Source organism: Wocania arenilitoris, assembly GCF_021728535.1.
Classification (GTDB): Bacteria; Bacteroidota; Bacteroidia; order Flavobacteriales; family Flavobacteriaceae; genus Wocania_A; species Wocania_A arenilitoris.
On the sequence record NZ_JAKKDU010000002.1, the window covers coordinates 1 to 57671 of the forward strand.

The window sequence follows — 57671 nt, forward strand, 5'->3', positions numbered from 1 at the left end:
ATTGAAGCAACGGTGGCTCTTGAATTCGGTATTAATGCTTTTGAAGAGCCACCCAACACACTGCTTTTTAACCTACTTCTCCAATTGTATCTCCCTGTTAGAATTCCGTATCGAGTTGGAGTGCAAACTGCAGAGCTGGTATGCGCATCCGTAAACATCATGCCATCTGAAGCTAATTTATCAAGTCCAGGGGTTTTTATTTTAGATTCAATATTATAAGCTCCTACATCTCCATATCCCATATCATCAGCAAGTATATATAATATTTGGTTTTACCTTTTTTCCTCAGTGATGTTTTTGAATATACACGAAGAAAAGATTACTAACAAGATGAATACGAAACTGCCTGGGTGGCCAGTAATATTATAAAAACAGTCGTTCTCATTTAGTTTAACTTATTTACGTAAATATAATATGCACCACAAATAGGTTCTTTCTTCTCGTTGAAAAAAGTTCCTTTAAGTTTGTAATGACCTTTTTCCAAATTGAAAGTATCTGAAGAGACAAGATCAGTATCACTAACTTTTACTGTTTTTTTTGTATCTCCGATTTGAATTTCTGTATAAGCTATTGGCAAAGCTATTCCTTTCGGGAATGTAATTGTCAAGGTTTTAAGCTCTGGCAATCCCGAAGTAAGAGGATTTTTTGCTTCAGCGGGCCACCTGGAACAGCTTATTTCATATTTTCCGGCTTCCAATACCTCAATGTTCCAGTGCCCGTTTGCAGATCCACCTTCCCTTACAGTGGACTGTATTGTTACGTTTCCTTTTCCTTCAAAACCATGCCAGTCGAAACAGGTAAGTGTGATATTTGAACAGTTGTCCCCTCCAACTGGGAAAGATGGGATGTTGTTCAGAGGTTCCTGGACAGAACTCCACCAGTTTTCATAATGATTCTGCATTTTTTTCACTAATTCAGGATTTGAACTTGCAACATCAACCTTCTGACCGGGATCCAATTCGATGTTGTATAATTCTTTATTCTCGACAAGGCGCCATTTGTTTGATAATACTGTTGCATGGTACTTTTTAGCCATTGGTGATTGTGCATTTTGCATTACAAGAAAACGATCTGGGGTTTCTTTTGTTTTACCCATAATTAAATCTTTCAGGCTTATCCCATCCAATTCCAGTTTTTTGTATTCCAATTTACACAAGTCAATAAGTGTGGGAAGAATATCTTGAGAATGAGCAAGGGCATCAATGTTTTTAGGCTTTGAGAATTTACCATTCGGCCAACGAATAAAAAATGGAACACGGTGTCCTCCATCGTACAAACTACCTTTATTTCCCCTCATACCGGCATTGTACACACGTGACCCGGCAGTACCTCCATTATCGGTCATAAAAATAAGAATTGTATTCTCATACAGTTGGTTATCTTTTAGGTATATATCAAGTTTTTCCATATTCTCATCAATATTGGAAATCATACCGTAAAACCATGAAATTTCTTCATGTATTTCCTTTGACTTTTTGAATTCTTTTTCCGCCGTGTAACCTTTTTCTAAATCCTTAAGGTAAGGTTTGCTGTAATGTTGTGGGACAATTAATGGTCCGTGAGGAGCATTGGTAGGTAGGTATATAAAAAATGGTTTACCCTCCCGGTTACTGTTCGTCATGAACTTTTTAGCTTCTTCGAACCAAACATCCGTACAGTAACCTTTGTATTGTTTCATCTTACCATTGTGTTCATAGTGGTCGTCAACATAATCGTTATCCCAATAGTCAGGAGTCTGGAATATTGAAGCACCTCCGTGTTTTATTGATTCGTCGAATCCGCGGTCGATTGGGCGGTATGGGAAATTATCACCGAGGTGCCATTTCCCAAAATGTCCAGTGGCATAACCATTTTTTCTAAAAATCTCAGGCATTGTTTCAACTTCAGGGCGGATTGTTTCACGGCTATAAGCCCAGGCAAATGCTCCATTGCGGCACGCATCCAGCCCTGTCAATATTTGGCTTCTTGTTGGGGTACAGATTGCTGAAACATGGAAATCAGTAAATCTGATTGATTCATCATGCAGCCTGTCTAAGGTCGGCGTTTTTAAGATAGGGTTTCCATGGCACGACAAATCTCCATACCCCTGATCATCAGTTAAAATCAAAATCACATTGGGCTTCTCATAAACTTGTTTTTCACAAGCAATAAATTGGAAACAAGCTAATACCAGTACTAAGACAATTAAATTTTTCATATGAATATATTTTATATTAAGTCTTTAATTTAAATGTTTTACAAAAAACAGTTAGGTTTTTGAAATATTAACTGAATTTAAATTATAATCTGTTAATTTTATTTCATTTGTTGTAATCTGTATGTGCTGGGTTACCTACCCCTTCAGTGCAAATTCCGATCAAAGTGTGCACCCATACCGATTTAAACTTTGCAAGTGTTTTTCATCACTAAAAACAAAAACAGTTTCTGCTGATTTGATTAAACAAATTTAGTTTTTTTCATCATTTATTACTCTCTTTTTTCTACGAATTGATCCTCCTGCTAATTTAATTCGGTGTGATTGATGAACCAGTCGATCCATAATAAGATCAGCAATGGTTTTCTCGCCAATTAAATCACACCGATCATTAACTGGTATCTGTAAGGTTACCATTACGGATCCTTTTCCATTACGACCTTCAATAAGTTCCATTAAAATCAACCGATTCTGGTTGTCTAATGGTTGTAGCCTGAGTGTTGTTGGCCAAACTTATGTTTTAAAAAGATACAATACCGTTGCATGGGATTAATCAGTGGGTTTTAATCGTCCACTAATGAAGATTTTTATCTTTTCTTCCGTCTATCCAATGTATTTGTTTCCAATCTTCAGTCCTCTCGTTTTGTTGTGGAACACCCGGAGTACTTCTTCCATCTAAAATATATTTAGCAAGAAGAGTTTTAAGTTCTTGCACCTTTTCTGTGTTTTCAGCCTGTAAGTTGTTTTCTTCAGAAGGATCGTTTTTTAAGTTGTAAAGCTGAATGGGAGGTAAAGTTGCGATGACAGCTGAATCTCTCCTTGGCCGTGGAAAACTCCAACCTCCAGAGCTTGGACACATGATTAATTTCCAATCGCCTTTTCGAATTGCAAACTCACCATCAATTGAATGATGAACGGTTGCTTCTCTAAATGTTCCTTCTATTTTTTCTCCTTTAAAAAGAGGCATCATACTATAACTATCTTCTCCTTCATCATCTTGTAGAGAATAGTCTATAATATCGGCTAAAGTTGCCATTAAATCCGTGGTACAAATTACCTGATCGTTTTTTGTTCCTTTTTGAATTACAGCTGGCCATTTTGCAATAAATGGGATGCGGTGTCCGCCTTCAAAAATATCGGCCTTATGTCCTCTATAAATCCCATTTGGATAATGTCCTTTTAGTATGAGTGAATCAATATCGGCAGCAGGAGAACATCCGTTATCTGTTGTAAAGATGATTAATGTGTTTTCTTCGATTCCCGCAGATTTAACCGCTTCTTGTAATTGATTGATATAATTATCTACCATCATAACAAAATCACCATAAGGATTTAAATCACTCTTACCTTGCCATTCTTCGGTTGGCAAAATAGGGGTATGGGGTGATGGAAGTGGTAAATACAGAAAAAATGGCTTGTCATTATTTGCCTGTTCTTTAATATAATTGATTCCTCTTCTAAAAAAATTAGGGGTAACTTCTTCATGAATAAAATCAGGAGCAGTATCTCCCTTTCTCCAAAAGGTGTATTTTTCTTTATTTCCAGTAATTGTGTCAGGTATTGCGGTTGGTTTTCCATTTTCAACATAAACATATGGATCCATGTCTAATGATCCACAATGACCATATGCATACTCAAAACCTAAGTCGTTAGGCGTATTGGTTACCGATCGGGTAAAATCAATATTCTTTTTATCTACATACCAATCTCCGAGTTCTTCCTCATCTTTATAAATTTCTTTCGTTTCATCCTTTAATGCCCAATCCCATCCAAGATGCCATTTACCAATAAACGCAGTGTGATAACCCGATGCTTTTAAAATTGAAGCAACGGTGGCTCTTGAATTCGGTATTAATGCTTTTGAAGAGCCACCCAACACACTGCTTTTTAACCTACTTCTCCAATTGTATCTCCCTGTTAGAATTCCGTATCGAGTTGGAGTACAAACTGCAGAGCTGGTATGCGCATCCGTAAACATCATGCCATCTGAAGCTAATTTATCAAGTCCAGGGGTTTTTATTTTAGATTCAATATTATAAGCTCCTACATCTCCATATCCCATATCATCAGCAAGTATATATATGATGTTTGGTTTTTTGTTTGTTTTCTGGGTACTATTCTTGGATGTACACGAAGAAAAGATTACTAACAAGATGAATGTGAAAAATGTTGTTAATTTCATTGTAATAAAGAATTTGTTGTTGAACTTATATATAAAACAGTAAAATAAAATTCGAGTTGATCTTTCAAATTTAGAAACTTTGAGCTTTTAATAAAATTTAATCTAACAGATAGTTTTTTAGCATCACCCCTGCGGTTGGTTTAGGGTATGACCTCAATGGAAAATATCTTAAATAACTATCAAAAGTATCAAAGCTGTCTTTAGACACTCTATAATCTTCTGTTCTGTAAAGTTCATTAAATAAGGTCTTTTTTAAATCTCCTTCTATATCAGTAAATTCAGATTTACCCGATAAATTCTCTAAACAAGCCATGTCCTTAACGACATTGTACATTTCAAATTCAGGACGTTTTTCACTTGCTAATAACAAATATTTTTGAACCTCACTATCCCTATAATTTTTTATTAAATACCTTTTTGCTGGTGTTGGATCTATATCTGACAAAACATTTTCTCCGATCTTTTCTTCTTCATTAATAATATCTAAAAATGGATGTAGCTCACCTGTCTCTTTATCAATTCCTTGAGGAGCTCCGGCAGGCCAACGGTCTGGTAATACATTCCATATATATAAATAATCTCCCTTTCTAACAGATCTTTGAGGGTAGCCCCAATTTTGATAACGGGAAGAAGAATGACGCTCCCTTCCAAAGAAAACAGCTCTCTCTTTTTCAATATTGTTCGAAGTAAACAAACTCCACAAACTTTCACCAGAAATAGGTAACATGGATTTGGGTTCAGTTTGAGTTGCTTCTAAAATTGTAGGAGCAAGGTCTGCAAACCCTACTAAAGTATTACATTTCTGTCCACCTTTAATACCTTCAGGATATCTAATTGCTAAAGGAACATGTACACCATAATCATAAGTATTTGCCTTTGCCCTAGGGAATGGCATACCATTATCTGATGTAACAATAACAATAGTATTATCTAACTCACCAATTTCTTCAAGATAATCTAACATACGTTGAAGATGTAAATCAAACCATTCTATTTCTACGGCATAGTCTAATAAATCTCCACGAACTATACCATTGTCAGGTAGAAATGCAGGGACTTCTGCATCTTCTAATTTCTTACCTCTTTTTTTCCAAGAGCCTTGTTCATATTTTACATGAGGTTCGAAGCTACCAAACCAATAAAAAAATGGCCGATCTTTACGAACGTTCTCCATAAAATACTTGAAATTCTCTGCATAGTTACTGTTACTTATTCCTGATGAAAATCGTTCATCATTTGTTTTATCATATTTTGCTACCTGATAGGCAGGGCCAGCCGCATCTCCCTCTCGCCATAACGAATCTTTTTTGGTTCTGGCATATTGAAAAGGACCTACACCCTTGTCTGTTCTGCCAACTGCATATCCGCTGGCAGCAAGTTCATCTACAAAAGGAATATGCTTTTTCAACCATGAAGATGCATGCTGACCAGATTGTTCATTCTGCCAATGGTGCCTGCCTGTTACTATAGCACTTCTGGAAGGCGCACAGCCAGGTGAACCAGCGTATCCATTTTGAAAATAAATACCTTCTTTGGCTACTCTATCAAATGCAGGTGTGTTTACAAATCTTGATCCTGCAAAACTTGTGTGTAGATACGACTGATCATCGCTAATGGCAAAAAGTATATTTGGACACTTCTTTTCTTTGTCCTTAGCCTTTTTTTCACATCCAAAAATAAATAAGATAAGAACAGTACTAAAAAATAATATTTTGATATTCATTGGTCTATTTTCTCAATTAACCTAACCTTTGTGTTTGTATTTTTTTATATAATCACTTTTCAACTTTGCTTACCTGTAGCATATCTTGTCCATAAGGTGGCAATGAAAGTAGAATCTTACCTTCCTGCAACTCCTGCCCACTAAAAACACCAAGTTCTTTATTGGCAAAAAGTTGTTTCATTGAATATTTGCAATCCTCTCTAACCCAGGGGATATTAATTTTCTGTTGGTCATTACCGCCCGATCCTCTTATGACAACCACAACACCTTCTTGATTCTCATTAAGTTTTCCCCACCAATGCCAATCTTCATCTGTTGGTTCTGGTACACCACTATATTGAAAATTCCTATAAATATCATATTTCTCTTGTAAATGACGGAGCATATCAAAACGCTTTCGGTAGTGCTGAATATTCTCTTGTGTAAGCGAAAGTAAATCTCCAGCATAGACAGTTGGTGCTCCCATCAAAAAGCTACAAACCTGCCGATCCTGAATTTCGGGAGTTAATGCTTTTTGAACATTAGCGCTAGCCGCCCCGTAGTATTCAATAATGTGCATTGGCAAACCACGGTGTTCATAATACCGTTGTCTGGCATTCCAGCATCCACGTATTAAATCTTTTGTTACCTCTGCTTTATTTGCCAGCGAATCGTATTCTGCCACTAATTTTTTAAGGTATTTCGTGGGGCCCAAACCTGAATAATCATTTGGTGGTATGTGATAAAAACCACCATATTTCATTGCGGCCAAATCACATGGAACACCGGGTGTGCCCCAATATATTTCATGTGTAAGAAGCGTTGAAATATCTGGAGACAATTCGCTAATACGTTTTTGTGACAAAAGAAGCCCCCTCAACCCCTTTAAGTAAGATTCTTTTAACGAGCGACTTTCATGACCTATTGCTAAATCGCCAAATTTTATATTCGTAAAATCTTGTTTAAAATATTTTGATTGATATCGATCCCGTAAATAAACTAAATCTTGAGCGTAATAATTACGCCAATGACTGGCAAAGCTCATTCCGAAACCATCATTCAGGCGCTTAACAAGCGGCATGGACATCGCATTGGGAATAACCTTTAGGTCTTTCGAATCTCTTGTACGATAGCAGCTTACCCAAAGCCCTAACGTCATGCCAGATTCTTGCACTAGATTGCACATCCCATCAAAATCGGGAAACTTAGTTTTATGCGGTTCAGTCCCAAGCCGGTCCTTTTGCCATCCATCATCTATTAAAAAGAGCTCGAAACCACATTGCGCTGCAATTGGGATTATTTTTCGTGAAATAGCTTCAGTAATAAACTGGCCATAATTAGACCACGTGCAAAAACGCGGAGCATAAAGTTTAGCCTTATCAGCCATAACCCCTATACAGTCACTTAAAAAGGCTTGATACTGATTTTCTACACACCTATCCAAAGGTTTAGATTTTGCCGATATATTTTCCAATATTGGTCCTTCAAAACTATAAAGACTAATGGGTTCTGAAGTAAAACTACCACCAGGTTCCAGTATCCATTCAAAATATTGATTGGAATAACCCATCACACCTGTTTCTATGTCTAATAAACGCGTGGCCGATGGAATTTCAGAACCTAAAATAAGCCCGTACAATTCATCATCGGAGGAAAAACTACGTACACTTGCCCCTACTGCCTCATCATCAGGAGTAAGTGGTATGACTTTATTTAAAGTCTCTCCTACAGGAATGGGTGAAAGAACAACCTGGTCGAGTTTAAACCAGTTGGGAGAATTATTAACCAGTTCAACCCACTTTCTAATCGCTGAATGGCCTTCATAAATTTCATAAATTACAGCAAGCGAAATGTCTTTTAAAGGCTGTTGATGAATGGAACGGAACCGTAAAGCCAATCGTGTTACGCCCTTTCCTGGTTTAGAAATAACAGGAACCACTTTATCAAATTTCCCTTCCCAGTTCCTGCTACTAAGCAGTATAGCTTCCTTCCATTGTTGGCTATCTTCATAATTGGCTTGTAACTCTTTGATAATAAGTTTATCTTTTCCCCCAAAGGTTTCCTGTGATTTTATGGCCTGTGATTCATCAAAATCTGAAATCAGTTCAGGCTTTTTGTTGTTTTTTGACTGACTTAGAGCCAGGTTGATTTCGGGATAGGCCTTATTAAGTATCTCATTGGCTCCAATTTTTACTGAAGTTGTACTGATATTGATACCATCAAGAAGAATTTTTTGTTTAAAATTTCCAGCTTGAATTAAAATCGTGCTACCTTGTTCTTCAATAGACCACTTCAATTTTGCGGATTCAGACGCATCTTCTTTTTGATTCTTACAGGCAAAACTCACCCCCAGAATAGCGATGGTTACAAAATAACAACTTAGATATCTTAATACCTGTTTCACGTCCATAATCTTCACTTTAAACTTTTTGTAATATTCGTATTCTAAGATCATTTTAGTTGGTTTAAATGTAAAAGTAAAAGAATAGTCATAGTTTGTTTAAGTCTAACCAAAACTACTTTCCATCCTTTGCTTTTTTTATTTATGCCCTCTGAATAAAATATTATGAGACCATGCACTAAAACTATCAATTCCTTCTTGTTGTATCTCATTAGATTCTCTACTTAACCTAATATTCTATTTAATTTCTATAATCAGGATTTAATTGCGGCATAGCTGCATTAGTTTTATTTAACCAGGCTTTTAGTTTATTATGCAAGAATTTTGATTTTTCTGAATTTGTACTAGCTAAATTTTTTGTTTCTTCAATATCATTCTCAAGGTTAAACAAGCTCAGCTCATTTGTTTCATACTCCCAAATTAATTTCCATTCGCCCATTCTAATGGCTGCTCCCATCGCTTTCTCAGTATTTCGATGGTGCGGAAAATGCCAATAAATAGCCCGCTCCTCAAAACCATCTTTTTCAGACAGCAATGGCCACAGATTTTTTCCTTCTAACATTTTATATTTTACAGAAGGAATTTTAGCGGTTTCCAAAATTGTTGGAAAAAAATCGGGGCTGGTTATTGGAACATCACACTTTGATCCGGCTTGTATTTTACCCGGATGGCTTATAATTAAAGGGACACGAATCCCGCCTTCGTACAATGAGCCCTTATAGTTATTTAAAGGAGGATTATTATATACACCGCCATTATCAGAATACAGAATCACCAAAGTGTTTTCATTTAATCCCAATGCATTTAGTTTGCTTAGTACTTTACCAACGTTTTCATCCAACTTATCAATCATGGCTAGGTACTTATTTCCTTTATATTTGTCAATAATTTCCTGTGGAGCCTCTAATGGTGAGTGCACAGTATAGGTGCATAAAGCAAGTAAAAATGGATTATTTTTGTTTTCTTCAATAAACTTACAGGCTTCATTTCCCATTCTATCTGTAAGATATTCATTTTTATCCCCATCTTTGATTGTGGCGTTTCCATACGGAGAAAAATAGTTAGCTGGCTGGCCATATGCACAGCCACCAATATTGACATCAAAGCCCTGCTGATCGGGATGAAACATTTCATCAACAACGCCATCGGTTGTTTTTTGCGAACCTTCCCCTGCCAAATGCCATTTTCCAAGAAAAGCAGTTTTGTATCCATGTTCTTTTAGCACTTCTGCAAAAGTTAATTCTTCACGGGGGAGACGATCAATAAAGGCTGCCTCCATTAATTTCTTGTCTTTGTTCCTCCTCGCAAGATACGGTTTCATACCAACTCCTGGAATGTGGCAGGTGAGCTGTAAAGTTGCCGGATATTTTCCTGTAAAAATACTTGCTCTGGTTGGCGAACACACAGGAGAAGCTGCATATGCATTCGTAAATACCATGCCACTTTTAGCCAGTTTATCAATATTTGGTGTTTGGACTTCAGGCTTCTGATTCATGTACCCAACATCAGAATACCCTAAATCATCAACTATAATGAAAACAATATTAGGTTTTAAAGTGGGTTTTGAATTGGGTGATTTACATCCTGAGAATAAAATCATGGCTAATGAATATAGAAATAGTAGGTTTTGCTTCCAAAAGGAAGTTGAATAATAAATGGTAGTTTTCACATGTTTAAATTTTGGTAATTAATTGGTTTCATGCTAATTATAAAATTGAGAACGTGTGCAACCGCTACGCTCTCACATTAAAAATTTTAAACATTCCATTTTGTGAAGAAATTTTTAAAATTTGTTAATGTTCGTTTCATGGTATCAAATAATTCATTTAGTAGTTATTATTTTATAGGCGTAGAAAAGGAAATCACCGGGTGTATTAATTTCAAAATCAATTTCTCCTTTTTCATTTACACGAACTTTCTTTTTCTGATTGTTTAAAAGGTTAGTTATTTCCAGAACTTTGCCATTCAAATAAGATAATGACAATGCTTTAGTAGCCTCTTGATTGTTTATTTCCCGGAAAATGGTTAAAAATCCGCTAGTATCACTATGATTTTGAAATCCAGTCCAATTCTTGTTATTTGGAATATCACCAATAGGTTCAACAATCCCATCATACATCTTATCACGATGTTTTTTGTAAATGGCAATGAGCGGTTTTAGTTCCTCAATGGCTTGTTGCTCATAAAACTGTGTTTGCTGAAAAAATATAGGGCTACCCATCATTGTAATGGCAAAACAGTATGCGTGTGAGTGTAGATAAGCATCGCTCAGATTCTTATTAATCATATCCTTATTTTGCACAGTTACCTGAAACTTGTTTAGGTTCACATATTTGGCAACCTGCCATGCATCACGAAGCACTAAATATGGAGTATAAACTACATTTTCAGGAAAATATGGTTTTCTGTTTTCCAAGTATATGTTCCCGTATTCACGTCCAAAATAGTATCCAATTCTTGGTTCGTTTTCGGTTACATCCCAATTAATTCTAACTTTGTTGCCTGTATAAAGAATAAAATCGCGAGCTTTCGTGATAAGTCCATCAAATTTTGGTTTAGTGTCTAAAACAGCAAAATCTAGTTTATAGTAAAGAAAACCACCTTCATTATAGTTTCTTTTTAAATCTTCCAATGGGATTTTCCATGCCGCCCATAGTCCAAGTTTTATTGACTTTTTTTCTGCTGAGTTTTTAACATTTTTCCAACCTTCGGGGTAAACTTTATATTTATCATCTTTCGTTGTTATTTCATCAACTGCTGTCCAGCTATTATAATCAACTCCTTGCCAACCGTCATCTATTTGTTGAACATCTATGCCAAGTTCTGACTGAACTTCTAGCTCTCCCATTACATAGGCTTCGCGTGATGCTTTTTGATGATCTCCTCCACTACCAGGTACATCTTTTCGTCCTCCACTTCCCCAAGTATTTGCCATTATATACATATCCTTTGATTTATCAAGAGGATATCGCTGACGATCGAATTCTTTTAATGCGGTAATCCCTGCTTCTTCATTACCATTGTAGGTAACAATCCAGTTTGCCCAGCAGGAAATAAACGCGTTGTCTTTTAAGTCTTCATAAGTAGCTCCAAGCCCACTAACTTTAATACGTTCGTTAAGAATATGAAATGCACCGGTAGCAATGCCTTGCTGATTTACACATTTGTGAGATTCTTTTACGAAAATAATCCCTCCATTATTGTTTTGAAGTTGTAACCCATTACTCCAATCAATAATTGAATCTGCCTGGGATAAAATTTGCTCTTTTAATATTGGCGTCTCTTTTTTATTACGATGTTGTGTATCGTTGTAATAGCCAAAAGCTTTAATAAATGTATTATTGGCAATAGGAATTTCAAGACTTTCTGTAAAACCGTCAAGTACATTGTTAGTATTTAATTTTTCATCAAGATTAGTAAGACGTTTTAGTTTTATTTGAGATCTAAGACCACTTGCATTTGGGTAAACCCAAATCTCATATCTTAATAGCATATTTTCTAAAGGATATTCAAAATCAAAAATTACTTGAATATGTTCACCTGTAAAATTTTCGTCATTGGAGATTTTAGATGATACTGATTTTAAGTGAGCTGTAGAAAGATTACTAATCTCCCAATCACATTTTGTATCAGATTCAGAGTATTTAGTAATGTTTTTGCCATCAGAATTTTTGAGTGCTATAGTGTGTAATCCTTTTGAGGTGAGTTCATAGATTCGAGTTATCCTTCCTGTGCTTATGATAGCTTGTTTATCGTCTATGATGACACTAGCCTGATCTAAATTAATAGTTTCATGTTTAGGAAAGCTGTTTTGTTTTTGCACACAAGCTATTGTTAGTAATAGCAAGACGCATACAGATAAATAGTTTATGTGTTTCATTTTTTTATTTAAAATTTATTTTTAGTTCTTTATGAACTGTTCGTTTGTTTCTGTCTAATATGGTTTATCTAATTAACCGGCGCTGTTCTCTTGTTTTCAACCTGAGTTTTAAGTAGCTGTTTCAAATCTAACACTTTTTGAGGGTGTAGAGCTGCTATATTTTTATTTTCCCCTAAGTCCTTTGATATATTATATAAGCTTTCTCCCAATAATTTATAATGTCCTTCCCTAATCGATAAATTACCCTCGTAGTCCTGATGAATAATATTTTCACGAATTTCCTTATCCTCTCCCAAAATTATCGGAAGGGCATTAAAACTATCTTCGCCCATAGTAGCATCTAAATGATATCCTATTATTTCTGAAAAAGTAGCCATCATATCGGTTAGGCAGATAAGATTATTGCTTATTTGACCAGCACCTATCTTATTAGGCCATTGGGCAATAAATGGTACGCGATGCCCTCCTTCCCATAATCTTGCTTTAAAACCTCTTAAATTACCTGCGCTTTTGTGCTCGAAATCATGTTCGTAATCGGCAAGATATTTGCCATCTATATTTCCGTCTATTCCTACTGGTCGGGGGCCATTGTCACTGGTAATAATGACCAAAGTATTTTTCTCTATATCTAATTCTTTTAGTTTATCGATAAGATCTCCCACTACCCAATCGAGCATCTGCACATGGTCACCACGAGTGCCTGCCTCGCTTTTTCCTTTCATGAAATCAGGTACATTATTTGGGAGATGCGGAGCCTCTGGAGTCAGATGCATATAGAAAGGCTGATTGGTTTTTTTCATGATGTGGTCTTCGATAAACATCTTTGCCTTAACACCATAAAGACTGTCTACCTTGTCTGGCTGCCAATCGTCAGCAATCATCATTGGACCTTTATCTTTGGTTCGATGCCATTCATATATTTCATCCGGAGTCTCGTTTCCGGGTTCATATACATAGTAGTCCATCGGTTTTAGGTTACTCACCAATTGATGATTTTCAACAAATACGATTGGAAATAAATTATGTGCAGAGGCGGTAACAAAAGAATAATCAAATCCTAAATCTTTAGGACCTCTTCCTAGATAGCCTTTAGAATAATCTACAGGCTCTTCATCTTCCCAACCTAAATGCCATTTTCCAATGTGCGCAGTGGCGTAACCACTTTCCTTCATTAGGTTGCCTATGGTCTTTCTATCTTTTTCTATCAACGATCGATCATACCCAGACCAAAGCACTTCTTTTTTAAGTCTGCCTCTCCAGCTGTATCTACCCGTTAAAACACCATATCTTGTTGGTGTACAAACAGCAGACGGACTGTGAGCATCTGTTAATTTTATTCCTTTCTTTGCAAGCTTATCAATATTTGGTGTTTTTATTTTTGTAGCTCCATAACAACTCAGATCTCCATAGCCCAAATCGTCTGCCATGATAAAAATAATATTGGGTTTAGAGCTTTCTTTTTCTTTAGGTTTCGTCTCATTTTTCTTTCCAGTTTGGCAACTTGTAAGACTTATTGTAATAAGCACGATTAATGTTAAAATGTGTTTCAATTTCGAGTAATATTTATTATTGATTCGTTACTGTTTTGTCTATACAATCTTAATGCTTTTTAATTCAAGATTATACTTTGAATCTAAAGGTGTTAAGTTCTCAACCAAATACACTTGATCATTAAGTGATTTTCAGATAATCTAACAATATGTCTTAATTAATTTGTTTAAAGATTTTAAGATTAAATGACATTCCTATCAACTTAATTTACGATTAAATCTTTCTTTCTTACTTCTGGTGTAACCTTTAAGTTTAAAGGGGATTTATTCGAATAATCTACCTCAATTGTTGTTTGATTTGGTGCGTATAGTTTGAATTTCACATCCCATTCTTTTGGCCATGCTGGAAGAATTCGAAGCTCTTCATCCTTTGTCTGTAAGAGCATCTCCTGAAGATTAATCATACCTGCCCCTCCATGATCTAAGTCGGGAGTTTGACAAAAGGTTCCGAAATTTATATAATTATCCCAAAATGCAGGAAATCGACTAGATTTGGCTAACATTTTTCGTTTAAGATAATCTTTTGCGTCTTCAGTAAGACCAAGCCTTGCGCAGAATATTCCACTCTGAAACCAGCAGAAATCACTTTTTTGGATATTAGAACGGGTATCTCGTTTCATAATCTGTGGATCCTCTCCATATAGCCAAGTATCAACACCTATTTGTAATCTTTCGTTTCCCAATCCATAGAAATTATACGGATAAACGGCATACATTGCCGGAAATTCAATGTTATTTACTCTTTCCCATTCTTTGGCTGGAGCAATAATAGTATACCCTTCTTTCTCCATCAAGCTTACCGAAGGCACTGTTTTAAGGAGCTCTTTCCATTGGTTTCTTTTCTCCACCGAGGCGTATTTTTCAGGCAACTCTAACATTCGCGTAAGAACAGTTTGAAGACCAGCAACTAAAGGCGTAGCATTAAGTGCAACTTTGTACGTTTCTGCAGCCGAAGATGGATAGATGTTTAATTTCCCTTGTTTATTTAATGGCTCCCCATTCAACTTAGTGTTCCAATACCGATAATGTTCGTTGTAAAAAGTTATGCAACTTTCAATGAGAGGCATATATTTACTTATGTCCTCTCCTGAATAGGACTCCATATCCAAGATCATCAAACAAAATTCCAAGGCCGTATCGTATTGATCTTCACACCAATTGTTTGCTAAAAAACCATGACTTTTTACCTCAACCGCTTCTCCTTTCTCGTTTCTCAAAGTTCGTGTGCTCAGACTATCGGGCCGCACACCCAGCTTTCCTTCTCCCCACATATAATGGTAGATGTCTCCTATAGGCAATCCATAATTGGCTATTTGTTCAGTAAATCCTGCTCCATTATGCCCCCAATAATGCTGTGTACGCAACTCAGCATTATTTTTTGCTCGGAGGTAATATTTAAATTGCGAATGCATCATGTCAAAATCACCACTTCTAAGCATAGGCCAGTAAACCAAACGCTGATTTTGAGCCGTAAATGATCCGCCACCCCACATTCTAAAATCGGGTGTAAGATCGTCAGGATTATCAACGGTAAATAAACTGCCGTTAAATTTACTGGGATAGTCTCCATAAGCATTACAAGCCAAGATATATCGAAAGAGTTGATAATTTCTTCCTATTTCCCAACCTTGATCTCCAACTCCTTTTCCATCATTAATAACAATGTGACTTCTGTTCCAAAATTGTTCCCACCAGATCATGTTTTTTTTCCACGCCTCTATCTTCGTGTTCTTGTTCTGTTTCAAACTATCCAATTGGGTTTCCCATTCAGATAATGTTTTAGTTTGAGATACATGAAGAAAAATGTCTATTTCGTGTCTTTCGTTGGGTTGATCACTTTCAAATCGATAACCTATAAAATTGGTGTGCATATATTTACCTTCAGTATTACCAATAAAAGACATCGATTTTCCTTTCATATATCCACCAAACGTTAGATTTTCTAGTGGATTCCATAGTTGTTCACGGATGTCATCCAAACGTTGTTGAGTGACCTCTTTATGAAAAACCAAATCGTCGTTTTTGTTACGATGAAACCAAGTGATTGATTCCTTTTCAACCTTAACGGAATCCTTATAAGTAGTCAGCGGTATGATTTCGGGTTCTGTATCCAAAAAACTCAAACATTGCATACGTTCGTTCTTTGATATAGGTTTATCATTTGTCCGCCATATTTCAAAATCAGATGCTACCTTTATCGGTACCGAACTCTCTATTTCAACATGTATTTTAGGTTGAAATACTTCTACCCATAGTTTAACCGTAGCAGACATCGTGCTGTTTTTTCCTGTTATATAGATACACCCCTCACGTAGATTAAGCTCTTGTTTAAAGGTTGCATCCTCGCCTTCAAATGGATTAGGTGATAATTTTAAACGTGTTCGACCTAATTTTAACAAGGTATTATTCTCATCAAACGTTCCACTTCGAGACATATAAAAAAGAATGTCTCCATTTTCTACCCAAACATTACAACCAATATCCCCTCCACCCAAAGGCATCGAACCCAATGCGTTTTTGCTTTGGGAATCCCAAACCATATTATACTGATCAATATAACCGATATCTAATTTGTTATTGCTAGTACAAGAGAATATAGTTATGGATAAAACAGTTATAGTAATTAGTCGTAGTATTTGTGTCATGTTATTAGAATGATTCATTGTTTCGTATTATTTAGTTTTAGCTTAATTGTTTTTTCTTCATATATATCTTAAATAGATAGGTGATTATTATAGTGATAATAAAACCTCCTGTATATGCTATATGATTATCTAAGTTAAATCCTTCGGGTGCAATCAAAATATAGGTACTACATACCATAGTCATAAATATTGCCGGTATGCCTGATACCAAATAAGGCTTATCTTTATGTATTAAGAATGCTGTACAAGTCCACAGAACAACAGTAGCCAAGGTTTGATTACTCCATGCGAAATAACGCCAAATAATACTGAAATCTATTTGAGTAAGTACAAAAGCTACCACAAAAATAGGAATACTTAGATATAACCTGTTTATTATTTTTAACTGACTTAACTTAGAGATATCTCCCAAGATAAGTCTTGCAGACCTAAAAGCGGTGTCTCCAGAAGTGATAGGAGCCGCAACAATTCCTAATAGAGCAAGTACCCCACCTAGTCTACCCAACATATTAAGAGATATCTCGTTTGCTACCCATGCAGCATTATTGTTATTCGCGACCATAGCTAAATTTAACCCATTAACAGAATCAAAAAAAGACATTGCCGCAGCAGCCCAAATAAGGGCAACAATTCCTTCTGTTATCATGGTTCCATAAAACACTTTCCTGCCTAAAGTTTCATTTTTCATACAACGTGCCATTAAAGGTGATTGAGTTGCATGAAATCCTGAAATAGCTCCACAGGCAATAGTTACAAAAAGAATGGGAAATATGGGTGTTTCATCTGGATTCACGGTCATATTTACTAAGTTCCCAGGAGTTAATTCGGGAATATGATAATTTCCAAAAAGCAAAGCGACAAGTAATCCAACAGCCATCAACAGCATGGCTACTCCAAATATTGGGTATAGTTTACTAATAATTTTATCTACTGGCATTAAGGTCGATAACACATAATATATTAGAATAATAGATACCCAAATCCAAACACCCCATGCATTACCTGTCATTCCGTCAATTATTTTTGCTGGCCCCATTAAAAAGACAGTCCCTACAAAAATTAACAGCACTACCGTGAATATGCGCATAACATGTTTAATGTTAGTCCCTAAGTATATCCCAATAACTTCGCTAATACTTAATCCATCATGCCTTAAGGACAACATTCCTGAAAGGAAATCATGAACTGCTCCTGCGAAAATACTTCCTAGAACAATCCATAAAAATGCTACTGGTCCAAACATAGCTCCTGCTATAGCTCCAAAAATTGGTCCTAAGCCTGCAATATTTAAAAACTGAATTAAAAAAATACGCCAAGGAGATAAAGGAATATAATCAACATCATCTCTTAATTTTACTGCTGGTGTTTCCCTTTCCTTTTGAATACCAAACATTTTCTCAACAAACTTACCATAAGTAAAATAGGCTAAGATTAATATACAAATTGATAATATAAATGTAATCATTTACAGGTGTTTTATATTTATACTACTAACAAAATAGATTATTTGCTAACTAACGGTATTTTGTCATACTGTTTATTTCTATTATTATATTGTTCTAATAAATTTAAAAAAGAAAACAATCTGCCACATCCTAAGATGCTTATGGTATTTCTTATACTTATTGTAATATTATTTATTATAGAGTATTTAAAGTTTTGGTTTTAATTATATACAAATTGCACTGTAACGGTTGAGGCTTTATTAAGCTTTACCCTTGTCCAATGAGCAGAGTATCCGTCTGGAAATTCATAATGTAAATAGCCATCAGCCGCGACTTTAAACTTCTTATACGTATGCCACTGTTCATTACCCATAACATCTACCTCAATTTCAAATTCTATATCTTCTTTACCTTGATTGATAAAGTGTACGGTTTTTTTATCAAAACCCGTCATAAGAAATGGATCAGAGGGCGTATCTGCACTTATCTTTTCATCTTGCCAAACTGCTCCCCATCCTGTTGGCTTACCATAACTCCACAAATCGTCTATGTTTTGAAAAAGCAATCCAGATTGCGGCTGTCCTACCCCATGATCTGTTTGATCTCCTGCCATAACAAATAATCCTCTCCAAAAAACAAAATCGGGAACAATTCTTAAATGATACGATATGGGTTTTATTCCCCAAACATGACCGCTATAAGTCATCATTGGCAATTCATAGAATATACCGTGAACATCCATTATAAAACGCTCGGTTTGTACCTCTCTGATTCTCATCCATTCGGTATTCCAAGCATGATCAAACGAATGACTTCCTTTAGGTAATCTATATCTTTTCCATTCTTTTGTTCTATCGTTAAAGCACTTTAAGATAACCGATTTTTTATCCCATCCTGTCGCAAATATTGGATCTCCATAAATGGATTGCCCTTTATGCGTTTCACTGTTTTTTCCACCAACACCAATAAAAGCGGTTTTTTCAAGAATTGTCCATTTTTTACTTTTACCATCCCACTCAGCAAGTCTTCCTGCAAAAGATTCTCTTGTATAATCTCGCTCATCGTATGAGTTATTTGCCACAACTACTCTACCATTTCCTGTATGCCCGTCTTTAAAATGTACATATCCTGTTTCTGGAATTTCTAATTCTTGATATAAGTCAAATAATTGTTTCGCCTCCAAAGTATTAACATCACACTCAAAAAATAAGCCTTCCATAGTAAGAAAGTACACCTTATTTTCAGGATCTATTAAATGTTCCATGGTTGCTGCCAGTCGATGTTTTGACAGTTCTAAACATGTTTTTACTTTTCCATTTTTATCTATAAAATGAGGGCCAATAATCGCTTGTTCTGAAGGGTTGTGAACCATTCTGTTAGCAAAAGTTCCGGTAACACTCTGCGGATGCTTTACCATACTCATGTCGTCACTTATCTCATAAAGCCCTAAACCCGTACCTTTAATATGAGCCACATATCCAATCATCCATAATTTATCGGCCCATGGCATTAAAGCGCCAATACCACTCTCACTACGGTCTTTATCGGACGCTCCTAAAATAGTAAGGTTAGGGAAAACCCCATTTATATTGATTGGTTTATCATGAAGTCTATTTTGTGCAAATCCATTTGTAAATACACATATGGTTAAAATTGTTACTGTTATTATATTTCTCATATCGTTTTGTTTGTTAATGATTTTATTTTAAAATTTATAATTACTTGTGCTTGGTGTCTTTTTAACTTATTTTGATTTCTTAAATAATAGATTTATATTTTTAATCTATTCCATCCTGATCAGGGTTTCTTTTTTTAAAAAAGTTTATACGTTTATCCCAACCAAAATGGGGTTGAACAGGGAGAACATTATTTTTATTTGCCCAAAACATCCATTTCTTTTTCAATTTTTCTACCTTATCTGGATACAGCAAGGAAAGATCTTTTAACTCAAATGGGTCTTGCAATAAATTTATAAGCTCCCAAGAATTTGGAGAGGTATTGCGTACTAACTTCCAGTTGTTGGAAATAATAGCACTCTTAACTTCATGCTCAAAAAATAAATCTCTTTCTTTTAAAGGTATATTTTCCATAGCAGGTGTTATGCTTATTCCATCTGGCGGAGCAATAGAGCTGCCATTAAAAGTTAGAGGGTATTCTATATTAGCCAGACTCAGACAAGTAGGGAGAATATCTGTAATATGAATTAATTCTCTTTTTATCATGCCTTTCTGATTCGAATATTTTTTTGGGTTATGTATAATAAAAGGGGAACTAATCCCACCATTAAAGACATAAGATTTATAACTTCTATATGGGGTATTGCTCAAATCGGCTGCTAACTTTGATATCTCTCCACCTTCCATAGTAGCTCCATTATCGCTTAGAAATAATATTGTGGTATTATCGTATATTCCTTTCTTTTTTAAGGCATCAATAATCAATCCTATTCCATCATCTACGATTTCTACCATGGCAGCATATGTTGCCATTTCCTTTACCCATTCAGCCTTTTTTTTATCTTCAAGGGTTTTCCAGTCAGGTCTTTCGAAATTATATTCTTTTTGGTGTACTGGCAATTCCAATGAGTCAGTAATAATCCCCTCCTCTTTCATGCGTTTATACCTAGCTTTTCGTAAAACATCATAGCCAACCTTATAACGATCCAAACATGTTTCAACCCTTTCTTTAGGTGCTTGTAGCGGCCTGTGGGGTGCAAAGTGAGCGACATATAAGAACATTGGTTTTTTGCTATCATGTTTTTCAATAAAACTAACGGCATTATTTGTTATGGCGGTAGTATAATAATAATCAGCAGGTAATGAATCTATTCGGTGAGTATTTCTAACAAGAGAAGGAACATCATTGTATTTTTTAACCCCTCCATCAAGTCCTCCGTAACTTTCATCAAACCCTCTTTGAACTGGCCAGCTGCCATTGGGAAGACTCTTAGGATCGTTAAAATTCCCGTCCAAAGTTAGATGCCATTTTCCCGAGAGGTAAGTGCCGTATCCATTTTCTTTAAGAATTTCTGCTATTGTTGGTACTTTATTAGAAAGTTGCCCTCGGTATCCAGGACGATGTTCGTCAACAGCTGTCATCCATCCCATCCCCACAGCATGTTGGGTGCGTCCTGTCATCAACGCTGCACGACTAGGGCAACACCGCCCAGCATTCTTAAATTGAGAAAACCGAACACCATTTCTAGCCAGTTTATCAATATTTGGTGTTTTTATTTCTCCCCCATAGCAACCTAGATCACTAAAACCCATATCATCCACCATGATAAGAACTATATTTGGCTTTTTTATTTCTTCCTGAGCTAATAATAAGAATGAGAATGTCATCAAAGTAGCTAGTGATATTAGTTTTTTACTTTTCATACCTATAGTTTGTTTTTTCTAATTTATTAATTGAATATTTTAACCCTTAAAAGTTTTAATGATTATCAAATTATTTTTAGTTAGCTTCTCCTTTACATGAAACTAAAAATATAAATTCAATTACAAACAATATATTGCTACACTTCTTCATTTATGTTTAGTCATTTAAGTTTCTATATGTTTTCACTTTTGTATGAACTCTTATTTGAATTTTATCTTTACTATTTAGTTGAGTAACTCTCATTAATATAGTTAGCTTTCTAGTTTCTAAGTCGTTTGCTATTTGTTTTCTGACAATACTGTAAACTACAGACAACTAAATTGATGTGTTTATCTCTTTTCTTCATTTTATTGCCTCGTTATGCGTAAAATATAATTCCTCCACATTATGTTTTTTAATTGGATAGTCAAGATACAATGGCGCTTTATGGGTTTGTATCCACTCCTGATATGCGCGAATCATTTCTTCTACTTTTTCGGGATATTGATCTGCGAGATTGTTTTGTTCACCAATATCTTCAGAAAGGTTAAAAAGATGGTAAGAAGCATCTTTCCCACGACGATAGAGCTTCCAATCCCCTTTTCGGGAGGAAATCTCTAACCAATCACCGTACAAATTACTGCCATAAGCTAACGCTTTAAATCGATACCAATGGAAAGATCGTTCCACAACCTGTCCCTGCATCAAAAAAGGCAGAATGTTGCTTCCATCATATTCTCTATCTGTAGGCAAATTTCCACCAGCTACAGATACAGCGGTAGGCAGAATATCTAGTGAAGAAACAATACCATTATAATCCACTCCCTTTGGGAGAACACCTGGCCACGACATAAGAAATGGCACACGAATTCCTCCCTCTAAAGCATCTCCTTTATTACCCCTTAGCGGTAAATTACTCGCCACCATTGGTGTGTGGTTTTCAGGTGCAGGCACCGCATATTCGTCTCCCACAAATCGATGATTAAATCTGCCGTCGCCTCCATTATCACTCAAAAATACAATCAATGTATTCTCGGTTAATTTTTCGTCTTCCAATGTCTTTAGAATTTGACCTACGCCTTCATCTAAAGCATTAACCATAGCAGCATAAATCTTCCTATTTTTCAAGTAAGAATCTACCTGACTTTTATCTTTAATGAAACTCGTATCAAAATTAACATTCTCAACCCTTTTTAAATATTTTTCAGTAGCTTGAAACGGATCGTGAGGAGCATTATAAGATAGGTGTAAAAAGAATGGGTTTTCCTTATTCTTTTTAATAAAATTAACAGATTCGTCACTCAATACATCGGTAATATATCCTTCTTTACCCATATATTTTGGATCGGGTTTACCATTTAACTCCAGCCAAGAGGTATAATCTTCGAACCATTCGGTGTCCGCATCAGAATTCCAGTGAGGGGTATCTTTTAATTCATCCAAATGGTATTGATGCCCTCCTCCCACAAATCCAAAAAAGTGATCAAAACCTCTTTTTAGGGGATGGAATATTCTGTTTTTCCCCAAATGCCATTTTCCAATTACTGCCGTAGTATAATCTTGTTTTTTTAACAAATCAGCAATTGTTAACTCACTTAACGGAAGCCCTTCTATGGTATCGTTCTTGTGTGGATTAGCCTGAACTCCAAATCTGCGCTGATACCGTCCCGTAATCAATCCAGCACGTGAAGGCCCACAATAGGGATGGGTAACATAAGCATTTGTACATCGCAACCCACTTTCGGCCAGCTTATCTAGGTTAGGCGTAGGAACTTCTAGGCTACCATTAAACCCCACATCGTTATACCCTAAATCATCAGCCAAGATCACTATAATATTAGGCTTTAAGGTTGAGGATTCAACTTCTTTTGAAGTTTTTTTAGACGTACAAAAAGTGAAGCAAAAAACTGCCAGAACTATTAACGATATCACTTTAATACATTTCATAATTATACTTCTTGGTTATTTATTTAATTTGAATTGAATATCTGTTATTAGTAATAATTTACGTTCTGTCATTAAGAACAGAACAAAGCTTAGTGTAGAATCTTAAGATTATCAAAAAGATTCCTTCTTTTATCGGAATGACAAAATCCACTTTTATTGCATTATGTCACAATAAGGATATTCAAAAATTTGATGTCTAATTTTCAAAATCAACTTATAAGAGTTCACTTTTTACTAACATTAAACATTTAGTAATATTATTCATTACAATATCTCAAAACGCTCCTTTTCGTTTTATTTTATTAAGCAATAAAGATAAGTCTTCAACTTTTTGAGGATACTCATTATATAAATTGTTTTGTTCCAAAACATCCTCACTTATGTTGTATAATTGCCCTTCATATTCATTTATTTGACCTTCTGGATCATGCCATTTGGAATAACCCGACCCACCAGCTTTTGTTAAGATTAATTTCCAATCACCCTGCCGTACGGCAAACTTGCCTTCTCCAGAGTGATGAATGATCTGCTCTCTAACTTTAATCTGAGGATTCTCCAAAGTTCCAAAAAGGCTGTAACTGTCTATTCCCTGATTTTTATTTTTTTCTTGTTTTGTCAAATCACATGCAAAACTATACCAATCAGTAAGACAAACTACTTGATTGTTTTGGGTATTAGGTTTTACTCTATCAGGCCAGCGAACAATCATGGGAACTCGATGACCTCCTTCCCAAATATCGCCTTTTAAACCTCGTAAATCTCCATTAGCTTTGTGATTAAATTGTCTTATAACCTCTCCACAGCCTTTATAGTAATCATTCCCTTTAGGGTCAAATACTCTTGCAGGTGATCCATTGTCACTGGTAAAAACTAATATGGTCTTTTCGTCTATTCCCAAGTTTTGTAGTTTGGCACATATTTTCCCTATCGTATTATCTACGTCTACAACAAAATCGCCATATAGACCTGCTTGACTTTTGCCTTTAGCATCTTCCGTAGGTAAGAGAGGAACATGAGGTGCAGTTAGAGCATAATACAGAAAGAATGGCTTCTCCTTTTTGCTAACCTCATCTAGGTAAGCTAAAACTTTATTTTCCAAAAGTGGGTAAACATTATTGATGCTCCATCCTTCTTGAAACCACCCGTTATTACCATAAAGACTATCAGGCTTTTTTAGGGTAGGAACTTGTCCTTCAATTACACCGTTTTCCCAAAAACAATAAGGCGGAAAGTTCGGCGCATCAAAACCGTAACTGTAATCAAAACCTGCATTAATAGGGCCTCCTGGAATACCTTTTGATAAATCAATCCTATCATCTCTGTCGTGCGCTCTCCACAAACCATGAATTTGCCATTTCTTAGGATAATTCTCGTGTACTTGCCAATCAAATCCTAAGTGCCATTTTCCAATATGCGCTGTTTCATATCCTGCATTTAGAAACACCTGTCCAATAGTTTGAATTGAATCTTCAATTAGTTCCAAATCATAGGATTGCAGAACCCCTTTTTTTAACCTAGATCTCCATGCATACTGTCCTGTTAAAATTCCGTACCGTGTTGGCGTGCATAAAGATGAAGGGGTATGGGCGTCTGTAAAACGCATACCTTCATTAGCAAGTTTATCTAAATAAGGTGTGGGTATTTTTGATTCTTCATTATAGCATTTAAGGTCTCCGTAACCTAAATCATCAGCCAAGATGAATATAACATTAGGTTTGGAAGGAGCTGTAGTTTTTGTCTTTACTGGCTTTTTTTCTACAGAAATACATCCAGAAAAACACAATAGAAAAATTGAACCGATTAAAAACTTATTATTTACAAACATCATTTATATTTTAATTATTAATAAACTATTTTACAAAGTTGCATTCCATTCCATTCCATTCCATATTATGATAACACGAAAGATCAAAAAAAATGAATATTGTAAAAGACATACTAAAATTGGCATCTTTTTTCCAAATTAACGAGCCTATTACACTATTAGCCAATGGTAAGCCTTCATCCCAGTTTTGGCTAAATCTTGAAAGACTAGATCATGTTCTCCAGAAGAAATTGTGATTCCTTTTTTATTTTTTAAATAGGATATATGGAATACTAACAACAATAATTTAACTAGATTCTTCATTTAAGCTTGACTTTTTATTTTATTAAATTGTTGTTTTATTTTGCAGAGATAAATTATTTTCTGAATACATGTTTAATTGCACTCAAATTAAAAGACTGATATTCAACCAAACGCTCAATGCGTTCTAAACTCAAAAATCATGAATTTTTTGATGAAATAGGTTATAAACCTCCTTTACACCTCCTTTACATTATTATTAAATAATCCATATTGCGTTACTATTTTTTTAAACAATATGGTGTTTTAGAGATTGTTATGATTTTAAAACCTTTAAAAAGACTTGTTATAATTGCGTCTTATCATAAATTTTGATCTCATAGTTTTGAAAACATTGTCTCTATCCTTTCTCTCTTTTTTTAATAGAAACAGAATAATGGTACATATAGGAATCGGACTCTAATCTACTCTCATATTAAGAGCCTTTAAAAGTAGAAAGCCTGAGCTGTTTGATATTTAATACAAAGAACAAATAGCTAGTTTTTTAAATTAAAATATTTCCAACATAGTGAACAATTTTGAGCTTTGTTTTAGCAAACAAATATCTAATTTTAGAGCTTGTTAAGGTTGAGTAAAGGTTTATTTTGTTTTTTTTTGTTAAAGTTTTAATAGTTTTGAAAAACGTTAACTAAAAATATTTTATATGAAACAAAAAAACTTAAAAGGCTATTTGCTTTTATTATTCTTTATGTCTTTCGCGGGATTTCTTTTTGCGCAAGAAATAACTATTAAAGGTGTTGTGAAAGAGGCGAATAGTGGTCAGCCATTACCAGGGGTAAACGTGGCTGAAAAAGGAACGTCTAATGGAGCGGTAACAGATTTTGATGGTAATTACACCATTAAAATATCTAATTCCAACTCGGTGCTTGTTTTTAGCTATGTAGGTTTTAAGACCTTAGAAACAAATGTCGGTAATAATACAACTGTTAATATTGACCTTGTTGAAGATGCAGCAAAATTAGATGAGGTTGTTATTGTGGGTTATGGTACCCAGAATAGAAAGTTAGTTACTGGATCGGTGGTATCTGCTAATGTGAAAAACGTTATGAAATTACCTGGTGCTAATGCAGCTAGTATGCTGCAAGGTCAAGCTGCGGGAGTAAATATTAACGACGGGCAAGGGTCTCCTGGATCTGAACCTATTATTAGAGTAAGAGGATTAGGGACTATTGGTAACAATAATCCTTTAGTGGTTATAGATGGAATACCAGGTGAAATGTCATCTGTGAACCCAGCTGATATTCAATCTATAACAGTACTTAAAGATGCAAGTGCAACTACTATTTATGGATCAAGAGCAGCAAATGGTGTTATTATGATTCAAACTAAAAGAGGTTCCGAAGGGAAATTAAAAGTTGAATTACGCACTTATGTGGCGCAACAAAGCTTAATTAACAATATTAGTCTTCTTGGAAAACAAGATCGTATTAATGTTGCTCTTGATACAGCAACCAAAAATGGTGAAACGCCTCCTTTGTGGGCAACTACACCGGGACTTCCTAATACCAATTGGGCTGAAGAATTGTTTTCTGAGGCTTATGAGTTTAAGACTGATGTTAGGGTGTCTGGAGGATCTGAAAATGCAAGCTATAATGTCTCTATTGGTCATTTTGATCAGGAGGGAACTGCATTTAATACAAATTATGAACAATTTAGTGTAAGATTTAATGCCGATTATAAGTTTTCAGATAAGCTTAAGCTTTCCCAGTCTATAGGATTTATTGGTAGTGAAAGAAAGTTGTTTTCTTCTGCTAATGATAATGGTGTTTTAGGTAGAAGCTTTAATGTTGAATCAGAATTATTGGGGGCAAATGTTTCTCAGTCAGATGTACTCCCAATATTAAGGGCCAATCCTACTTTGCCAGGCAGGGACAGTAATGCTCCTTTAGGTTTAGGTGTGCCAGATCCAGTTGTTTTTCCACGATCTCAAAATCCTCTGGTAAGCCAATTAAGGGATTATACAACCAAGCGTGATCGTTTGCAGGGAAATTTAAAACTTGATTGGGAAATTACTGAAGGTCTTACGGCTTCTACACAACTTGGTGCTAATATATTTAACGATTTTAATGAGGATTTTAATCCGGTATATCCAGGGGTGAACGATTTATTTAATCCTAAAACCAGTTTGTTTCAAGAAAGAATTAGACGTACCGATGCTGTATGGAATAATACTTTGAATTATGAAAAAGAGGTAGGTAAGCATATTTTTGGTTTACTTGCGGGTGTTTCTAGGGAAAAACGAGTTATTGAGTCAACGGGTGGATCTAATACAGAACTTCCTTCTAATGCCGTAAGGACTTTAGGTTCAGGCGTTGGTGCTGTTAATTCTTTTGGATCCTCTATAACGAGTACATTGCAGTCTTATTTTGGTAGATTGAATTATGCCTATGATGAAAAGTATTTAATTGAAGCTAGTGTAAGAAGGGATGGATCATCGAGATTTAATAGCGATAATGAATACGGTAACTTTGGAGCAGTTTCATTAGGTTGGAGAATGACCGAAGAATCTTGGTTCGACATTCCATTTATTAGTAATTTTAAGCCTAGGTTTAGTTGGGGTGTATTGGGTAATCAACAAATACCAGATTATTTGTATTATGCCTTAATAAATTTAAATACCCGTGCTAACAACTATCCAGTTGGAGATGGGCAAATTCAAGTAGGAGGAGCTTTAGCATCACTTCCTTCAACGGATATTAAATGGGAAGAAACAACTACCAAAAATTACGGTTTAGATTTTGGATTCTTAAACGAAACCATTTATGGAACACTAGATGTTTTTAATAGTACAACAGACGATATGTTAGTGTCAATTGACCCAACAGGTACTTCAGGTATTACAACCCCTTATACTTTTAATGGAGGGCTTATAGAAAATAAGGGCTGGGAATTGGTTTTAGGATATAGACACAACACTGGTGGAGATTTTAATTTTAATATAGAAGGACATTTAAGTAAAACTTCAAATAAAATTATCGAATTGGGTAATGCCGATGATGCAATTATTAGAGGGTATTGGAAGTTTAGAACACATCCAACCACATTTACTGCAGCTGGAGGGTCTATAGGTGATTTTTATCTGTTTGATTCCGATGGCGTGTTTCAAACCCAAGCCGAAATAGATGCCCATGGAATTCAACCTCAAGCTGAGCCTGGAGATTTAAAATTTCTTGATGTTGATGGCGACGGCGATTTAGATGATGACGATAAAAGACGATTTGGAAGTGGTCTTCCTGATTTTGAATATGGAATAAATATTAATTTAAACTATAAAAAGTTTGACTTGAGTATGTTTTTCCAAGGTACTAAAGGGAATAAAATGTATAATGCTCAACGCTTAGATTTGGTGTCTGCTGGAGCGCATACAGACTTACTTAATGCATGGACACCAGACAATCCTTCAAATATTTATAGAACGGGATCTTCAAATAATAATAATGCAAGACCATCTGATTACTTTTTAGAAAGTGCTTCTTACTTTAGGTTAAGAAACTTGCAAATAGGATATACTTTAGACGAATTGTTTAAAAATATTGACTTAGTTGAGGGGGCTAGACTCTATCTTTCTGGTCAAAATTTGTTTACAATTACAGATTATACTGGTTTTGATCCTTCATTGGTTAATCACCAATTAATGGACCGTGGTGTTGATAGGGGCTTTGTTGCAACTCAAAGAAGATTTGTATTGGGCCTTGATTTAAGATTTTAATAAAAAAAAATAGAATTATGAAAAAAATTAAAGTATATAATTATTATTTGCTAGTAGCATCTATCTCGTTACTTCTTTTAAGTTGTAATGACGATTATTTAAAGCCTGCTAATATTAATACGCTTACAGAGCAGTCTTTTTGGTTAACTAAAGACCATGCCACGCAAGGTGTTATTGCTGCTTATTCTGCTGGGTTACAGGGTTGGAATGGAAGTAAATGGACTTTTATAGAAGAAATGATGGTCGCATTTACTTATAAATCAGATGAAAATTGGAGACGGGCTCCTCGTGGTTATGGAGCAACAATTGTTAATTTTACTTATGGAACCGATGTATCTAGTTTTACAAATATTTGGCGTTCTTATTATGCCGGAATTGCCCGTGCTAATTCGGTAATTGAAAGAGTTCCGGGTATTGAATCCATGGAACAAGCCGATAAGGATGGTATAGTGGGAGAAGCTAAGTTTTTAAGAGCATTTTTTCATTTTCAGTTACAGCACTATTTTAAGTCTATTCCACTAGTTCTTGAGGTGCCTGGATCAAGAGAAGATTTTGCTGTTTCGCAAAGTACTAGAGCTGCGGTAATTGCACAAGTAATACAAGATTTAGAAGATGCCTATAATTTATTACCTTCCAGTAGACCAGACTCTGAACTGGGTAGAGTTACTAAGTGGACAGCTAAGGCTATGCTTGGTAAAACACATCTTTTTGAAGAAAATTGGAGTGAAGCCGCTACTGCATTTCAAGATGTAGTTAACAATAGCGGCCATGCTTTAAATGCTAACTATGAAGACAATTTTAATGGTACGATTAAGAATAATAATACCAATGAAACTCTATTTGCCATTCAATGGTCTGGAGATCTAGCAGGAGGCAATGATGAAAGAAGCGCAATTGATTACGAAGTTACTCCAGGTGCTTTAGGAGGTTGGTCTCTGTATGTGCCTTCTGAGTGGTTATACCAAGAGTATATGAAAGATACTACAGCCACAGGTGAACCATCAAAAAGAGTATTTGAGAGCATATTTTTTGACCATCCAAACTCGTCAATGAACAGAGTTAAAAATAGAGGTTCTGCTACTTGGGATGAAGTTGCAGATGAAAATCGTTTAGTTAATGAGCGACCTGCATGGTGGAAGAAATACGCTTATGATGATGATGATGTTAACTATACTGGTTTTTCACAGCCTGTAATTCGTTTTTCCGATGTACTATTAATGTATGCTGAGGCATTAAACGAAGACGGAAATACTCCACAAGCAATTATAGAAGTGAATAAGGTGCGTACAAGAGCAGGCTCTGTATTATTATCTGGATTAAGTCAGAGTGAATTAAGACAGCACATACGCCATCACGAAAGACCGATAGAACTTGCTTTTGAACATGGAATACGTTGGATGGATACCTACAGGTGGGCTGAAGGAAGTACAGCCAAAGAACCTTTAAAACAAACATTAACAGCTCATGGTAAGCAATGGGTAGAAAATTTTGTTGAAGGTAAGCATAACTATTATCCAATACCATTTTTTGACATATCAAAGAACCCAAATTTAGTACAGTTAGATAATTACTAGATTTTAAAGTAAAAAAAAAGCATCCCTATTACTGTTGTAATAGGGATGTTTTTTTTGTTAATTATGTCTCTATTTTAAATAGAGGTTTTTTCTAACGATATATATCAAAAAAATAAATTAGTATCATGTTTCAGAAAAAAGTTAATTTTTTTAGTTTAATTATAATGCTATTAGCGTTAAACTTACTGTATGCACAATCAAGTAATGAAATTAGATGTGGTTTCACACCAGATATGGAAAACTATAATGATATAGTGAGTACTGAAAAGCAATCTAAATTAACTGCTAATAAAATAAGTGATTGTTATCAACATTATGTAATTCCAGTGGTTTTTCACGTATTTCATGATTCTGGATCGGGCGCAGTCCCTTTATCACAAGTACAATCTGCAGTGGATAGAGTTAATAATGAATTTAGGGGACTTAATGCAGATTTCAATACCGTTTCTCCTGAGTTTATGGGAATTAGAGGAACCTTAGACCTAACATTAGCACTTGCAAAAATCGATCCTAATGGAAACCCCACAAGTGGTGTTGTATATTACCCTAATAATGCTGGATTTGGCTCACAAACACCTACTATTAATCAGCTAATATCGGCTACCGCTTGGGATAATTATAAGTACATGAATGTTTACATTATGCTTGATTTATATGATACCGGCGTAACCAATAATTCGGGTATAGCATGGGGACCTAGCACAACTATGTCTGATAATGGATTGGCTAGAATTGTTTACAATTACAGATACTTGGGGGATCATGGAAGTTCTATAGCGAGCGAAAATTTTCAATCTGTTTTCACCCACGAAGTTGGACATTGGTTAAACTTAAAACACACCTTTCAGAATGGTTGTGATGACCCAGGTGATTTTGTAGATGATACTCCTCCCACTGAGAACGTTAGTGGTTGCCAGCCTAATAACTTTAGTTGTGGCAACTTGGTCAACGAAGAAAATTATATGGATTATACAGATTGTTATTCTATGTTTACCCTAGGACAGATAGATAGGGTGAAAGATGCGCTTAATCATCCTGCAAGAACCACTATATGGCAATATGACAACTTGGTGGCTACCGGAGTTAATCAATATTATACTCATGTTATACCAACTGCAGAATTCGTTGCTTCTCGAACTACCGTTACCGTAGGAGGAGCTATACTTTTTACAAATCAGTCATGTGGATTTCCAGATCAATGGGATTGGACAATAAATGGTGCTGACCAGGAAATTGTAACAACTGAGAATGCGACAGCGGTTTTTAATACCGCAGGGACCTATACAGTACAGTTAATTGCATCTAATAGTATGGGAAGCTCTGCACCTTTTACATTAACGGTGAACGTAGAAGAAGCTGTTTCTACCTGTCAGTATTTCTTTGACTTTGAAAATGAAACATTAGACGCAGCAGCATCAGGATGGACAGATAACAATTTACCTGCTGGAGCAGGGTGGTTTGTTAAGGGGGCAGTGTTACATCCGTATAACGAAGTAGGTAATTTTACATCTTTACCATATAGTGGTTCTAAGGCTCTTACAAATCTTAATAACTGGGTAGGAGGTGGACCAATTGAAATGCGTTTAATCTCTCCAGAAATCGACCTAACAAATATATCACAGCCTAGCTTGAGCTACTATGATATACGTGGTTGGGATCTTTATTGGCCAGTTAACAAACCAAATCATACAGTACAAGTATTTGTTAGTAGCAATCCAAGTGGACCTTATACTTTATTGCATACTGACATAGCAAATTCAAGTGATTTTCAAAGTTGGAGACATATTGAGAACATTAGTTTAGAAGATTACGCAAATCAGAAGATTTATATTTCTTTTAGGACAGACACGCACCATTATTATTGGAGGTTTGACGACATATGCATTAGTGGTACTTCTAGCCTTTCTGTAAATGATTTTTCAGGTTCACAACCTTTTGTGAAGGTGTATCCTAATCCTGTAAACGACATTTTAGTCGTAGACACTTCAATAAATGATGCTTTTTTCATCCTTTTTGACTTGTATGGCAAAGAAATAATCAGAACAAAAAGCACAGAAATTAATCTAAGCAATATCAAACCTGGGCTTTATATACTAAAAATATTGTTTGCTAATAACACTCAACAGCAAACCAAAAAAATTATAAAGTTGTAACCCGTTATAATAATAGTAACCGTTGCGCAAGCACACTAAAAAACACAAAATTTAACTCAAAAGCCCCTTGAAAAGGGGCTTTTGTTTTTAAAACAGGTATTGTTTTGATAAAATTAGAAGTGTCCTGATAGCTTTATTCTAGGTTTAACCAAACGTTTTAGAAGCGACAACAAATGATGCATCACTTTGGTATCACTTTTTATAGTTTTTGTGATGAATTTCAAGTACTTTTTAAGGTTATAGACCATAACTAGACTTTTAACAAAAAACGGGACAATTAATTGCGAGATTTAAACCACTACATTTTGGTTATAGATTTCTAATTCAAATTCATTAATACTGCGCCATAGTCCAAGGTAGAGTATATTCTCATTTAAATTGTTTTATTACTTGTGTTAATATTTATTGTTTTAGTGGTTAGACCTGCCTTGCCAGTAGGCTGGTGCGATGCCTAAATTATGATATCTGTTGGGTTTGTAACTTATTGTTTATGGGCACTTCATAATTTTAATTTCACAGGTCAACTAGAAACAATCCTGAAAGTGTCTTTGATATTTTTAATAACTATGTAAAGGTGATGTAAAGTGGGTTTTCGAGGGATTAAGCCAAAAATTCATGATTTTTGATTAATTGTGATAAAAACAAGCTCTACAAGAAATTAATGCTATAAAAATGAAGAGGTCCTTAAGAAGGATTTTTTTTTGAGTTTGGATAGCATTGAGCGAGAGATTCAATATTAGGGTTTTAATTAGAGTATAATCTAACATGTATTCATAAAATGATTTATCCCAGCAAAACAAAACAACAGTTTAAAAATAAAGTCAAGCTTAAAGCCATTATTTAGAATGAAGAATATCGTAAGAAGAGTGTTTTGTAACAGAATGAAAGAGCCGATGATTGGAAACAAATACATTGGATAGACTGATTAAAAAATAAAGTCCGTTCTTATTAAATAAAAAAGATAACACATTAGATGATGGATAGAAGGCAATTTATAGGAACTGCAGGGAGTGCCAGTTTGTTTCTTTTAGCAGGAGGATTTGCTTCCTGTATGAATAAGAAAACTTTTGGCGAATTTGTTTTTTTGGAAGCTGAGCAGTTTGAAAATCATGGCGGTTGGGATTTAGATCAACAAACCATGGATCAAATGGGATCGCCATACTTACTTGCACATGGTTTGGGAATTCCTGTTGAAGATGCGCGCACTAAGATTGTTTTTCCTTCTTCTGGTAAATATCGTGTTTGGGTACGCACACGTGATTGGGTAGCTCCGTGGAATGTACCTGGAGCACCTGGTAAATTTCAGGTTCTTGTCAACGATACGCCACTGCAGGAAACCTTTGGTACAAAAGGAGCTGAATGGAATTGGCACGATGGAGGTGTTGTAGAAGTGGATAACGAAGCAAAGGTTTCATTACACGATTTAACAGGTTTTGAGGGACGTTGTGATTCTATTCTTTTTTGTAAGGATCTAGATTTCACACCAACTAATGAACTTGAAGCATTAACAAAATTTAGAAGAAACTTATTAGGTCTTTCAGATACACCTGAAGATGGTGGTAGTTTTGATTTTGCAGTTATAGGAGGAGGTTTTGCAGGAACCTGTTCGGCATTGTCTGCAGCTAGAAATGGATTGAAAGTAGCTTTAATACAAGACAGACCTGTTTTGGGAGGTAATGGAAGCTCAGAAGTTCGTGTGTGGCCAGAAGGAAAAATACAACAAGAACCTTATCCGCATATTGGAGATATTGTAGAAGAAATTGCACCCGATTTGGCAGATCCGAAATACGGATCTAGAAACGCGGTACATGGAGCAGCATATAACGATGCTAGAAAGCTTGAAGTTGTTGGCAACGAACCTCTCATAACCTTGTTTCTAGATGAGCGTGCCATTCAGGTTGAAACGAAAGACGAAAACATTACAGGGGTTATCATTCAAAACACAAAAACAGCCGTTTATACAAAGATAAAAGCTAAGTTTTTTGCAGATTGTACGGGCGATGCAACAATAGGTTATTTAGCTGGCGCCGATTATGAAATGTCTTCTTCCGAAGTTATGGGGATGTCTAATTTATGGAATGTGTTAGATGTTTCGAATCAGGAAGAACTGTTGAAATGTGAATGTAAAGATAAAACAGCTCTTGCTATGTCTTGCGAAATAGGCGAGGTAGAACAGCCTTTTCCTAGATGTCCATGGGCAATTGATTTAAGTGATAAGCCGTTTCCGGGCAGAAAAAATTACAAAGGACAATGGGGGGCTGAAGATCCACTTGGCAATCTAGGAGGCTGGTTTTGGGAGAGTGGATTTGATAAAAACCCAATTACCGATGTTGAGAAAATAAGAGATCTTAATTTCAGAGCAATGTATGGAGCTTGGGATGCATTAAAGAACGTAGACAAGCTTTACCCTAATTATCGTTTAGGGTGGTCGGCATTTATTGCTGGCAAACGAGAATCCAGAAGGCTTATGGGAGATGTTGTATTGGATGGTGATGATTTTGTAAAACAAACACAATTTTCAGATCCTGCATTTCCTTGTTCGTGGGAGATCGATCTTCATCATCCACACGAATCTTTTGATGAAGGATTACAAGGGCAGGAATTTATATCTAAGGCAACTATAGGAGAAGGGTATAAACACTATGAATACAAAGGAATATACTGGGCTCCTTATCGTACGCTTTATAGCAGAAATATTAATAACCTTTTTATGGCTGGTCGAAATATAAGCGTTACAAGAAAAGGTTTAGGTCCTGTTCGTGTAATGCGTACCTGTGGTATGATGGGAGAAATAGTAGGCAAAGCAGCCTCTGTATGTGTGCGTCATAAAACAACCCCTAGGGGTGTTTATACAACGTATTTAGATAACTTGAAGTCTCTTATGCAATCTTAATAAAGGACTCGTTCATCAAAATTTAATTTTTTACAATTAATCTATAATAATCTAAACAAATTATTAATCGAACTAAAGTAATAGTTTTATAAATTAATCAAATTAAGATATACATATGATACACAAAAAATCTGCTATATTTTTTTTATCATTTATTATTTTTAACAGTTGTTTTAAAGATAAGCGTAGTAGTGTTAATAGTAAAAAACCAAACATAATTTTTATTCTTATCGATGATCTTGGATATGGAGATGTTGGATTTAATGGCTCAACATATTATGAGACTCCAAAAATAGATGCTTTGGCAAACGAAGGGCTTGTATTTGATAATGCTTATATGTATCCTACATGTTCACCTTCGCGAACCGCTTTATTTACAGGAAAACAATCTTTTAGAACAGGTGTTTATACAGTACCAGTATTGGAAGAAGGTACTAATAATGAGAATATATTTTCTCATTGGACAGTTGGGAGACAACATAAAGGATATTCAGAGCTACTCTCAGAGTCTGGTTATAAAATGATTCATATTGGTAAATGGCATTTAGTAGGGCCCTATCCCACAGAAGAATTGGCAATGGATTGGCCAATTAAGGAAGGATTGAATCAGCCAAAACCTTGGGATTTTAGTTGGGTAGAACAACACCGTTCCGAAGCAGTAAAGCAATATTACCCTGAAGGGAGAGGGTTTTTAAAAAACATAGGAGGAACCTATCGTGGTGACCCAGCATTAGAGGTAGGAGGATATAATAGTGAAACAGGAGGGTATTTCGCACCATTTAGCAACCCTTTTTTAATTAAAAAGCCTAATGATGAATGGCTAACAGATCGACTAACAGACGAAGCTATAGAATTTATGGATGAATATAAAGAAACATCCTTTTTTATAAATCTTCATTATTATACTGTTCACAGACCATTACGATCTAGAAGTGATAAACTTTTTAAAAAATACATGAATAAAAAGGGAGATACTATTTTAGGACAAGGTTTAGAGTTAGGTGAGAAAAAAAAATATGTGGCACGTTATGCCACCATGATTGAATCTCTTGATGATAATATAGGTAGGATAGTAAGGTTTCTTGAAAATAATCAATTAAGAGAAGATACTATTATAATTTTCACTTCCGATAATGGGCATAATAATACAAGCAATAATAGATTAAGAGGATCAAAGGGAATGGTTTATGAGGGAGGAATTAAAGTGCCAATGTTTGTAAATTGGCCTTCTAATATAAACAAAGGAAGGACAAATACCCCTATTGAAGCTACAGATTATTTTCCTACTTTCATGGATTTGGCGGATATTGATTACAAAGGAGTTTTAGATGGTAAATCTTTTACAAGTCTGTTTGATGGTAAGACAGATGAAGATTTATTAGATAGACCGTTATTTTGGCATATAGCAAGTCAATATAAACATGGAACATGTTCGGTTATTAGAAAAAATAATTATAAGCTTATTCAATTTCTGAAAGACGGTAGCGTGGAGTTGTATAATCTTGAAGATGACCCAATGGAAAGTATTGATTTATCAGAAACTAAAATTGAAATAAAAGAAGAATTATTAAATGAGTTGGTTGGGTGGAGAAAAAACAATAAAGTACCGTTACCTCCAAATTCTATTTTAAAAAACTGATAACCCTGTGTAAGAATATGATTGTTTTTTAAAATGTTTTTTTATAACTTTTTAAGTTATATGCGCCTTGTGTCAAATCTGGGTAAATAAATCTAAAATATGTCAAATATTTTTATAATTTTAGCTGACAGCAAAAACCCTTAAGAATTATTATAAAGGATTATAGAGGTCTATTAATTTGCTAAAATTTATGAGTTAGAGTGTTGTGTTTTTTAAGTAATTTTTCAAATCAAATCTAAATATAACAATCTCTTACTTTTGCTAGGTAAGTTTAATTTAAAGAGTATTGTTTATTAAATTTTGTTACATATTTAAACATTTCTCTAGCAAATAATACTTACCACTTTTAGTGCGTATAAACTAAAATTAAAAATTAACAAACAACCAATTTCTAAAAAAAAATACTACTTTAATGAATAGTCAAATTAAGATGAAATATTTTTCTAAATTGTTTTTATTGCTTTTTCTTGTTTTTTATCAATGCATTGATAAAAAACAAGAAAAAGTTCTAATAGTAGGTAATAATAAAGCAGAAGACATACCTTTATTTAGTTTAATAGAAGGAGATTCTATAGGTATAGGGTTTAAAAATCTTTTACCTGAAGATGAAAAAATGAACAGTATTTTTTACGAATATTTTTATAATGGAGGAGGAGTTTCTGTTGCCGATATTGATGGAGATAATTTACCTGAACTTTTTTTTACAGGTAATTTAGCACATAATAAGTTATATAAGAACCTTGGAAACTTTAGATTTAAAGATATAACAAAGGAAGTGGGGCTGTGGGATTCTCCTAGTTGGACAACTGGTACAACTATGGTAGATATTAATAATGATGGTATTCAGGATATTTATGTTTGCCGATCGGGTAAACTGGATGAGGATAAAAGGAGGAATCTTTTTTTTGTTTCACATAAAAAGGGAAATACCTTTAGTTACATAGAAAAAGCCAAACAATATGGCATAGATGATCCTGGATTTTCAACCCAAGCCCTTTTTTTTGATTATGATCGTGATAACGATTTAGATGTCTTTATTCTTAACCATAACGTTTTTATAGATGCTACCTATGATGATTTAAGTAAAATAAGAGAGAAAAGAGACCCTTATGTGGGCGATCACTTGTACCGTAACGATAATGGTAAATTTGTTGATGTCTCTCTAGCATCTGGTATTATAGGTAATTCTATTGGGTTTGGTCTTGGGGTATCTGCAGGAGATGTTAATAACGATGGTTGGCCAGACGTATTTGTTGCAAATGATTATTCAGAGCATGATTACCTTTATATAAACCAAGGGGATGGAACTTTTAAAGAATCCTTGAAATCTATGGTAGACCATATTTCCAATTTCTCTATGGGATCAGATATAGCAGATATCAATAATGATGGTTGGGCCGATATTATTACATTAGATATGGTTGCAGAGGATAACTATGGTATAAAAACCAGTATGAGCGGTATGAATCCTAAAGCATTTAACCAAGCAGTAACGAACGGCTTTCACTATCAATATATGTTCAATACTTTACAATTGAATAATGGGAATAATCATTTCAGCGATATAGCTCAAATGGCAGGACTTTCCAATACAGATTGGAGTTGGGCGCCATTAATAGCGGATTTTGATAATGATGGTTATAAGGATATTTTTATAACCAATGGACTAAAACGAGATTTTAGGAATAATGATTATCAAAAATATAGAATTAAAAAATTGGAAGAAGCTGAAAAAAATAATGTAAAAGATAAAGCTTCACTTATAAAGGAATTAGTCAATTTAACTCCCATGAGAAAAAAGGAGAATTACCTTTTTAAGAATAATGGTGATTTAAGGTTTACTAAAATGAACAGAAAATGGGGAATTAATCAAAAAACATTTTCAAATGGAGCTGCATATGCTGATTTGGATAATGATGGAGATCTAGATTTAATAGTAAACAATGTTGATGAATCCCCAACAATTTACCAAAATAACTTACCAATAAATGAGCAAAATTTTTTGGATATAACATTTATTGGACCTAAAAATAATACAAACGGCATAGGATCCAAGGTTATTGTTAGATATAATGGGGAAGAACAAGTACAAGAATATTACCCTACTAGAGGATATCAGTCTTCGGTAAGTTGTGGAGTGCATTTTGGATTAGGAAGAGCCAATATAATAGATGAAGTACTTCTTATTTGGGCAGATGGCAGATATGAAACAATTAAAAATGTAAAAGTAAACCAAAAAATTATTGGCTATTACAGCAATGCTTCTAATAACTATGATTTTTCAAATATACAAGCCAAAACAGATAAGCAAATATTTACAGATTGTACTGAAGATTATGATATTAAATATTGTCATCAGGAGAATAATTATGACGATTTTGAAAAAGAAAGTTTGTTGCCGCATAAAATGTCCCAATTTGGTCCTGCTTTGTGTGTAGGAGATATAAATGGAGATAATCTTGACGATTTTTATATAGGTGGAGCACATACTTTTTCAGGAGCGTTATATGTACAAACAGAAGAGGGAACATTTAAAAAAACCAATAAGGTATTGTGGCATAAAGAAAAGGATTATGAAGATTTAGATGCTTCTTTTTTTGATGCAGATAACGATGGTGATTTAGATCTTTATGTTGTTAGTGGGGGGAATGAATTTTCAAAAAATAATAGTTTATACGAAGATAGGCTTTACAAAAATGATGGAAAAGGAAATTTTGTTAGAGACAAAAAAGTATTGCCACGCATATTTAATAGTGGTTCTGTAGTTAAACCATACGACTATGATAATGATGGAGATTTAGACCTTTTTATAGGTGGCAGATTATCACCCTCTAAATATCCTTTTTCAACGTCATCTACAATATTACAAAACAATAAAGGCGTTTTTACAGATGTTACAAAGCAAATAGCCCCAGAATTGGAAGATTTAGGTATGGTTACCGATGCCATATGGTCTGATTTTGATCGAGATGGCGATGTAGATTTATTTATTGTAGGAGAATGGATGCCGATTACAGTTTTCGAAAACACTAATGGCAGTTATAAGAAACAAATTCCTAAGGGTCTTGAGAACTCAAATGGATGGTGGTTTGGAGTTGCTGGAGAAGATTTTGATCGTGATGGGGATATTGATTTTATTGTTGGGAATCTAGGACTAAATTATAAGTATAAAGCAACAATTGACGAACCCTTTGAAGTTTATTCTAATGATTTTGATAATAATGGTTCATTAGATATAGTACTTGGATATTATAATCAAGGTAATTTATTTCCATTAAGAGGAAGACAGTGCTCATCAAACCAAATGCCATTTATTAAGAAAAAATTTCCAACATATGATGCTTTTGCCAAAGCAAACCTTTATGATGTTTATGATGAAAATAGTCTCAAGGAATCCCTTCATAAGAAAGTATATACATTTGCATCATCTGTTATTTATAATCAAGGTAATGGTGAGTTTACCATTGAAGAATTGCCAGAACTAGCGCAATTATCTTCTATAAATTCTATATTAGTAGATGATTATAATAAAGATTCAATTAATGATGTAATAATTGCTGGTAACCTTTATAGTTCGGAAGTAGAGACAACAAGAAACGATGCGGGATATGGATTATTACTAACTGTAGATAATAAAGGAATGTTTAAACCCCAAAATTATGTTTCTTCAGGCTTAGCTTTGTATGGAGATGTTAAAAAAATGAGAAAAATAAAAATCAAAAACAAGTATTCAGCAGTTTTAGTTGCTAAAAATAATAATTGTCTTCAATTAATTAAAGTCAATTAATTTACTATTAATTAAATTCAATTCAACTGAAATATAAGTTGTCTTTAATTGTTTATGCAGCAATTAAATTTGTTTCATTGCAAAGAAAACACAAACCAAGTATGTCTATATTAAATAAATGCACCAAAGAGTTTATTTTAGTAACTATTTTTATTGCCCAATTTTTTATAGCATGTGGGCCACCAAAATGTAAGGAAGATATAATTGTAAAACATGATGGTCATTTACAAAAGGATAATCAATTAAGATATGATATATCAATAAGTACAGTAAGTAAAGGTGATGTAATTATAAAATATTGGAAAACGAACGAAAAAGGTAAATCTTTTTTTTCAAAAAAGTCGATTGATACTACTGAGCATCTAATAACGTTGTCCTTACTCAATGAGAATGAAAATTACAGTTATAAAGTTTTATTTAACAATGATAAATGCTTTTCAGAAACTAAACCATACTCGTTTTCTACAAATGAAATTAATGTCCCTATAACACCTTTAACTTGGGAAAAATTTACTAAGTCTTCATACAATGGATACATTCTTTTACAAAGAAGAAGTTGGAATGGGAATGTACACCTATTAGATCCTGATGGGAAGATTGTTTGGTATCAGCGATTTGAAGGAGAGCCCAAGGTGTCGCATTGGACTAATGAAAATAAAATTTTGGTGATACTTGGTAATGATGCACACAAGAATAGTAGCGGAAGTGAAATAATGGAATACGATTTATCTGGAAATAGGACCCTTTATTTTGGAGGACATAATTTCCCATATGAGGCCCATCATGAAGTTAGACTAACGCCTCAAGGCTATATTGCAACATTAGCTTATGAAAGTAGGGTTTATGATTTAAGTACAATTGGAGGAAATGCTAGCCAATCAATTACAGGAGATTGCATAGTTATTTTAGACAGAGAAGGGAACTTAAAGTGGAAATGGTCTGTTTTTGATCATCTTGATCCTAGATTAGACCCTAATATTTTAGAACACATGGATGATTGGGGTCATGCTAATGCTTTTTCTTATGATATTGATGGCAATATTTTAATTTCTTTTAGGGATTGGAATCAAATATGGAAGATAGATAATAAAAGCGGAGAAATTATATGGAAGTTTGGGCAAAATGGGGATTTCAACATTGATAAGAATTATTATTTTAGCGCTCAGCATGACATTCATATTAATCCATTTAAAGAATATATGATTTTTGATAATGGTAAAGAAAAAAGAAAAACGCGATTACTGTCTTTTAAATTGAATGAAATTAATAAGACTGCTTATCCTAGGTTATGCTTGGAAATGCCAGATGAGTTTTATGCAGATAGAATGGGGAGTTCGTATGTTATAAATAAAAACAATCTACTAGTTTGTATACCAAGATCTAGAAAAATATTAGTTATGGATAAAAAGGGAAAAGTTCTTTGTCAAGCACATGTTGGAATTCCTGACCCTTACAGGGCAGAGTATATACCAATAGAAAAGCTAATTAATAATAAATAGTTTAAGCTGATCATTGCCATGTCGTAATATTCATATAAGGTTGTGTAAAGGTGTTTTGTTAAATTTTCTATAAAAAAAAATTTCAACTTTGTTTTTAACGTTGACATCATGTTTTTTAAAAGCAACAATTTTAGTTTAGTTTCTTGCAAAGCTGGTTTTGTGTCTTTTTAGATTGTTTGTAGTAATTCAATCAAAGTAAGTAAAGAATTTTAAATTAAAAATTATTGATATATATCTAAAATTATTAAATTAACTAGGAGTAAGTTTTTTATTCAAAAATAAATAAATGTATAGTATTAAAGTTGTATTTTTCTGTATCGCTCTATCAATGTTGTTATGTTGTAAAACAAAAGAGGATAATATTCAAAACATAAGTGAAGACTTGCCTAACATAATATTAATAGTAGCCGATGACTTGGGTTATGCAGATATGGGTTGTGCTAAACTTGCCAACGATGTTAGTACTCCAAATATAGACCGTATAGCAACAAGTGGGGTGCGTTTCCCACAGGCATATCAGTCTTCTCCTATTTGTAGTGTATCTAGGGTTGGGATGATAACGGGAATTTATCCACAGCGTTTAGGCTCTTATTGGTATAGTGCAGAGGGTTTGCACGATTCTAAATTTAAAACTATCCCAGAGTTATTAAGTCAAAAGCAATATAAATCAGGTTATGTGGGTAAAGTTCATTATGGAGATAATGATTCCGATATATCCAATCGAAGTTTCCCCTTAAATCATGGATTTGATTATTATTTTGGGCATACGTCTGCAAGAAAGCATTATATGAATCATAGAAAAGAGATTGAAGAGGATTTTTTAGAAGCAAAAAAAACATATAAAAGAAAAGGGCAAACGTTAAGACAAGGATCTCTTTGGGAAAACTATAAGCCTGTTGATACAACAGCTTTTTTAACAGAGCTAATAGGTCATCATTCTAGAGCATTTATTGAAAGAAATAAAGAGAGTAAGTTTTTTCTTCAAATTGCATTTAATGCAGTTCACAATTTCACGCATCAACTTCCTCAAAAATATATGGATAGCTTAAAAATTAAAGGGTACCATGATTGGAATCCTGAAAAGGAAGACTATTATGATTGGTATGTTAAAGGAAGATACCCCAACAATAAGGAAGGTCGGCAACACTATTTAGGGCAACTGTATTATTTAGATAGAGAAATTGGAAAACTTCTGGATTTACTTGAAACACAAGGCTTAAGAGAAAACACTCTAATTGTTTTCATTAGTGACAATGGAGGCTCAACTCCAATATATGCAAATAATTATCCTTTAAGAGGGTCTAAATATCTTCTATATGAAGGAGGAATGCGAACGCAGATGTTGGTTTCTTACCCTAAAAAATATCAAAAAGAGAAAGTATGTCAAAATATGGTAAGTGCAATGGATATTCTGCCTTCAATATGTGAAGCTACGGGTATTGAAATACCAAATTATGTAGATGGTATAAGTTTAGATGCCTTGTTACGCGGTAAGGATAAAGGGATACATCATGAAGTTTTGTACTGGGATACAGGTTATGAAATGGCTGTAAGAAAAGAAAATTGGAAACTACATAAGTCATTTAATGATGAGGAGGCTAAATACGAAATGGTAGAATTGGAACTTGGAGAATTCTTAATTGATCTTGATAATGATTTAGAAGAAAAATTCAATGTGATTAACGAAGAGACCAAAATAAAAAGAGAGCTAAATGATTTGTACCTTGGATGGAAAGCTTATGTAGCCAATTAATGAGTTTAATAAAAAAGAGAAAAGATTAAGCTATAAAGAAAAGCATTTTAATGTTAGATGATTAAGTGTAAAAAAATATTAAAGATTACGAAATTTTATTTGAGAATTTGAAAAGACCCTATAACAACATTGGGGACCGCTCCTTAATTTTTTAACAAGTCTTTGAACAATATAAATCTGGACTTAATACACAAGAGGTTAAATAATTAAATCAAAACACATGAATCCACGTAGAAACTTTATTAAAAAAACGGCTGCTTTAGGAGCAGTTGCTGTTATGCCTTCCACGTTTAACGTTAATATTATTAGAGGAGTTGCACCATCTGATGAAGATCTCATAATCGGTCATGGCGATTATAAATATAAAGTAGATAAAAAATGGGGAGAGCTAGACCCAGCAAAAGTACCTGTGGATAATTGTCATGAGATGGTGGTCGACTCTATGGGACGTATAATTTTATTGACCGATGAGCCCAAAAACAATTTGATTATCTACGACCAATCAGGTAATTTGATTGACGCGTATTGCAATCGATTTCCAGGCGGTCATGGACTTACCATAAACGATGAAGGAGGTGAAGAATTTTTGTATGTCACAGATAATGGATGGTTTCACGACCACAAGCGACCAGATGAGTTTAAATATTTTAGTGGAGATGGTTTTGTCTCAAAAATAAGTATGAAAGGAGAGTTGGTTTTTAATTTGGGGCATCCTCAAACCATTGGAATATATGAACCTAGCCAACAATTCAAACCCTCTGAAACCGCTGTAGCTCCCAATGGAGATATTTATGTTGCGGACGGTTACGGCTCAGACTTCATTATTCAGTACGATCAGCACGGAAAATACATCAGACACTTTGGAGGAAGTGATAACCCAGATCCCAATTACAGATTACAGAATGCACATGGCGTTACGGTAGATTTAAGAAACCCCGCCAATCCCCAACTTATAGTTACGTCGAGATCAGAATGCGCGTTCAAGTTTTTCACCATGGATGGTGTGTACAAAAAAACGGTTACTATTCCAGGTGCTATGGTTAACAGAGCTGTTATTCATGGGAAAAATATTTATGCTGGAGTATGTTGGTCAAGAATTGATGGTAAAGGCAAACATGGAACAGGTTATGTTACAATTTTGGATGAAAGCGATAAGGTAGTGTCCAACCCAGGTGGTCAAGCACCTAGGTATGTAGATGGTAAGTTACAACACCAAATACAAGAAGTTCCCTTTATAAAGCATGGTCATGATGTTTGTGTAGATGGTGATGAAAACCTTTACGTATGTCAATGGAATGGAGGTAGAACGTATCCCATTAAATTACAAAGAGTATAAAATACGCAACATTATGTTGCGGTGTAAACAAGAAGTAATCTTAGAGTGAACGGGGTATCTGATATCGTATTATTTTTGGTCGATTCTATCCGTTGGAGGTGAACTTTCTATATCATCTTTATTCTTTGTCTTTTGTAAGGCTATGTAAAGGTGTTTTTTAAGTTTTTGTGCGATAGATTTTACATCTTTGTTTATTATCCTATAGCATTAGGGGGCTTTATAAATTCTATTTTAAAGTTTGATTATATGTGTAATTATGGAAATAACTAGCCTTAAATTTAAATAATTAGTAGGCGAGTGTGTTTCTAAATGTTAAAAAATTGGTCTAGTTATAGATGAAATTGGTGAAATTAAAACATGCTAATTCTTTAAATCTGTTCATTATTCTGAGTAATTTTAAGATCAATTGTTTGTTCTTTAAAAGTGCCATTTTGTTAATGGTTCTGTTAATATTAACATCGTCGTGTGATAGAAAATTAGAAGTTATTGCGAACACAAGTAATGATAACAGGTTTCTGTCAGATGCTTTAAATTTTAAAGGTGTACCAGAAAGCCCACAAGATAGGAGTATTTCCAGTTTCTGTGACCTTGGTTCTTGGCATTCTTTTGCTTTGCCTGATGATAGTAAAGAATTTTATGGAAGTTTTATAGGACCTTTTTCCATGAATAGGGACAATGGTATTTGGCTGGGCAAAACATTTGCAAAGTTTATATTGTACAAAAAAAATAAAGAAGAAATACAATATGTGAGTGTTAATTTAAGTCAATATCCAGGCTTTTTAGAGCAACATATTGTTACAGAAATTAAGGGTTTGGAAGTAAACTTGAAATTATGGTTTAATTCCAATAAATCTATTTTTGTTTCCGCTACAGTTAGTAATAAATCTTCTGTGCCGATAGAACTTTTTATGGGTTGGAAAGGAGATGTATGGTTAGAAACGGCTCAGTTTAATTTAAACGAACAGCTTGAAGTTAATTTTTCAGATTCAGAATCGACCCATCAATATCATTTTGATAAGGATTTTAATACCGAAGTGTCCTCTACGGGAAAATTTTATAATAGTATAACTAAAAAGCCTTATAAAATTCTATCTAATTCATCAGAGAATATTAATTTGCTCTATGTATCACTTTTCAATAAACTTCAAAATAAAGAATCTCAATCAATAAATGATGATGCAGTAGCAGGTTCCTATAGCCAAACAATAAAACGTTGGAAATCTTATCATGACGCATTTCCTTACAAGCAGAATCATTGGTTGGATTCATTGAATTTTGAATTATTAAAAACAAAATCTATTCAAACCTTAATTGGAAATTGGAAAAGTGCTTCAGGAGAGTTAAGACATGATGGCTTGTTTCCTTCTTATTTGTACAAGGGGTTTAATGGTTTTTGGGCTTGGGATTCTTGGAAACATGCTGCAGCACTTGCTAGGTTTGAGCCCAAGTTGGCCAAAGATCAAATGTTAACTATGTTTTCTTATCAAGACAATGAAGGCATGATACCAGATTGTATATATCGTGATACCTTAATTCAAAAGCATAATTGGAGAGATACAAAACCTCCTCTTGCTACTTGGGCAGTAAACCAAATATTTGAAAAAACAAGTGATACCGCTTTCGTGGCAAAAATGTTTCCAAAATTAATCAAATATCATTATTGGTGGTATAAGAATAGAGATCATAATCGAAATAAATTATGTGAATATGGTTCTACAGATGGAACAAGAATTGCTGCAGCTTGGGAAAGTGGAATGGATAATGCCGTTAGATTTGATAATGCTTTATTAGTAAAAAACAACTCTAATGCATGGTCATTGAATCAGGAGTCAGTAGATTTAAACGCGTATCTTTTGGATGAAAAGAAACAGCTAATAAAACTAGCAAAAATATCCAATAATATGTCTTCTGTTGAAGTGTTAAAAAATGATTACAATGAGATTTCAATGTTATTTAATAATGCATTTTATAATACAGATGTAGGTTACTATTTTGATCGCCAATTAGAAAATAATCAATTGGTTAATATTATAGGACCAGAAGGCTGGTTGCCACTATGGTCAGGAATTGCAACATCAGAAACTGCAGAGTCAGTTAAGAATAAGATATTTGATGAGTCACTATTCTATTCTAAAATTCCGTTGCCCACATTAAATATATCTCATAAAGATTTTGATCCTGAAAATGGCTATTGGCGTGGCCCTGTATGGCTTGATCAAGCTTATTTTGCTATAATAGGTTTAGAAAACTATGGGTTTCATGAAGAAGCTAAAACACTAAAATTAAAACTTGTTAAAAATGCTGAGGGTTTATTAGATAAAGGTTACGCTATCCGAGAAAATTATCATCCAATTTCTGGAAAAGGATTAAACGCAAAACATTTTAGCTGGTCGGCAGCACATTTATTATTGTTAATTGAATAAACATATGAATTATAATTACACTTTTGTATATATCTTATTTATATCTGTATTTTTTTCGTGTCAACAAAGTAGTAATACGATACCAAATGATATTCGTAACCCACTTATACTATCAAAAAACACTTTAGAACCAAGGGCTACATTATTTTCTTTTGAAAATGAAGCATTGGCGATTTTGGATAATATGGAAAAATCTAAAAGATACTTATCCTTAAATGGTATATGGAAATTTCATTTAGCTAAATCACCAAATAATGTTATTAAAAATATAACAGATGCTAATTATCCATTAAATAACCTAGACGATATTTCTGTTCCAGGAAATTGGGAAGCTCAAGGTTTTGGTATTCCATATTATTTAGATGAAGAATACCCTTTTGATCCAAACCCTCCTCATACACCTATCGAGAATCCAGTAGGGGTATATAAACGTAAGTTTACTTTAGCAAATAATTGGGTAACTGATGGAAGAACGATTTTATACTTTGGGTCTGTTAAATCTGCTATGTACTTATGGGTTAATGGTGAAAAAGTTGGATTTGCTAAAGGAAGTAAAGTGCCTATTGAATTTGATATTACTGATTATTTAATGCAAGGAGAAAACGACCTTACAGCAGTTATTTATAGGTGGAGTGATGGTTCTTATTTAGAAGGTCAAGATACTTGGAGAGTAAGTGGAATAGAAAGAAATGTTTATTTATACAAAACACCAGATGTCCAAATAAGAGATGTTTTTTCAAAAGCTTCTCTAGATGAATCATTTAATAATGGTATACTAGATTTATCTATAGACATTCAAAAAAATAAAAAAGAGGCAGCCAATTTAAAGTTAGAAATAACTCTTTTTGACAATAAAGGTATGGACGTATGGAGTAAAGTTATTGAAAACCCTAAAGAGTCAAAAATTAATATAAAAGGGCTTATAGAAAAACCATTAAAATGGTCTGCGGAAACACCTAATCTATATCAATTAATTATAAAAAGCACTTCTAATGATAAAATATACGAGGTTGTAAAAATAGATGTAGGGTTTAGAAATATTGAAATTAAAGACAAACAATTATTAGTTAATGGAAAGCCTATTTATATAAAAGGAGTTAATAGATGCGAATGGGATCCTTATTTAGGCAGATATATGTCTAAAGAATTGATGCTGAAAGATATTACACTAATGAAGCAAAATAATATTAATGCAGTTCGTACAAGTCACTATCCTAATGATGAATATTGGTATAAGTTGTGTGATAAATATGGGCTTTATGTTATTGATGAAGCAAATATAGAAACCCATGGTATGCAGTTTCATGAGGAAAGTTACGAAAAACTCACCAATGATGATAATTGGACTAATGCTTTTTTAGATCGTGCAAAACGCATGGTAGAAAGAGATAAAAACCACCCTAGTATAATTGCATGGTCTATGGGTAACGAATCTGGAGATGGAAAAAATTTTGTTTCAATTTATAATTGGATTAAAGAAAAAGATTCTACCAGACCGGTACAATATCAAGAGGCATGGTATGAAAATCATACCGATATGGTGGTACCTATGTATAAGAATATAGATTTTATTTCAGATTTTGCGAAAAAAAATGATTCCCGCCCACTTATTTTATGTGAATATGCACACGCCATGGGAAATAGTGTAGGTAATTTACAGGACTATTGGGATGTAATGGAAAAACACAAAAATTTACAAGGTGGGTTTATTTGGGATTGGGTTGATCAAACATTTGCTATAAAAAACAAAGACGGTATTCCTATTTGGGGAGCAGGAGGAGATATGGGCGACCCTAGAACAATGAACGATTCTACATTTTGTGCAAACGGATTGCTTTATGCAGATAGAACACCATATCCATATTTAAAGGAAGTAAAGCATGTATATAGAAATATAAAAATAAAACCTAGAAATGTGTCTTCTGGTGAATTTACATTGCAAAACAACTTCTTTTTTACAAATACTGAAAACTTTAAAATAGAGTATTCTATATTAAAAGAAGGAGAAGTTGTCGGTAATGGCGTGGTTAATAAAATAGTTGTTGAACCAAATGACTCAACCAATTTTGTAATACCTATTACGAATCTTAAAGTAGACAAGAAGTATGATTATTATATTAATTTTGCAGTGCGTCAAATGGCTAACAACTCATTGGTGCCAGCAGATCATATAGTATCGAGAGATCAAATAATATTAAATAAAGGCATTCAAGGATATGTGACAAAGTTGGCAGGTACTTTGAAAGATAAAAATATTTCGAGTACTGACACGCAGCTTACTATTGCTAATAATAAATGGCGTATTGTATTTGATAAATCCAAAGGCTATTTAATTGAAATATCAGAAGATGACGAAAATTTTATAGAATCACCATTTAAGCCCAATTTTTGGAGAGCCCCAACAGATAACGATTTAGGTAATGGTTTACAAAAAAGAGCCGAAGTATGGAAAGATATAACATTAAACCATAAGCTTAAATACTTTAATTATGATTTAAAGGATAATAAAGTAAACATAACAACAACACATGTTTATAATGATGTTTTTGAGCAAATCACACATTATGTAATCGACGGTAACGGAAAAATTTCTGTTTCAGTAGTTGTAGAATCTGATAAAACTTTATCTGAGATACCTAGAATTGGAATGACCGGAATCTTTAAAGGGAGCCTTGACAAGGTTGAATGGTATGGTCGTGGACCAGAAGAAAATTATTGGGACAGAAAAACGGCATCATTTATAGGTAAATATAAGGAAGATATAGAAAAAATGAATACCAAATATATAAGACCACAGGAAAATGGAAACAGATCCGATGTTAGATGGTTTTTATTAGAAAACGATAAAGGAAAAGGGCTGAGATTTGAAAGCAATTCAGTATTTAACTTCAGTGTTTTTCCATTTTTATATAGTGAATTGTCGCATTATAATAAAGACACCAATAAACATGGTTCGGAAATTAAATCTTCAGGCATAACCTCCTTAAACATAGATTATCATCAAATGGGTGTTGGAGGAGATAATACATGGGGAGCAAAAACCCATGAAAAGTATACCATTAGACCCGGAATTTATAATTATTCATTTTCTATTTTACCATATAATAAACCCCATTAATATATGTTAATTTTATAAATTGCAGTTTGATAATAATATCTTAAAAAAGATAAACAATGTTTTGAGAGCTTAATACTTTTTGATAAAAAGAGAAAGTATAGGTAATTACATAATATCTAAGTTGTAAAGGGTTCAACCTAAAAAATTAATTGTATTAATTTAAATAATTTGAAAATAAATCGGTCAAACCTATTCCTTATAGACTTGTTTTGGAGTTTTTTCCTAATAGGAAGCTATTCATTTGGCGGCCATATGGCCTTAATTGCAATGGTTAGGAAACAATTGGTTGATAAAAAAAAAGTGCTTACAGATGATCAAATTTTAGATGGTGTATCTTTAGCATCCATCTTGCCAGGTCCATTGGCTGTAAATTCGGTAGTTTATTACGGATTTATTTTAGCTGGAATAAAAGGAGCTATGGTAAGTTTTTTGGGCGTATTGTTACCTACCTTTCTATTAGTAACGGGATTTTCAGTTTATTATTTCTCAATTGGAGCTGAGGCCGATTTTCATATTGCTTTCGTTATCCCCGTAGTAGCTGCTGTAATTACAAGCGTAGGCTATAATATGGCCAAAAAGCAAATGCGGGTTTTAAGTCAAGGTTGTATCGCAGTACTTGCCTTTATACTTGCTGTAACGGCACCGAATGTAATATTTATAATAGTTGCGATTTTCTTGGGAGGACTAATGGGGTATTTTTTATATGCTAAACAGGAAGTAATTATTGACGTTAAAAACAATGCGACTAGATTTATAAATAGAAAAGAATTAAAAACATTAGTATACATTTTATTAATTATTATTTCATTAATGGTAATTATAGCTAGTTATAACAATAAATTAAATATTTCAGCATATTTAGCCTCGGTTTTTTCAGGAATGAGTTTAACCTTGTTTGGGGGAGGATATGTTATAATTCCCATTATGGAACAAGCTCTTGTCGGCGATTTAAATTGGGTAACATTGCACGAGTTTAATGCGGCCATTGGGATAAGTCAAATTACTCCAGGGCCAATACTAACTAGCGTTACTTTTATCGGTTATAAAATGGCAGGATTTACAGGAGCTTTTATAGCGACCGTATCTATTTTTTTACCTTCATCTATATTAATGTTAATTCTTTCACACATACAACAAAAAATTAAACATTTTAGTTATATTGATGCTGTTATGAAAGGTATTCGGGCAGTAGTTATTGGATTAATTTTTAGTGGAGCCTATACCATTGGATTAAAGCATTTTGGTTATCAAACGTTGCCTTGGGTCATTTTTATAGTGTCGCTGTTGTTATTTTTGTTCACTAAAATTCATCCTGCATTAGTAATTTTACTAACCTTATTATTTAGTTTTTTATGACTTTATTAAAAAAAGGATTAATCCCTATTCAAATAATAGGTACTCAACGCTCAGGTTCAAATTTACTTCGGTTAATTTTAAACCAGTCACCACTAATTTCAGCGCACCATCCACCACATATCTTAAAGGTGTTTTATCCCATTCTACATAAATATGATGACTTAAAGGAACATGCTAATTTTAAAAGATTAATACATGATGTTTGCAGACTTGTTGAAACCAACCCAGTAAAATGGGATATTAAATTAGATCGAGAAAAAGTATTCAGAAGATGTGAAAAACCAACATTAATTGAAGTTTTTAAAGCAGTTTACGAAACAATGGCTTTGAAAGATAACGCTGCTTTTTGGTGTTGTAAAAGCATGTCAAATGTAAACTTTTATGAACCGATTGAAGACAACGGAATGGAGCCTTATTATATTCATTTGATAAGGGACGGTAGGGATGTTGCAGCTTCATTTAAAAAAACACTCGTTGGAGAAAAACACATATTTCATTTAGCATCGATTTGGAAAAACAATTATTTGAAAGCCAAGAAAGCATTTGAAAATATAGATAGAAATAGGTGTTTAACCATAAAATATGAGTCCCTTATAGCCAATCCCATCGAGGTACTCGAACAGATTAATGGTTTTTTAGGGTTGCATTTAGATGAAACTGTTTTAGATTATTTCAATTCGAACGAATCAAAAATCACGGCAGCAGCAGGATATATGTGGAGTAATCTTACCATGCCTATTATGCCTAATAATAGCAGAAAATTTTTAGAAGTCCTTACTCCTGAAGAAATTGAAATATTTGAACATGTTGCAGGAGACTTACTTATAGAAAATGACTATGCTTTGGTGGCCAAATTTGAAAATAAAGCATTCTCAGATCAGCTAATTAGAGAGTTTGATGCCGAAAATATTAAACTTAAAAAAGAGGCCATGTTATCAAATCACTTAAAAGTAGATAGGCTATGTCGTCAAGAGAGAAATAAGTTGTTAATTGAATTAAATAAATAGTAACTATGCTTTTAAATAAATACTCAATAAATAAAACCTTACTCACTTTCATATATGCATTTTTTTTTTTTGATATCGAAAAGCAATGGACAAAATAAAATTATAGATAATGAAGTGTCCGTTAGTAAATTTGGAGCTATACCAAATGATACTATAAACGATAGGATAGCCATTAATAGAGCTTTGTTGTATTGTAAAGAAAATCAAATTAAAAAATTGATTTTTCCTGAAGGGAAATATATTCTTGAGCATCCAAAAGCTATTTCCTTAATGAATTCTGTGTTAGATTTAAAAATGGGTAAAAACCCAGAAGAAGTTATTTTTAGTCCATATTACAAATATATTAAAGGTTTAGATATTTATGGTCATAAAGATTTAGAGCTGGTGGGTAATGGTGCAGAACTTATTTGCAAGGGTTGGATGGAACCTATTTCTATAGAAAATTCAAATAAAATAAAAATATCAGGATTTACTATCGATTATTATTGGTTACCACATAGTGAGGGTAAGGTTATTGATGTTTCCAATACATATTTTGATGTTCATTTTTCTCAAGATTATATAGTAAAAAGCAATATGGTTATGCCCAGGATTATGTTTTTTGATACAAAGAAGGACAGAATAGCGAGTGAACCACTATATTTCCCTATAAAAAATAAACTCATAGCACCACAAACTTTACGTATATGGGGTAACATTCCAGTTAATTACAAGAATGATATTGCTTTAATAAACCATAGTTTTCATTTTAGGCCAGCAATTTTAATTCATGAAAGTCAAGATGTAGCTATTGAAAATGTTACAATACACTCACAACCAGGTATGGGTATTGTAGGGCACAGGTCTCATAATATTTTAATGAGCGGTTTAAGAGTTGTTCCTAAAGCAGGAAGAAAACAATCTACCAATACTGATGCTACCCACTTTACATCATGCACAGGTTATATTCATTTTAAAAATTGCATGTTTGAAGGCCAGGGAGATGATGCTACAAACGTTCATAATTATTATTACACTATAACTGGCAATATTGAAGATAAATATATAACTAAAGTCAATGCGCCAACAGGAACCCATGCTCAAGTATTAGATTATCCAGATGTAGGCGATGCGTTTGAACTTGTAGATAAAAATACACTTAAAAAGATTAAAGAAATAACAGTTAAGGAGGTTGTTACACTTCCTGAAAAATGGGAAACACATTTAACTTTTAATGAGCCTATTCCAATAGATATAGATAGATATTTATTAATTAATATTACCCGTTTGCCCAGTTTGCATATGGAGGGTTGTACTATAATGAGTCATTTGGCTAGGGGGATTCTTATAAAGACCCGAAATGTAAGGATTGAAAACTGTACAATCATGGAGTCGACAGGCACAGGTATACATATTGGAGCAGAAGGTAGCTGGCACGAAGGCCCAGGATCTGCCAATGTAACAATAATTAATAACAGAATTATTAGGTGTGGAAGAGGAGATGGAGTACAGAATGAAGCAAGTGGGATTGCCGTAAATGTAGTAAGTTCTAATCCAGCCAAAAATAGTGTACATAGAAATCTAGTTTTTGAAAATAATATAATAGAAGGAGAACATGCAAAATACGGTATATATGTTACAGGTGCAGATGATGTGGTTATTAGATATAATGATATATCGGGGTGTAAAATACCTATTTATATAGAAAAATAATTTGGACTAAAGTTTTTTGTAAAGTTTAATGTAATGATAAATATTATGTTTTTTAATATAATTAACAGATGTTTAAATTTTAAGATATTTTTGGATAAGCTTAAATTAAATTTACTCAGTAACAATAATAAGCTAAATAAAGTTGAGTACTTGAGTGGTAAAATACAACAAGGAGTTTGTTGTTCTTTACTTTTAATAATGGGGTCTTGTGCTAACGAGCAGACTAATAAGCAGCCTCCAAACATCCTGTTCTGCGTAGCGGATGATGCTTCATATGCTCATTTTGGAGCCTATGGTTGCGATTGGGTAAAAACTCCAAATTTCGACCGGGTTTCTAATGAAGGGATATTGTTTACCAATGCCTATACCCCAAATGCCAAATGCGCTCCGTCAAGGTCATGTATAATCACCGGGAGGAACCCCTGGCAGTTGGAGGCGGCAGCTAATCATTGGCCCTATTTCCCCGATAAATATAAAACTGTTTGTGAAGCACTCCGCGAAAATGGATATGAAACAGCCTTTACAGGTAAGCCATGGGGGCCTGGGAAATTTAAAGAAGGTAGGGAGTTGATAGGTACACGCTACGATGTAAAAGGGGAAACCCCAACATCGGAGATTGAAAATACAGACTATGCTGGGAGCCTTAATCTTTTTCTGAAAGAACGAAATAAAAAGAAACCATTCTTTTTTTGGTATGGGGGCTGGGAACCACATCGTTATTATGAATATGGTTCAGGTATTGAAAAAGGAGGAAAGCAGCTTGATATGATAAAGCAGACAGATATCCCTTCTTACTGGCCAGATGAAGAAAAGGTGAAGACTGACATGTTGGATTATGCTTTTGAATTGGAATGGTTCGATTTGCACCTAGGGAAAATGATTGATCTTTTAGAAAAACAGGGTCTTTTGGAAAATACAATGATAGTCGTTACATCAGACAATGGGATGCCTTTCCCACGGGTAAAGGGAAATCCATATGAACATAGTACCCACATGCCACTTGCTATTATGTGGAAAGGAAAAATTATTAATCCCCGAAAAGTGAATCATAGCTTAATTAGTTTTATTGATTTTGCACCTACATTTCTTGAAGCTGCAGGTATCGATATAGCCACCAGTGGAATGCAACCTATTAGTGGAAAAAGCATTTTAAATATACTTACTAGTGAGGAAGAAAGAAATGAACGTAAAGTTTTATTGCAGGGCAGGGAACGTACAGATGTAGGAAGACCAAACGATTGGGGCTATCCGGTACGGTCCATTAGAAAAGACAGCCTTCTATACCTATATAATTTTCATCCAGAAAGATGGCCAGGAGGTAATCCTGAAACAGATTTCAGGGATACCGCACCAGGACCAACAAAAGAAGCAGTTATTAAAAGTGGAGAGAGTAGTGTATGGTGGGAAGCTTGCCTTGGGCTTAGGCCACAGGAAGAATTGTATAACCTAAACCAAGACCAAGAGTGTATGAATAACCTTTGCAATACGGAAGCCTATGTTGGTATTGCCGCAGAATTGAAAGAGGAATTATTTCAACTTTTAAAAAAAGAAGGCGATCCGCGTATGGAAGGTAAAGATGACTATTTCGACCAGTTCCCTTACATCAATGATACAGAACGGGGACTTTATGATCGTACAATTTTAAAAATGAATAAAAAAAGATAATTGTTGTAATGAAAATAAAACTATTAATATCGATTGTTGCCACCTACATTTGCCTGTCTGGATGCATGTCAAAGAATAAGCAAAAAACTGTTTCTGATAGACCAAACATCATTTTTATTCTTGCCGATGACCTTGGCTATGGCGATTTGGGATGTTACGGACAAGAACAAATAAAAACCCCCTTTATAGATAATCTAGCAAGGTCTGGTATGCGATTTACCAATCATTATGCAGGAAGTACTGTATGTGCACCTTCGCGTTGCTCATTAATGACTGGTAAACACACTGGAAAATCAAAAATAAGAGGTAATAAATATAATTTTTCATTGGAATCTGCTGATACTACAGTAGCTCAAATTATGCAAAACGCAGGTTATAAAACAGCAATTATTGGAAAGTGGGGATTGGGAGACAATGGATCAGCAGGGCAACCTTCTAAGAAAGGTTTTGATTATTTTGTAGGCTATTTAGACCAAATAAGGGCACACAATGCTTATACCGACTGGCTTTGGAAAAATTCAGATACTTTGAAAACAAATAATAAGGTTAAGATTATTCCAGAAAGTTATGCGAAAGGCATAGGAAGTATTGCGACAGAGAAAAATACTCATACTCAGGATATCTTTACCAATGAAG

General features: G+C 34.1%; 31 protein-coding genes and 1 pseudogene (1 of these 32 running past the window's edge). 16 read left to right on the top strand and 16 right to left on the bottom strand.

Annotation, left to right across the window (positions count from 1 at the left end):
• From L3X37_RS01485 to L3X37_RS01560, 16 genes and pseudogenes are all read right to left on the bottom strand, one after another.
• Positions 1–242 (bottom strand): sulfatase-like hydrolase/transferase (locus L3X37_RS01485; protein WP_237238401.1); only part of this gene is annotated, 242 nt, incomplete at its 3' end.
• 143 nt (positions 243–385) lie between these two features.
• Complete coding sequence (locus L3X37_RS01490) at positions 386–2197, bottom strand: arylsulfatase (RefSeq protein ID WP_237238402.1); 1812 nt, start codon at positions 2195–2197, stop codon at positions 386–388.
• Between the two features lie 249 nt (positions 2198–2446).
• Positions 2447–2674: pseudogene (locus L3X37_RS01495) on the bottom strand (ATP-binding protein); the annotation flags it as partial.
• A 94-nt stretch (positions 2675–2768) separates the two neighbouring features.
• On the bottom strand, positions 2769–4376 hold the full coding sequence (locus L3X37_RS01500) for a sulfatase family protein (protein WP_237238404.1): 1608 nt from the start codon (positions 4374–4376) through the stop codon (positions 2769–2771).
• A 97-nt stretch (positions 4377–4473) separates the two neighbouring features.
• The gene (locus L3X37_RS01505; protein WP_237238405.1) at positions 4474–6099 is read right to left on the bottom strand and encodes a sulfatase family protein; all 1626 of its coding nucleotides are present in this window, start codon (positions 6097–6099) and stop codon (positions 4474–4476) included.
• 52 nt (positions 6100–6151) lie between these two features.
• A complete protein-coding gene (locus L3X37_RS01510) occupies positions 6152–8533 on the bottom strand; it encodes an alpha-amylase family protein (RefSeq protein ID WP_237238406.1) in 2382 nt (793 codons plus the stop codon).
• Positions 8534–8720: 187 nt separating this feature from the next.
• Positions 8721–10148 (bottom strand): sulfatase, encoded by a 1428-nt coding sequence (locus L3X37_RS01515; protein ID WP_237238407.1) that lies wholly within the window; start codon positions 10146–10148, stop codon positions 8721–8723.
• 153 nt (positions 10149–10301) lie between these two features.
• Positions 10302–12359, bottom strand: a complete 2058-nt coding sequence (locus tag L3X37_RS01520) for an alpha-galactosidase (RefSeq protein ID WP_237238408.1) — start codon at positions 12357–12359, stop codon at positions 10302–10304.
• Positions 12360–12427: 68 nt separating this feature from the next.
• The gene (locus L3X37_RS01525; protein ID WP_237238409.1) at positions 12428–13909 is read right to left on the bottom strand and encodes a sulfatase family protein; all 1482 of its coding nucleotides are present in this window, start codon (positions 13907–13909) and stop codon (positions 12428–12430) included.
• A 203-nt stretch (positions 13910–14112) separates the two neighbouring features.
• Positions 14113–16572 carry a DUF5703 domain-containing protein gene (locus L3X37_RS01530; protein ID WP_369409866.1) on the bottom strand — a complete coding sequence of 820 codons (2460 nt, stop codon included), beginning with the start codon at positions 16570–16572 and terminating at the stop codon, positions 14113–14115.
• Between the two features lie 19 nt (positions 16573–16591).
• Complete coding sequence (locus L3X37_RS01535) at positions 16592–18019, bottom strand: carbon starvation CstA family protein (RefSeq protein ID WP_237238410.1); 1428 nt, start codon at positions 18017–18019, stop codon at positions 16592–16594.
• Between the two features lie 200 nt (positions 18020–18219).
• Positions 18220–19677, bottom strand: coding sequence for a hypothetical protein (locus tag L3X37_RS01540; protein ID WP_237238411.1), 1458 nt, complete (start codon positions 19675–19677; stop codon positions 18220–18222).
• Between the two features lie 100 nt (positions 19678–19777).
• Positions 19778–21379, bottom strand: coding sequence for an arylsulfatase (locus L3X37_RS01545; RefSeq protein WP_237238412.1), 1602 nt, complete (start codon positions 21377–21379; stop codon positions 19778–19780).
• A 343-nt stretch (positions 21380–21722) separates the two neighbouring features.
• The gene (locus tag L3X37_RS01550) at positions 21723–23306 is read right to left on the bottom strand and encodes a sulfatase-like hydrolase/transferase (RefSeq protein ID WP_237238413.1); all 1584 of its coding nucleotides are present in this window, start codon (positions 23304–23306) and stop codon (positions 21723–21725) included.
• 274 nt (positions 23307–23580) lie between these two features.
• Positions 23581–25134 carry a sulfatase family protein gene (locus tag L3X37_RS01555; RefSeq protein ID WP_237238414.1) on the bottom strand — a complete coding sequence of 518 codons (1554 nt, stop codon included), beginning with the start codon at positions 25132–25134 and terminating at the stop codon, positions 23581–23583.
• 147 nt (positions 25135–25281) lie between these two features.
• On the bottom strand, positions 25282–25434 hold the full coding sequence (locus L3X37_RS01560; RefSeq protein WP_237238415.1) for a hypothetical protein: 153 nt from the start codon (positions 25432–25434) through the stop codon (positions 25282–25284).
• 640 nt (positions 25435–26074) lie between these two features.
• Here L3X37_RS01560 and L3X37_RS01565 point away from each other — a divergent pair.
• The 16 genes from L3X37_RS01565 to L3X37_RS01640 all read left to right on the top strand — a co-directional run.
• The gene (locus L3X37_RS01565; RefSeq protein WP_237238416.1) at positions 26075–29140 is read left to right on the top strand and encodes a SusC/RagA family TonB-linked outer membrane protein; all 3066 of its coding nucleotides are present in this window, start codon (positions 26075–26077) and stop codon (positions 29138–29140) included.
• A gap of 17 nt (positions 29141–29157) precedes the next feature.
• Positions 29158–30714, top strand: a complete 1557-nt coding sequence (locus L3X37_RS01570) for a RagB/SusD family nutrient uptake outer membrane protein (RefSeq protein ID WP_237238417.1) — start codon at positions 29158–29160, stop codon at positions 30712–30714.
• A 125-nt stretch (positions 30715–30839) separates the two neighbouring features.
• Positions 30840–32867 (top strand): M43 family zinc metalloprotease, encoded by a 2028-nt coding sequence (locus L3X37_RS01575; RefSeq protein ID WP_237238418.1) that lies wholly within the window; start codon positions 30840–30842, stop codon positions 32865–32867.
• A gap of 973 nt (positions 32868–33840) precedes the next feature.
• On the top strand, positions 33841–35760 hold the full coding sequence (locus tag L3X37_RS01580; protein ID WP_237238419.1) for an FAD-dependent oxidoreductase: 1920 nt from the start codon (positions 33841–33843) through the stop codon (positions 35758–35760).
• 115 nt (positions 35761–35875) lie between these two features.
• The gene (locus tag L3X37_RS01585; RefSeq protein ID WP_237238420.1) at positions 35876–37399 is read left to right on the top strand and encodes a sulfatase; all 1524 of its coding nucleotides are present in this window, start codon (positions 35876–35878) and stop codon (positions 37397–37399) included.
• A 412-nt stretch (positions 37400–37811) separates the two neighbouring features.
• Positions 37812–41186 carry a VCBS repeat-containing protein gene (locus L3X37_RS01590; RefSeq protein ID WP_237238421.1) on the top strand — a complete coding sequence of 1125 codons (3375 nt, stop codon included), beginning with the start codon at positions 37812–37814 and terminating at the stop codon, positions 41184–41186.
• Positions 41187–41263: 77 nt separating this feature from the next.
• Complete coding sequence (locus L3X37_RS01595; protein ID WP_237238422.1) at positions 41264–42685, top strand: arylsulfotransferase family protein; 1422 nt, start codon at positions 41264–41266, stop codon at positions 42683–42685.
• A 286-nt stretch (positions 42686–42971) separates the two neighbouring features.
• Complete coding sequence (locus L3X37_RS01600; RefSeq protein ID WP_237238423.1) at positions 42972–44438, top strand: sulfatase-like hydrolase/transferase; 1467 nt, start codon at positions 42972–42974, stop codon at positions 44436–44438.
• 220 nt (positions 44439–44658) lie between these two features.
• Positions 44659–45774: an NHL repeat-containing protein gene (locus tag L3X37_RS01605; RefSeq protein WP_237238424.1), complete on the top strand. Its 1116-nt coding sequence runs from the start codon at positions 44659–44661 to the stop codon at positions 45772–45774.
• Positions 45775–46211: 437 nt separating this feature from the next.
• Complete coding sequence (locus L3X37_RS01610) at positions 46212–48197, top strand: MGH1-like glycoside hydrolase domain-containing protein (protein WP_237238425.1); 1986 nt, start codon at positions 46212–46214, stop codon at positions 48195–48197.
• 4 nt (positions 48198–48201) lie between these two features.
• Entirely contained in the window at positions 48202–51315 is a 3114-nt protein-coding gene (gene lacZ, locus L3X37_RS01615; protein WP_237238426.1) for a beta-galactosidase, LacZ type, read from the top strand.
• Positions 51316–51483: 168 nt separating this feature from the next.
• A complete protein-coding gene (chrA, locus tag L3X37_RS01620; protein WP_237238427.1) occupies positions 51484–52671 on the top strand; it encodes a chromate efflux transporter in 1188 nt (395 codons plus the stop codon).
• Positions 52668–53678 carry a sulfotransferase family protein gene (locus L3X37_RS01625; RefSeq protein WP_237238428.1) on the top strand — a complete coding sequence of 337 codons (1011 nt, stop codon included), beginning with the start codon at positions 52668–52670 and terminating at the stop codon, positions 53676–53678. Before chrA ends, L3X37_RS01625 begins: the two co-directional genes overlap by 4 nt.
• 69 nt (positions 53679–53747) lie before the next feature.
• On the top strand, positions 53748–55370 hold the full coding sequence (locus L3X37_RS01630; protein WP_237238429.1) for a right-handed parallel beta-helix repeat-containing protein: 1623 nt from the start codon (positions 53748–53750) through the stop codon (positions 55368–55370).
• 33 nt (positions 55371–55403) lie between these two features.
• Positions 55404–57035: a sulfatase family protein gene (locus tag L3X37_RS01635; RefSeq protein ID WP_237238430.1), complete on the top strand. Its 1632-nt coding sequence runs from the start codon at positions 55404–55406 to the stop codon at positions 57033–57035.
• A gap of 8 nt (positions 57036–57043) precedes the next feature.
• Positions 57044–57671, top strand: the 5' portion of a protein-coding gene (locus tag L3X37_RS01640) for an arylsulfatase (protein ID WP_237238431.1). 803 nt of this gene lie beyond the right edge of the window; 628 of the gene's 1431 nt are visible here — the first part of the coding sequence; its start codon is at positions 57044–57046; its stop codon lies off the right edge, out of view.

Bases quoted from the DNA above. Each gene is read 5' to 3' on its own strand.
- L3X37_RS01560 (WP_237238415.1), bottom strand. From the start codon at position 25,434: ATGAAGAATCTAGTTAAATTATTGTTGTTAGTATTCCATATATCCTAT.
- L3X37_RS01490 (WP_237238402.1), bottom strand. From the start codon at position 2,197: ATGAAAAATTTAATTGTCTTAGTACTGGTATTAGCTTGTTTCCAATTT.
- lacZ (WP_237238426.1), top strand. From the start codon at position 48,202: ATGAATTATAATTACACTTTTGTATATATCTTATTTATATCTGTATTT.
- L3X37_RS01625 (WP_237238428.1), top strand. From the start codon at position 52,668: ATGACTTTATTAAAAAAAGGATTAATCCCTATTCAAATAATAGGTACT.
- L3X37_RS01570 (WP_237238417.1), top strand. From the start codon at position 29,158: ATGAAAAAAATTAAAGTATATAATTATTATTTGCTAGTAGCATCTATC.
- L3X37_RS01510 (WP_237238406.1), bottom strand. From the start codon at position 8,533: ATGATCTTAGAATACGAATATTACAAAAAGTTTAAAGTGAAGATTATG.
- L3X37_RS01520 (WP_237238408.1), bottom strand. From the start codon at position 12,359: ATGAAACACATAAACTATTTATCTGTATGCGTCTTGCTATTACTAACA.
- L3X37_RS01635 (WP_237238430.1), top strand. From the start codon at position 55,404: ATGATAAATATTATGTTTTTTAATATAATTAACAGATGTTTAAATTTT.
- L3X37_RS01505 (WP_237238405.1), bottom strand. From the start codon at position 6,099: ATGAATATCAAAATATTATTTTTTAGTACTGTTCTTATCTTATTTATT.
- L3X37_RS01540 (WP_237238411.1), bottom strand. From the start codon at position 19,677: ATGAGAAATATAATAACAGTAACAATTTTAACCATATGTGTATTTACA.
- L3X37_RS01500 (WP_237238404.1), bottom strand. From the start codon at position 4,376: ATGAAATTAACAACATTTTTCACATTCATCTTGTTAGTAATCTTTTCT.
- L3X37_RS01610 (WP_237238425.1), top strand. From the start codon at position 46,212: ATGGTTCTGTTAATATTAACATCGTCGTGTGATAGAAAATTAGAAGTT.
- L3X37_RS01605 (WP_237238424.1), top strand. From the start codon at position 44,659: ATGAATCCACGTAGAAACTTTATTAAAAAAACGGCTGCTTTAGGAGCA.
- L3X37_RS01600 (WP_237238423.1), top strand. From the start codon at position 42,972: ATGTATAGTATTAAAGTTGTATTTTTCTGTATCGCTCTATCAATGTTG.
- L3X37_RS01535 (WP_237238410.1), bottom strand. From the start codon at position 18,019: ATGATTACATTTATATTATCAATTTGTATATTAATCTTAGCCTATTTT.
- L3X37_RS01590 (WP_237238421.1), top strand. From the start codon at position 37,812: ATGAATAGTCAAATTAAGATGAAATATTTTTCTAAATTGTTTTTATTG.
- L3X37_RS01565 (WP_237238416.1), top strand. From the start codon at position 26,075: ATGAAACAAAAAAACTTAAAAGGCTATTTGCTTTTATTATTCTTTATG.
- L3X37_RS01550 (WP_237238413.1), bottom strand. From the start codon at position 23,306: ATGAAATGTATTAAAGTGATATCGTTAATAGTTCTGGCAGTTTTTTGC.
- L3X37_RS01580 (WP_237238419.1), top strand. From the start codon at position 33,841: ATGATGGATAGAAGGCAATTTATAGGAACTGCAGGGAGTGCCAGTTTG.
- L3X37_RS01555 (WP_237238414.1), bottom strand. From the start codon at position 25,134: ATGATGTTTGTAAATAATAAGTTTTTAATCGGTTCAATTTTTCTATTG.
- L3X37_RS01575 (WP_237238418.1), top strand. From the start codon at position 30,840: ATGTTTCAGAAAAAAGTTAATTTTTTTAGTTTAATTATAATGCTATTA.
- L3X37_RS01530 (WP_369409866.1), bottom strand. From the start codon at position 16,572: ATGAATCATTCTAATAACATGACACAAATACTACGACTAATTACTATA.
- L3X37_RS01585 (WP_237238420.1), top strand. From the start codon at position 35,876: ATGATACACAAAAAATCTGCTATATTTTTTTTATCATTTATTATTTTT.
- L3X37_RS01545 (WP_237238412.1), bottom strand. From the start codon at position 21,379: ATGAAAAGTAAAAAACTAATATCACTAGCTACTTTGATGACATTCTCA.